We start from the raw sequence: 55462 nt of genomic DNA, 5'->3' as shown, positions 1-55462 counted from the left end.
GGGGCATCGCTATCCGCAGGCCGAGGCGGCGCACCGGGCGGTCAAGGCCGAGGGAGGCTGGGGCGTGGTGTCGACCCAGGAGACCGAGATCCATCCCAGTTCCGACCTGTCGCCGGCCAACGAGGGGCGGCTGTGGGACGACGGGGACATTCCGGCGCTGCGGCTGATGGCCGAGAGCGTTCAGGCGCATGGCAGCCTTGCGGCGATCCAGCTGGCGCATAACGGGCATCACGCGACCGGGCGCTATTCGCGTCAGCCGATCCTGGCACCGTCGCCCACGCCCAGCGACTGGGGCGATCCGTGGCAGGCGCGGGGCATGGACAAGGCCGACATCAAGGCGTTCCGGGGCTGGCATGTGGACGCGGCGAAGCGGGCCAAGCGGGCGGGGTTCGATATCATCTATGTCTATGCCGGTCACGACATGACCCTGCTCATGCATTTCCTGCTCGCGCGGCACAACCACCGGAGCGACGAATACGGCGGCAGTTTCGAGAACCGGCTGCGGCTGTTCCGCGAGGTGCTGGCCGATACGCGCGACGCGGTGGGCGACAGTTGCGCCATCGCGGTGCGGCTGGCGGTGGACGAGTTGATGGGCGAGGCGGGCCTGCGCCACGAGGTCGAGGGGCGCGACATCATCGCGGCGCTGGCCGAGGAGCCGGACCTGTGGGACGTCAACATCTCGGACTGGTCGAATGACAGCCAGACCTCGCGCTTTGCCAAGGAGGGGTTCCAGGAGCCTTACACCGCCTTCGTCAAATCGGTGACGACGAAGCCGGTGGTGGGCGTGGGGCGCTATACCTCGCCCGACACGATGGTGCGGCTGGTGAAGTCGGGGCACCTGGACCTCATTGGCGCGGCGCGGCCGTCGATTGCCGACCCGTTCCTGCCGAAGAAGATCGAGGAAGGGCGGCTGGAGGACATTCGCGAGTGTATCGGGTGCAATATCTGCGTGTCGGGCGACAACCTGATGATGCCGATGCGCTGTACCCAGAACCCGACGGTGGGCGAGGAATGGCGGCGCGGCTGGCACCCTGAGGTGATCACCGGAGAGAAGGTGGCGTCGGAGCGGTTCCTGATCGTGGGCGGCGGGCCTGCAGGCATGGAGGCGGCGCGCGGGCTGGTGCAGGCGGGCCACGAGGTGGTGCTGGCCGAGGCGAGCGACGCCTGGGGCGGACGCGTGGCCATCGAGAGCGCGCTGCCGGGGCTGGCGGAATGGGGCCGGGTGCGCGACTGGCGGCTGTGGCAGTTGCAGCAGAAGGATGCGGCCGATCTCTACCTGCAAAGCCGACTGAGTTCGTCGGATATCCTGGAGTACGGCATCGGGCAGGTGGTGCTGGCCACCGGGGCAAGCTGGCGGATGGACGGCGTGGGGCGCACGCACCGCCTGCCGGTCGCGGCGTTCGGGGCCTTGCCGGTGCTGTCGCCCGAAAGCGCGATGCAGGGCGGGTTCGAACAGGACGATGGAACGGGGCCGATCGTGATCTTTGACGACGAGGGGTATTACCTGGGCAACATTCTGGCCGAACTTGCCGTGCAGACCGGGCGCGAGGTCGTCTTCGTGACGCCATCGCCCATCGTCGCGCCCTGGACCGAGAACACGCTGGAGCAGGCGCGCATCCAGGCCCGGCTGATCCAGCTGGGCGTTACGATCGTGCCGCTGCACAAGGTCGCCGATGGCGACGGCAGCACGCTGGAGCTGGCCTGCATCTATTCCGACGCTCGGCGGCAGATCCCCTGCACCACGCTGGTGCCGGTGACCTCACGGGTGCCCAACGACGCGCTGTGGAGCAACCTGAAGGAGCACGAGGCGGACTGGGACGCGGCCGGGATCAAGGCGGTGACGCGGATCGGGGATTGCTATTGCCCCAGCACCATTGCGGCGGCGGTCCATGCCGGTCACGCGTTTGCCCGGACCGTCACGGGCGCGCAGATCGCCCCGCCGCGGCGGGGCGAGCGGGTGGAACTGGCGCCGGAAAGGTGATGAGGGTGCCCGCCGGAATTTTCGAAAATTCCGGCTGTGAAAATGCGTATTTTCACAGCCATTTCCTGCGCAGGGAATGGTGCCTGCAGGAACCTGCAATAAAGTTTAAGCGCAATGAATGCTCCGAGCCCATTCCGACAGATGCTGCAAGCCCTTCGAATACCCGCAACTTGGATTGGTCAATTCATAGTCTTAGTCAGTAAAGCTGAAAAGAACGCCTCCGCCAAACAGGAGAGCAACTCAGGAGAAACCTGAATGAAGGATGCATCGATCTGGTCGATGAGGGTGATGGGAAACACCTCACTAAGTGACGTGCCGCTCCAGCCATTGGCTCCGGGGAGCAAGGAAGTCTGGGACGGCATGGAAGTTCTTCCTGCCGATGCTCAATATTATCATGGAAAAGGGCTCACTGATGCAACGCGGTTAAGTGGGTTGGCCTACACAAACCCTTCTGTTCAACACGCTGACTGGCTGGAGGACATGCTCAGAGCAAGACCTGTCTTCGTGTGGAGCTCATTTGTATTTCTGGAAAAGAAGGTATGCGATGCGCTCAGTGCCTTTGATCTGGGCGATGGTCGCCTCACCCGGACGCCGATCTTCCAATCGGATCGAAAAACCGAGGTAGATTGTGATTTTTATCTTCTCGAGTTCTCGAATGCCAAGGACACAGTCGACCGCGACAACACAGACCGCTGCCGCCCGCTCTACAAGGCGCGACCGGAAGCGGGATACCGGCTTTCAAATGACATGACTGGACGGGATATCTTTGTGCATCGATCGGCACAGGAAGGCGCGGATTTCTGGTTTGATCCGATGATCCGGCACTTGCAGTTCGTCAGCGATGGGGTGGCCCATACCTTGATCGCCATGGGCCTTCGGGACAAGTTCCGGCTCAAACAGTGCAAGTTCCTGTAGGTGTCAGAAAATCTTGGGTTACCCGTTTATCTGGTTGGTGCGCTTCAATCCAATGATCCCGTTGATTTCCTTGCCGAATGACCTTTCGGGCAATTTTTGCGAGAGTTTTCGGCTAGAAGAATGAAATGCGACAGCCTATCTCCCATGGCAGCTACGTCTCGGCAATAGCTATTCGTCGCACCTTTGTTCATTGTGAGAGGCTACACTTTCACGCGCGTTTTCTGCGCAGCAGACGCGAACGCTCGGCGTCAGCTGATTGCCTGCTCCACCCCTTCCGAGATCGCCTGGCGCAGCTTGCGTTCGAGCGCGCGCTGCTTGGCCGGGGAGTGGAATTTCAGACCGAACATGTCCTTGACGTAGAACGTGTCGACCACCTGTTCACCGTAGGTCGCGATGACGGCGGAGTTGATGTAGACGTTGCCGTTGCTGAGCGTGCGCGTCAGGTCGTAGAGCAGGCCGGGGCGGTCGCGGGTGTCGACCTCGATGATCGTGTAGATCTCCGAGCCTTCGTTGTCGAAGGTGATGTGTGTGGGCACGCGGAAGGCGCGTTCGCGTTTCTTGATCTTGTCGCGCGACTGCATGGCGTCGCGGGCCACCACCTCGCCCCGGAGTGTCTTGTGGATCATCTGGGTCAGGCGTGGCAGGCGGTCGGCCTCGTAGGGGCTGCCTTCGGCATCCTGGATCCAGAAGGCCGCCGTGGCATAGCCGTCCTTGGTGGTATAGGTGCGCGCGTCCACGACGTTGGCGCCCACCAGCGCCAGCGCGCCGCACATGCGGCTGAAGATGCCGGGATGGTCGGCCAGCGCAAAGCAGACGCGGGTGGCGTCGCGGTCCTCGTCCGGGGTCAGCTGGATGCGGACCTCGGTTTCGGAAATGTCGCGCAGCAGCAGGGCGAAATCCTGATGCGCGGTGACGTGCAGGCCCTGCCAGTAGGGCGGATAGTGGCGCTCCAGCTCGGTCTTGAGATCCTTGGCGTCCCAATCGGTGAGCGCCTCGCGCAGGTTGCGCTTGGCATCCGTGCCGCGCTGTTCGCGGTTGAGCGCCTCGAGCCCGCCCTCCATGGCGCGGCGGGTCTGGCGATAGAGCGCGCGGATGAGTGAGGCTTTCCAGTTGTTCCACGTATTGGGCCCGACGCCGCGGATGTCGCAGACGGTCAGGACGCAGAGCAGATCGAGCCGCTCGCGGGTCTGCACCGCCTTGGCGAAGTCGCGCACGGTGCGCGGGTCGGCGATGTCGCGTTTCTGGGCCATGTCGGACATCAGGAGGTGATAGCGCACCAGCCATTCCACCGTGTCGACCTCTTTCGGTTTCAGGCCCAGCCGGGGGGCGACGCGGCGGGCGATCTGGGCGCCGAGGATCGAGTGATCCTCGTCCCGGCCCTTGCCGATGTCGTGCAGGAGCAGGGCGACGTAGAGCACCTTGCGGTTGACGCCCTCTTTCAGGATGGACGAGGCGATGGGCAGGTCCTCGGTCAGTTCCTTGCGCTCGATCTTCGACAGCTGGCTGATGCACTGGATGGTGTGCTCGTCCACCGTGTAGCTGTGATACATGTTGAACTGCATCATCGCGCGGATCGGCTCGAATTCGGGGATGAAGGCCGAGAGCACGCCAAGCTCGTTCATGCGGCGCAGGGCGCGTTCGGGATTGCCGTGCTTGAGAAGCAGGCCGAGAAAGAGCTTGCGGGCCTCGGGGCTTTCGCGGAAGCGGTCGGTGATGAGGTCGAGATTGGCCGTCACCAGCCGCATGGCGTCGGGGTGGATCAGCAGCCCGGTGCGCAGGGCCTCTTCGTAGATGCGCAAGAGGTTGAGCGGATCGGACAGGAAGTCTTTCTCATCCACGATGCCCAGCCGGCCATGGATCTCCTTGTAGCCGTCCTTGAGCTTGCGCTTGCGGGTGAAGAGGCGTTGCAGGAGAGGCTCGGATTTGACGTGCGCCGCTTCCAGCTTGGTCAGGAAGATGCGGGTCAGGTCGCCGACGGCGGTGGCGTGGCGGAAATACTCCTGCATGAACACCTCGACCGCCCGGCGCCCGGCGCGATCCTTGTAGCCCATGCGCTCGGCCACCTCGACCTGGAGGTCGAAGGTCAGCTGTTCGGTTGCGCGGTTCGTGACGAGGTGCAGGTGACAGCGGGTGGCCCAGAGAAAGTTCTCGGCCTTCAGGAAGGTCTCGAACTCGTCCTCCATGAAGAGGCCGTGCCCGACGAGATCGGAGACGTCGTCGACATGGTAGAGGTACTTGGAAATCCAGAACAGCGATTGCAGGTCGCGCAGGCCGCCCTTGCCCTCCTTGACGTTGGGCTCGACCATGTAGCGTTCGCCCTGCTTTTCGTGCCGGGCGTCGCGCTCTTCCAGCTTGGCTTCGACGAATTCGCGTTCGGACCCCTTGAAGAGGTCGTTGCGCAGGCGGTGGTCGAGATCGGCCGCGAGCCTGTCGTCGCCGTAGAGCAGGCGCTTTTCCAGAAGCGCGGTGCGGATGGTGAAATCCTCGGTGCCGAGGCGGATGCATTCGCGGATCGTGCGGCTGGCGTGGCCGACCTTCAGCTTTAGGTCCCACAGCATGTAGAGCGTGCTTTCGATCACGCTCTCGGCCCAAGGTGTGATCTTGTAGGGCGTGAGAAAGAGCAGGTCCACGTCCGAGAAGGGCGCCATTTCCCCCCGGCCATAGCCGCCCACGGCGAACACCGTCAGGCGTTCGGATTCGGTGGGGTTGGGCAGGGGGTGCAGGTGGCGGCTGGCCACCTGCAGGGCGGTCATCACGGCGCAATCGGTCAGCCAGGTATAGGCGCGGGTCGCCTCGCGTGCCGCGAACGGCGTCTGGCGCAGTGCCTCGGCGATGGCCGCGTAGCCCGACGTCATGGCGTCGCGCGTGGCGGCGACCGCCTCGCGGCGCAGGGCGGCGGCGTCGGACGGGTCGGCCTCGCGCGCGGCCTCGATCCGCGCGAGCACGGCGTCCTGGTCGAAAATGACCTCTGCCGGACAGATCAGCGCGTCCGGCGGCGTCAGCGTGTCCTTCATGACCTGGGCCGTGCGCGCGGGATCAGAGCCCCGCGCGGCCGAAATTGGCGGGTGCGGGCGACAGCACCACGACCTGCTGGTTGCGGATGGTGGCCACGGCCAGGCCGCGCTGCGTCGTGCCGTTGGGCAGGAAGCGGAAGATGCCGTTCACGCCCTGGAAGCCCGACGACTGCGTCAGGCTGGAGCGCGACAGGGCATCGGCGCGGCCCGATTTCGCCAGCGCGCCGATGGCGGCGATGGCGTCGTAGCTGAGACCGGCAAGATCATGCGGCGCCCCGCCGTTGGCCGCCTGGAAACGCGAGGCGAACTGGTTGGCGCGCCGGGGGTCGGGGATGGCGAACCAGCCGTTCTGAACCCCCGGAAGCGTGCGCGTCTGGGCCGGTTCGTCCCAGCGGGCGAGGCCGATATACTGAATTTCGGCCGGGGACAGCCCCGCCTCGGGCAGCATCTGCGAAAAGAGCGGCAGGGCGCCGGCGGCGTTGGCGGTCAGGAAGATCGCGTCGGCGCTGTTGCTCTGCGCGGTTTCCTTGATGGCGGGCACGGCACCCACGACCCCGCCCTGGGAAAACTCGTAGTTCACCACGCCGGCCGAGGTGGCGCCGTTGGCGCGGATCGCCTGGGCGATGGCGTCGCGGCCCAGCTCTCCGGCGAGGTTGCGCGAATGCACGGTCATGATGCGGCGCTTGCCCTGGCTGACGGCATAGCCGGTCAGGCGATTGGCCGTATCCTGGAAGGTCTGGCCGAGGATCAGAAGGTTGCCGCCCGCGATGGTCGGGTTGTTGGAAAACGCCAGCACGTTGATGTTCTTGGGCGCCATGGCGACGGCCACGGCATTGGCGGATTCGGCGTGCAGGGGACCCACGATGATCTTGGCGCCGTCGGCGGCGGCAGTGAGCGCCGCCTGCTGGGCCTTGCCGGCGTTTCCGGCGGTGCCGTAGACGCGCAGGTCGATATTCACGCCCGACAGGTCCGCGACGGCCATGCGGGCGGCATTTTCCAGGTCGCGGGCCAGGCGCTGTTCCTGAGGATTGGATGCGCCATGCGGGACCAGAAGGGCAACCGGCACGGCGGTGCCGGGGTCGATCCGCTGGCCGCTGTTGCCGCCGGCACCGGGGAGTCCGGCGTCGCAGGCGGCAAGCAGCAGGATGGTGGCCAAAAGGGCAAGTCGGTGGAACGGCTTGCGGACGGCATCGAAAACGGCAAACATCGGGGTATGAACTCCTTCTTTCGCGCGGTCCGGCTGGACGGCGCAGTTGGTCACGATAATAGACGTCCACAGAGGCGGGTCCAGTGATGAATCCCGACAAGCAGAGCCTTGCGCCCGGGCTGTACCTTGTGGCGACGCCGATTGGCGCCGCGCGGGATATCACGTTGCGGACCCTGGACATCCTGGCCAGCGCCGACGTGCTGGCCGCAGAGGACACGCGCAGCCTGCGGCGGTTGATGGAAATCCACGGGGTCAAACTGAACGACAGGCCGCTGGTGTCCTATCACGACCATAACGGCGGCCGCGCCCGCCCGCGCCTGACGGCGGCGCTGGAGCAGGGAAAATCAGTGGTTTACGCGTCCGAGGCGGGCACGCCGATGGTGGCGGACCCCGGGTACGACCTGGCGCGGGCGGCGGTGGCCGAGGGCTTTCCGCTGATATCGGCGCCGGGGCCGTCGGCGGTGGTCACGGCGCTGACCGTGGCCGGTCTGCCGACCGACCGTTTCTATTTCGCGGGCTTCCTGCCCTCGGGCGGGTCCAAGCGGAAATCCGCACTTCGGGAGGTGGCGGGCGTGCCGGGAACGCTGGTGTTCTACGAATCGCCCAAGCGGGTGGCGGCGATGCTGCGCGACGCGACCGAGGTGCTGGGCGCCGAGCGGCAGGCGGCGGTCTGCCGGGAACTGACCAAAAAGTTCGAGGAAGTGCTGCGCGGCACGCTGGGCGAGCTGGCCGAACGGCTGGAGGCGCAGCCGGTCAAGGGCGAGATCGTGGTGCTGATCGAGCGCGGCGCGGCCGCGGCCGGTAGCGGCGAGGACCTCGACACGGCGCTGAGCGAAGCGCTGGAGACGCAGAGCGTGCGGGATGCGGCCGATACGGTGGCGGCGCGGCTGGGGCTGAAACGGCGGGTCGTGTACCAGAGGGCGCTGGAATTGAGCGGTTAGGGAAAAATTAGATGTTTTGGTGTCTGATGCGAGAGGTTTGGTGACGAAAGGCGAACCGGAATGACATGCGACACCATCCTGCAAAGGCGCAGGGAACGCGGGCAACGGGCCTATCACAAGGGGGCCTCTGCCGAGAAATCCGTGGCACTTGAGTATGACCGTCGCGGCGTCGACCTGCTGGAAACGCGCTGGCGCGGTCAGGGCGGTGAAATCGACCTGATCTTTCTCGACAGGGGCGTCTACGTGTTCTGCGAGGTGAAGGCGTCGGACACTGTCGACAGCGCGATGGCGCTGCTGCGTCCGGCGCAGATGCAGCGCATTCACGTGGCGGCGTCGGAATATCTGGGCCAGACGCCCGAGGGCCAGTTGAGCGAGGTGCGTTTCGACCTGGCGGTCGTGGACGGGCAGGGCGCTGTCACCGTGATGGAAAACGCGTTCGGGCATTTCTGAATTGATCCCCGCCGGTGCTTGGCCCATGTAGAGGTCAGCAAGAGGACGGGGATGGCCCATGAAGATAGCCTTTCAGATGGATCCGATCGGCGGGATCGACATTGCCGGGGACAGCAGCTTTCGCCTGGCCGAGGAGGCACAGGCGCGGGGGCATGACCTGTTCTACTATACGCCGGACAAGCTGGCCTATGACCGGGGGCGGATCACCGCGCGGGGCTGGCCGCTGACCGTGCAGCGGGTGAAGGGCGATCATTTCAGCCTGGGCGACGAGCGGGTGGCGGACCTGTCGGAGTTCGACGTGGTGTGGCTGCGCCAGGATCCGCCCTTCGACATGTTCTACATCACCACGACGCATCTGCTGGAGCGGGTGCGCGACACGACGCTGGTGGTCAATGACCCGTTCTGGGTGCGGAACTTTCCCGAGAAGCTGTTGATTCTCGATTTTCCCGAGCTGATGCCGCCGACGGCGATTGCGCGCGATCTGGATACCATCCGCGCGTTCAAGGCCGAGCATGGCGACGTGATCCTGAAACCGCTTTACGGCAATGGCGGCGCGGGCGTCTTTCACCTGCCCGAGAGCGACCGGAACCTGTCGAGCCTGCACGAGATGTTCACCGGGTTCAGCCGCGAGCCCCTGATCGTCCAGAAATACCTGCCCGAGATCAAGGACGGCGACAAGCGCGTTATCCTGGTGGAGGGCGAGCCGGTGGGCGCGATCAACCGCTTGCCCGGCAAAGGGGAGGTGCGGTCGAACATGCATGTGGGCGGGCGGCCCGAGAAGGTGGCGCTGACCGACCGGGACCGCGAGATCTGTGCCATCATCGGACCAAAGCTGCGCGAGGCGGGGCAGATATTCGTAGGCATCGACGTGATCGGGCAGTACCTGACCGAGATCAACGTGACCTCGCCCACCGGCATTCAGGAGCTGGAGCGGTTCGACCGGATCAACGTGGCCGGCAGGATCTGGGACGCGATCGAGGCGAAACGCGCATGAGCGTGATGCGGCCACTGCTGAACCGGTGGCTGCGGCTGACCGAGAAGCCGCATTTGCGGAAGGCCACGGTGGCCAAGGCGCGCCGGTCTTTCGAGACCAAGGCGAAGGTTCTGTTCCACGCGCCGCGCGGCACCTCGGTGGCCGAGGACGAGCTGGGCGAGGTGCCGGTGCTGTGGACCTGGGCCTTGGGCGTGGGGCGCGAAGACGGGCCGCTGATCCTGTATTTCCACGGCGGGGGCTTCGTGTTCGGCAGCCCGCGGGTCTATCGCAAGATGCTGGCGGTGCTGTCGCGCGAGGCGCGGGCGCCGGCGGCGCTGGTGCAATACCGGTTGGCGCCGGAGACGCCTTTTCCGGGCGCGTTCGACGATTGCATGGCCGTCTACCGCGCGGTGATGGACCGCCCCGGCGGTGTGGTGCTGGCGGGCGACAGCGCGGGGGGATGCCTGGCGCTGGCGGTACTGGCCGAGATCACGCGGGAGGGCCTGACGCAGCCACTGGGCTGCATTGCCCTGTCGCCGGTGACGGACCTGACCTTTTCGGGCGACAGCATCCGCGAGAACGCCGAGAGCGAGGTGGTGCTGCCGATCGAGCGGGCCGAGGAGATGTGCGAGTGGTATCTTGGCGACACGGACCCGAAGGACCCGCGCGTCTCACCGCTATTCGCCGGGTTCGAGGGCGCGGCGCCGGTGTGGATCGGGGTAGGCGACACGGAAGTGCTGCGCGACGATACCATCCGCATGGCGGCGCATTTGCGGGCGGCGGGCGTGGAGGTGACCGAGGTGGTCGAACACGAGCTGCCGCATGTCTGGCCGCTGTTCCACAACCTGCTGCCCGAGGGGCGCGAGACGCTGGCGGACCTGGGGGACTGGATCAGGTCTCTTTCATCGTCGTCAGGCGGTAGCTGACCGCTTCGGCCACGTGGGGGCGACGGACCTCCTCGGACCCGTCGAGATCGGCGATGGTGCGCGCGACGCGCAGGACGCGGTGATAGCCGCGCGCCGAGAGGCCCATGCGTTCGGCCACGGTGTTCAGAAGGGCTCGGCCTTCGCTTTCGGGCGTGGCGATCTCTTCCAGGGCCTCGCCTTCGGCATCGGCATTGAGGCGCATGTCGGCGTGATTGCTGAAGCGCGCCTGTTGCACCGCCCGGGCCGTTGCGACCCGCTCGGCCACCTCGAGAGAGCTGTCGCCCGAGGGGGGCAGGTCGAGATCGGTGAAGCTGACCGGGGGAACCTCGATGCGCAGGTCGAAGCGGTCCATCAGGGGGCCGGAAATGCGGGACATGTAATCCTCGCCGCATTGGGGCACGCGGGCGCAGGCGCGGGCCGGATCGGGCAGGTAGCCGCATTTGCAGGGGTTGGCGGCGGCCACCAGCAAGAAGCGGCAGGGATAGCGGACATGGGCGTTGGCGCGGGCCACCACGACCTCGCCCGTCTCGATCGGCTGGCGCAAGGTCTCAAGGACCGCGCGGGGGTATTCGGGAAACTCGTCCATGAAGAGCACGCCGTTATGGGCAAGGCTGATTTCGCCCGGGCCTGCCCGCCGCCCGCCGCCGACGATGGCGGCCATGGAGGCGGTGTGGTGCGGCTCGCGGAAGGGCCGCGTGCGGTTGATGCCGCCCTCGGTCAGCAGGCCGGCGAGGGAGTGGATCATCGAGGTTTCCAGTGCCTCGGGCGCGGTGAGGGGCGGCAGGATGCCGGGCAGGCGGGCCGCGAGCATGGATTTGCCCGAGCCGGGCGTGCCGACCATCATCAGGTGATGCCGCCCGGCGGCGGCGATTTCAAGCGCGCGCTTGGCGCGTTCCTGGCCCTTGACGTCGCGCAGGTCGCGGCCCGAGGCGTCGGCGGTGACCTCGCCCGGTTCCGCCGGGGGCAGGGGCGACTGGCCGGTGTAGTGGCGCACTACGTCGGCGAGGGTGGCGGCGCCGATGACTTGCGTGGCGCCGACCCAGGCGGCCTCGGCCCCCGAACCCTTGGGGCAGAGAAGCGTGCGGTCTTCCTCGGCAGCGGCCATGGCGGCGGGAAGAGCGCCGATGACGGAGACGAGCGAGCCGTCGAGGGAGAGCTCACCCAAGCTGCACGTGCCCTCGACGGCGTCGGGGGGGATGATTTCGAGCGCGGCGAGCAGGGCGAGGGCGATGGGCAAGTCGAAATGGCTGCCTTCCTTGGGCATGTCGGCGGGCGAGAGGTTGATGGTGATGCGCTTGGAGGGCAGCGCGATGGCCATGGACGAGAGTGCGGTGCGAACGCGGTCGCGGGCCTCGGACACGGCCTTGTCGGGCAGGCCGACGAGCGAGAAGGCCGGGACGCCTGGGGTGACGGCGCATTGCACCTCGACCTGGCGGGCCTCGACGCCCTCGAAGGCGACGGTATAGGCGCGGGCGACCATGGGGGACTCCGTTTCCTTGAGAATGGTTAACGGATAGCGCGCCAGTGGTTTAGGAATGGTTAACCGTCTTCGAGGTCGCGCCGGTGGCGGACGTCGGAGCCTCCGGCGGGGATATTTGGGGCCAGAGGAAAAGGCGGGTCAGGTCTCGGCGTCGCGCATCGCGGTGAAGGCGGGCCAGGCGTCGGGGTCGGCGACGGTCTTGTCGCGGCAGGTGGCGTTGCAGAAGCCGAAAATGCGCCCGCCGGTTTCCATCAGGTGCGTGGGCGCCTTGCCGGAATAGGGGCAGGCGGTGTTTTCGGGCGTGCCATCGGTGACGGCGCGAGCCGGGACGGGGCGGGGGCCGGGCCACGTGGCGTGGTCGAGCGGCAGGTCATAGGGGACGGGATCGTAGGACTTGGTGAGGCCGAGCGCGCGCCACTTGCGGAAGGCCGGGTCGGCCAGCGTGGTGTCGACATAGGCCTGCGCCGTCTTGCCAACGGGCAGGGCGTAGCCCGCGATGCGGGCGGCGACGGGGGCGTAGAAGGCGTCGGCGAGGCTGTAGCGCCCGAAGAGCCAGGGGCCGTCCGCGCCGTGGCGGGTGCGGGCCATGGCCCAGAGCGTGCCGATGCGGGAGAGATCGGCCTGGACCGCGTCGGACGGGGTGAAGCCCTGCCATTGGTGCCGAAGCTGCATCGGGCAGTCGGCGCGCAAGGCTGAAAAGCCGGAATGCATTTCGGCGGTGATCGAGCGGGCGAGGGCGCGGGCGGCCGGGTCGGCGGGCCAGAGGTTGGCGTCGGGGTGACGTTCGGCCAGGGTTTCGGCCATGGCGAGGCTGTCGAAGATGACGATGCCGTTTGCGTCCCGCATCACCGGCACGAGGCGGGCCGGGGCGAGGTCCTTGAGGTCTTCGGCCATGGTGCCGTCATAGAGTCCGACCGTGTGGGTGCGGTGCGGAAGGCCGAACTTTTCCAGCATGAGCCAGCCGCGCAGGGACCAGCTCGAGAAGGTGCGGTCGCCGATGAAAAGGTCATAAGTCATGGGGGGACGTTAGGCCGGGGGCGGGACGGCGCAAAGCGATCATTTGTGCGGGTGTGCATCACGGGGTGTGATTGATGCCCGCCACGTGCCAGCCGGAGGGCGTGTGGTTCAGTTCGGTCACCGAGAGGGGGGCGATGCTGTGCGAGAACGCCTCGGTCGCGGTGAGGTCGAGGGCGCGCTGAAGCTGGGTGAGGATGACGCCGAGATGGGCGACGATCACCAGGTCGGCGCCGGGATGGGCGGCGATGAGCGCGTCGGTGGCGGCGTTGACACGAGCGCCGAGTTCGAACCAGGTTTCGCCCGAGGGCGGGCGCACCTCACCGGGGCGGTTCCAGAAGGCGTGGTAGCGGGCCTGGTCCTCGATGTCGTCGGGGGCTTTGAGATCCCAGTCGCCGAAGTGAAGTTCCCGCAGGGCGGGGTCGTGGGGCAGGCGCGTGCGGTGTTCGGCCAGCGTGTCGGCGGTGGCGGCGGCGCGGGTGAGGTCGGAGGAGACGAGCGTGGCCGGTCGCGGCAGGTGGGCATCCAGCCGGGCGATGCGCGCGGTGTCGGAGAGATCGGCGGGCAGGTCGGCCCAGCCGACGAGGCCCCTGGCATGGGTGGGGCCGTGGCGGACCCAGAAGAGGCGAGTGTTCACGGCAGGTTGCCCTTCAGCACATAGGGCAGACCGGCGGTGACATTGACCACGAGCCCCGCCGTGGCGGCGAGTTTCATGTTCAGCCGCCCGCGGGCGGCGCGCAGCGTGGCGTCTTCGCAGATTTCGGGCGCGCGGGAGACAATCACGACGGGCGCGGCGCAGAGGGCCAGGCCGGCCATCAGTTCCGCCTCGGCCTCTGCGAGGTCGTGGCCGGCCTCGGCCCGGTTGACCAGCCAGAGCGGCAGCGCATCGACGAGAACGGCGCTGTCGCCGCTGATCCCGGCGAGGGTGCGGCCGATTTCGAGCGGGTCGTGACGGGTTTGCCAGGCGGCCTGCGCGGCCTGACGCCGGTCGAGAGTGGCCTGAATTCCGGTATCGTCAGGGGGTGTGGTCACCAAAGCGACGGGCGTGCGCCCGGTGCCGAGGACCAGGTTTTCGGCGAAGATCGTTTTGCCCGATCCGATGCTTCCTAAAACGAAACTTAGTCCCGGCAACATTTTTTTTGCATCCTTTTCGTGATCCGCGCGTTGAACCCCTGCGTACCACCACCAAAGACTGCGAAAAAGCTGCATTACAATCGCGACCGGGAGTATTTGACCATGGCCTTGGATGGCAATTTCAGCACAAACATGTCACGCGCGGCGATGAAGGCCGAACTGCTTGACGCCGAGACCGAACTGACATTGGCCTATGCCTGGCGCGACCAGCGGGACGAGGCGGCGCTGCATCGCCTGATCACCGCTTACATGCGACTGGCGATCTCGATGGCCTCGAAATACCGGCGCTATGGCGCGCCGATGAACGATCTGATCCAGGAAGCGGGTTTGGGCCTGATGAAGGCTGCCGACAAGTTCGACCCCGACCGCGGCGTGCGGTTTTCGACCTATGCGGTGTGGTGGATCAAGGCCAGCATCCAGGATTACGTGATGCGCAACTGGTCAATGGTGCGCACCGGGTCCACCAGCAGTCAGAAGTCGCTGTTTTTCAACATGCGGCGGGTGCAGGCGCGGCTGGAGCGCGAATCCATGGCCAAGGGAGAGACGCTGGACCGCCACCAGATGCGAGAGATGATCGCCATCGAAGTGGGCGTGCCGCTGCGTGACGTGGAGATGATGGAAGGCCGGCTGTCGGGCACGGATTTCTCGCTGAATGCGACGCAATCGACCGAGGACGAGGGCCGCGAGTGGATCGACACGATCGAGGATGACGGCAAGCGCGGTGACGAGCTGGTCGAGGAAGATCATGACCGGAGCGCGCTGCGCAATTGGCTGGGCGGTGCGATGTCCAAGCTCAACGAGCGCGAGCGGTTCATCGTCGTGCAGCGCAAGCTGAAGGACGAGGCGCGGACGCTGGAGAGCCTTGGCGAAGAGCTGAGCCTGTCGAAGGAGCGCGTGCGCCAGATCGAGGCGGCGGCGTTCCAGAAGATGCGCAAGTATCTGGAAAAGCAGGGCGGAGAGGTGCAAAGCCTGCTGGCCTGAGTCTTTCAAGAGGCTTCGGTAGACGAGAAATGACGCTGTCGCGGGGTGCGGCGGCGTTTTTTCGTGGCCGGGTGGCGGGCCTTGTGCCGTGCGGGGTCCGGGCATAGTGTCTGGCCGAGACGGAAGGGAGCCTTCGCATGCTGGCCGGAAAACGTATTTTGCTGATCATCGGGGGCGGGATCGCGGCCTACAAGGCGCTGGACCTGATCCGGCGGCTGCGCGAGCGGGGTGCTTCGGTGACGCCGGTTCTGACGAAGGCCGGCGCGGAGTTCGTGACGCCGCTGTCGGTGTCGGCGCTGGCGGGCACGAAGGTGTTCCGGGATCTTTTCGACCTGACGGACGAGGCCGAGATGGGCCATATCGAATTGAGCCGCAGTGCGGATATGATCGTTGTGGCGCCCGCGACGGCGGACCTGATGGCGAAGATGGCCGGGGGGCAGGCGGATGACCTGGCCTCGACGCTGCTGCTGGCCACCGACACGGAGGTGCTGCTGGCGCCCGCGATGAACGTGCGGATGTGGGACCATGCGGCGACCCAAAGGAATATCGCGACCCTCAAAGGAGACGGGATCGGGTTTGTCGGGCCCAATGCGGGCGACATGGCCTGTGGCGAGCATGGGCCGGGCCGGATGTCGGAGCCGCTGGAGATCGTGGCGGCGGTGGAGGCGCGGCTGGCGGCCGGGCCGCTGGCGGGCAAGCGGATCGTGGTGACCTCGGGGCCGACGCATGAGCCGATCGACCCGGTGCGGTATATCGCGAACAGGTCCTCGGGCGCGCAGGGCACGGCGATTGCCAGGGCGCTGGCGGGCGCGGGGGCGTATGTGGTGTTCGTCACCGGGCCGGCGGATGTGGCCCCCCCCGAGGGGGTCGAGGTTGTGAGGGTCGAGACCGCGCAGGAGATGTTGCAGGCGGTCGACGCCGCGCTGCCGGCTGACGCGGGGATTTTTGCCGCCGCCGTGGCGGATTGGCGTGTTGCCAGCGCGGGGGCGAGCAAGATCAAAAAAGAGGGCGGCAAGTTGCCGGTGCTCGAGTTCGCCGAGAACCCCGACATCCTGGCCACGGTCAGCCGGTTGGAGGCGGGGCGGCCCGGATTGGTAGTGGGCTTTGCCGCCGAGACCGATGACGTGGTGGACCACGCGACGGCCAAGCGGGCGCGCAAGGGCTGCGACTGGATCGTGGCCAATGACGTGAGCCCGGCGACGGGGATCATGGGCGGCACCGAGAACGCGGTGACGCTGATCACGGCGGACGGGGCCGAGACATGGCCGCGCATGTCGAAGGCGGACGTGGCGCTGCGGCTGGCGGAGCGCATCGCGGCGGCGCTGGGCTGAGACCGGATGGTGCGCCGGAAGAGGTTAATGCCTTCGGCGAGGATATTTATGGCCAGAGGAAAAGCGGGAAGAACCGGCGCATGGTGAGCATTTCGGTGATGTGGGAAGAGGGCGCGGATCGCGATTTGGGCCTGCCAGGCTATGAGACGGCGGGGGCGGCGGGGGCGGATCTGCGCGCCAACCTGCCCGACCGGGGGGCGGTGGTGCTCGCGCCGGGGGCGCGGGCGCTGGTGCCGACGGGGCTGCGGCTGGCGATACCGGAGGGGTACGAGGTGCAGCTGCGGCCCCGGTCGGGGCTGGCGTTGAAGCATGGGATCACGCTGCCCAACAGCCCCGGGACGATCGACAGCGATTACCGTGGGCCGTTGGGGGTGATCGTGATGAATGCCGGGGATGCGCCGTTCACTGTGGAGCACGGGATGCGGATTGCGCAGATGGTGGTGGCGCCGGTGGTGCAGGCGGGGTTCGAGGTGGTGGAAACCCTTGAGGAGACCGCGCGCGGGGCGGGCGGTTTCGGGTCCACGGGGGCAGGCTGATGCTGTTGGTGCTGATCCTGGCCGGGGCGATCTGGGGCCTGGGCGCGTGGATGGGCGCGCCGCGCCGGCAGCGCTGGGGCATGATCGGGGTGCTGTGGGCCTTCGTCGTTCTGACGCAGCTGGTGCTGCCTGATGGAAATGGCTTGCGCGAGGCGACGGGGGGCGAGGCGGCGCCGTGGCTGCTTTTGGGCGGCGGGGTGGCGCTGGTGCTGGCGTACCGGCAGGTGCTGCGCCGGTTGCGGGGGCGGGTGACCGAGCCGGAGCCGGAAAAGCCCCGGGGCCTGTTCGCGCCGACGGAGCTGGAGCGTTATGCGCGGCACATCGTGCTGCGCGAGATCGGCGGGCCGGGGCAGAAGGCGCTGAAGCAGGCAAAGGTTCTGGTGATCGGGGCCGGGGGACTGGGCTCGCCCGCGATCCTGTACCTGGGGGCGGCGGGCGTAGGCCGGATCGGGGTGATCGACGACGATGTGGTGGATGCCACCAACCTGCAGCGGCAGGTGATCCATACCGATGCGCGGATCGACATGCCAAAGGTGCATTCGGCGGCGCAGGCGGCCGAAGCGGTGAACCCATACGTGGAAATGCGGCCTTACCAGCGGCGGTTGAGCGAGGAGATCGCGGCGGACTTGTTTGCCGAGTATGATCTGATCCTCGATGGGACGGACAATTTCGACACGCGGTACCTGGCGAACCGGGTGGCGGTGGCGCAGGGCAAGCCCTTGATTTCGGGGGCCTTGTCGCAGTGGGAAGGACAGGTGAGCGTGTTCGACCCGGCGCAGGGCGCGCCGTGTTACCAGTGTATCTTTCCCGAGGCCCCGGCGCCGGGGCTGGCACCGAGCTGTGCTGAGGCCGGCGTGCTGGGGCCGCTGCCGGGCGTGGTGGGGTCGATGATGGCGGTGGAAGCCGTGAAGGTTATCACGCAGGCAGGCGCGGCGCTACGGGGTGAAATGCTGATTTACGATGCCCTATATGGGGAAAGCCGGAAGATATCACTGAGCCGCCGGGCGGAGTGCCCTGTGTGCGGCCAACGAGGAGAGCAAGATGACCAATCCGCTGTTGAGTGAGTGGGAGACGCCGTTCGAGATGGCGCCGTTCGACCGGGTGTCGGACGAGGATTTCGCGCCGGCGTTCGAGGCCGCGTTGGAGGAGGCGCGGGGCGAGATCGCCACGATTGCGGACAATCCCGAGCCGCCGACTTTCGCCAACACGGTGGAGGCGCTGGAAGTGGCGGGCGACAGGCTGGACAAGGTGCTGTCGGTGTTCTTTACCGTGGCAGGGGCCGACAGCAACGACAGGCGGCAGGAATTGCAGCGGGAGTTCAGCCCGAAGCTGGCCGCGTATTCGTCCGAGATTTACGGGAACAAGGCGCTGTTTCAGCGGATCGCGACGCTGTGGGAGGATCGCGAGAGCCTCGGGCTGACCGAGGAGCAGGCGCGGGTGCTGATGCTGACCCATCGCGGGTTCCGGCGGGCCGGGGCCGGGCTGGACGGCGACGCGGACACGCGGATGAGAGAGATACGCGCGCGGCTCGCGGAGCTGGGCACGGCGTTCACGCAGAACCTGCTGAAGGACGAGGCGGGGTGGTACTTGGAGTTGAACGAGGCGGACCTTGAGGGGCTGCCGGAGTTCGTCGTGCGCTCGGCCCGGGCGGCGGGCGAGGAGAAGGGGGCGGCGGGGCCGGTGATCACCCTGTCGCGGTCCTTGATCGTGCCGTTCCTGCAGTTCTCGCCGCGGAGGGATTTGCGCGAGAAGGCCTATGCCGCATGGACGTCGCGCGGGGCCAATGGGGGCGAAACGGACAACCGCGGGATTGCCGCCGAGGTCCTGAAGCTGCGCGAGGAGCGGGCGAAGCTTTTGGGGTACGAGAGTTTCGCCGCGTTCAAGCTGGAGACCGAGATGGCCAAGACGCCCGAGGCGGTGCGCGGCCTGTTGATGGATGTCTGGGGGCCGGCCCGCGCGCAGGCGGAGGCGGATGCCGAAGCGCTGACCGAGATGATGCGCGAGGATGGCGTGAATGGGCCTTTGGAGCCGTGGGACTGGCAGTACTATTCGGAGAAGCGGCGCAAGGCCGAGCATGACCTGGATGAGACGGCGCTGAAGCCGTATCTGCAGCTGGACCGGATGATCGAGGCGGCGTTCGCCTGTGCGCATCGCCTGTTCGGGCTGGAGTTCGCGCGGCTGGACGTGCCGCTGTACCATCCAGATTGCCGGGCGTGGGAGGTGACGCGGGAGGGGCGTCATGTGGCCGTGTTCATAGGGGACTACTTTGCGCGCGGGTCCAAGCGGTCGGGGGCCTGGTGCTCGGCTATGCGGGGCCAGCGGAAGTTTCCCGATGTGAAGGGGCCGGTGGTGATCAACGTGTGCAATTTCGCCAAGGGCGATCCGGCGCTCTTGAGCTATGACGATGCGCGGACGCTCTTTCACGAGTTCGGGCATGCGCTGCACCAGATGCTGTCGGACGTGACCTATGAGAGCATCTCGGGGACGTCCGTGGCGCGGGATTTCGTGGAGTTGCCGAGCCAGCTTTATGAACACTGGCTGGAGGTGCCGGAGGTTCTGTCGGAATTCGCCACCCATGCCGAGACGGGCGAGCCGATGCCGCAGGAAATGCTGGACAAGGTGCTGGGCGCTGCCACTTACGATATGGGGTTCCAGACGGTAGAATACGTGGCCTCGGCCATGGTCGATCTGGCGTTCCACGAGGGGGAGGCGCCCGACGATCCGATGGCGAAACAGGCCGAGGTGCTGGCGGAGATGGGGATGCCGCACGCGATACGGATGCGCCACGCGACGCCGCATTTCGCGCATGTGTTCAGCGGTGACGGGTATTCGAGCGGGTATTACAGCTACATGTGGTCGGAAGTGATGGATGCGGATGCATTTGCCGCCTTCGAGGAAGCGGGCGGGGCATTTGATGCCGAGAAGGCGAAGGCGCTGGAGGAGAATATCCTGTCCATGGGCGGCGCGCGCGAGGCGGAGGAGCTGTATCTGGCCTTCCGGGGCCGGATGCCCGGGGTCGAGGCGCTGTTGAAAGGGCGGGGGCTGGCGGCATGACACCGGAAGAGATCGAGAAACTGCCCTATCGGCCCTGCGCGGGTGTGATGCTGGTGAACAAGGACGGCAAGGTTTTCGTCGGCCAGCGGATCGACAGCGAGTATGACGCCTGGCAGATGCCGCAGGGCGGGATCGACGAGGGCGAGGACCCGCGCGACGCGGCCCTGCGCGAGTTGTGGGAAGAGACCGGGGTGAGGGCCGATCTGGTGACGGTCGAGGCGGAGACGCCGGAGTGGATTCCCTACGATCTGCCGCATGAGCTGGTGCCGAAGCTGTGGAAGGCGCGGTATCGGGGACAGATGCAGAAGTGGTTTCTTCTGCGGTTTCACGGGACCGATGCGGATGTGGACATCACCCTGCCGCCGGCGGAGTTTTCCGAGTGGAAGTGGATCGCGCCCGAGGACGTGGTGGACGCCATCGTGCCGTTCAAGCGCGGGGTTTACGCCAAGGTGATGGAGGCGTTCGGAGACAGGCTGTGAAGATGTTTTTTATGAGCATGGTCTTTGTTCTGGCCGCCGGGCCGGCACTGGCGCTGTCGTGTTTGCGGCCGGACGTGGCGCGGACTTACAGCCAGGCGTCGGAGGCGGAGCAGGCCTATGTCGTCGTGACCGGGGAGTTGCGGTTCGACGAGGCGCGGTTGCCGGAGAACGACGGCACCAATCAGGACCGGCGGACCGTGGCGATTCCGGCGCGGCTAGAGGGGACATCGCTGTCGCGGGCCGGTTTCACGACGCCGTTTGCGCGGGACATCACGTTGGAAGTGCAGTGTTTTGGCCCTTGGTGTGGCGGGGCGCAGTCGGGGGTGGAGTACCTTGTTTTCTTGGAAAAGCATGGTCGGAAGCTGGTGATGGTGGCCAACCCTTGCGGCAGTTGGGCCTTTTCCGAGCCGTCGCCCGCGCAGGTGCAGCAGGTGGAGACCTGCATGGGCGGGTTGGAGTGTGTGCCGCTGAAGTGAGGGGGACGCGTGGGTTTTCACCCACCCTACGAGGTCCCGGATCGGGTCCGTGACGGGATGGTATGGGCCGCGCGGAATCAAGGCCGTAGGCCGCCGCGCATCGACGGGCCGCCCTCACGGCACGGCGATTTGGCTGGACTTGGCGCCCCGCTTGAAGTTTTTACGGATATGGCTGGCATAAAGCGCGCAGAACGACTGTTGATCGCCGTACCGCGGCCCGGCGATGCGCGGCTTCCTAAAGGGGCGCGCGTGGGTTGTCACCCACCCTACGATTCGGACTCGAAATGAGAACAAAAGGTGAATATCATCGGGGCCTGCCATGTTCACCGAATTGTCGATCACCTCCAACTTCACCTTCCTGACCGGGGCGTCGCACGCCGAGGAATACGTGGCGCGGGCGGCGGAGCTGGGTCTGGCGGGGCTGGTGATTGCCGACGAGAACTCGGTCGCGGGCGTCGTGCGTGCCCATGCGGCGGTGCGCGAGATTGCACGGCTCGTGGCCGAGCGGGAACGGATCGAGGCGCGCGACGGTCCCATCGGCCCGCCCGCGCCGGAGCCGCGCGCGCCCGAGTGGGCGCATGTGCCACGCTTCTATCCCGCCGCCCGGCTGGTGCTGCGCGAGGGGCTTGTGCTGACCGCCCTGCCCGAGACGCGGCAAGGTTGGGGGCGGCTGAGCCGGCTGATCAGCGTCGGGCGGTTGCGCGTCGAGAAAGGCGAATGCGACCTGCGGCTGGAGGACCTGCTGGAGGGTATGGAGGAGATCGTGCTGTTGCTGCATCCGCCCGAGGGGGCGTTGCGGGATTGGAAGCGTCACGCGGGGCGGCTGGTGAAGGGTGTTGGTGGGCAGTGCTACCTGCTGATGGCGCCGCGCTATGACGGGCAGGATGCGGCGCGGTTTGACCGGCTGGCGGGGCTGGCAGCGGAGTTGGGGCTGGAGCCCGTCGCCTCGGCCCTGCCCGCGATGCACCATGCGCGGCGGCGGCGGCTGGCGGATGTGCTGACCGCGATAAGGCAGGGGCGGCGGGTGGACGAGTTGGGCCGCGCGGCCCTGGCCAATGGCGAGCAGCGGCTGCGGTCGGGGCCCGAGATGCTGCGGCTGTTCGCGGGGCACGAGGATGCGGTACGGCGCACCGGCGACGTCGCGGCGCGGCTGCGGTTCTCGCTCGATGAGCTGCGGTACGAGTATCCCAGCGAGGTGTCGCAGGGGGAAACGGCGGCGCAAAGGCTGCGGCGGCTGGCGATGGAAGGGCTGCGCTGGCGCTATCCCGACGGCGCGCCGGAGCGGGTGCGGGGGATGATCGAGCACGAGCTGAGCCTGATCGCCAAGCTGAAGTACGAGCCCTATTTCCTGACAGTGCGCGACGTGGTGGCCTTTGCGCGGTCGCGCGGCATCCTGTGCCAGGGGCGCGGGTCGGCGGCCAATTCGGTGGTGTGCTATTGCCTGGGCGTCACCTCGGTCAGTCCGGAAACCGGGACGATGGTGTTCGAACGCTTCGTCAGCGAGGCGCGCAACGAGCCGCCCGATATCGACGTGGATTTCGAGCATGAGCGGCGTGAGGAGGTGATCCAGCATATCTATGAGCGCTATGGCCGGCACCGCGCCGGGCTGTGCGCGACGGTCATTCATTACCGGGGCAAGCGGGCCATCCGCGAGGTGGGCGCGGCGATGGGGCTGAGCCAGGACACGGTAGGGGCGCTTTCGTCGCAATTGTGGGGGTTCTTTTCCTCCTCGGGGCAGGTCGAGCGGGAGCGGATGCGCGAGATCGGGCTGGACCCCGATGACCGGCGCCTGCGCCAGACGATGGAATTGGTGCGCGAAATCGAGGGGTTTCCGCGGCACCTGAGCCAGCATGTTGGCGGGTTCGTCATCACCGAGGGGCGGCTGGACGAGCTGGTGCCCATCGAGAACGCCACGATGGAAGGCCGTACTGTGATTTGCTGGGACAAGGACGATATCGACGCGCTGGGCATCCTGAAGGTCGACGTGCTGGCGCTGGGGATGCTGAGCTGCCTGCGCAAGGCGTTCGACCTGATCGAACAGCATCACGGGCAGGAACATACGCTGGCCTCGCTGCCGCCGGAGGACCCGAAGGTCTATGACATGCTGTGCGAGGCGGACACGATCGGGGTGTTCCAGGTGGAGTCGCGCGCGCAGATGAATTTCCTGCCCCGGATGCGGCCGAGATGCTTTTACGACCTGGTGATCGAGGTGGCGATCATCCGGCCCGGGCCGATCCAGGGCGACATGGTGCATCCCTATATCCGGCGGCGGAACGGCGAGGAGACGGTGGAATTTCCATCCGACGAGCTGGGCCGGGTGCTGGGCAAGACGCTGGGCGTGCCGCTCTTTCAGGAACAGGCCATGCAGATCGCCATCATCGGGGCCGGGTTCACGCCGGACGAGGCGGACCGGCTGCGCCGGTCGCTGGCGACATTCAAGAAACACGGGAATATCAGCGCGTTCCGCACGCGGTTCCTGAAGGGGATGCGGGCCAATGGCTATGACATGGAGTTCGCCGAACGGTGTTTCAGCCAGATCGAGGGGTTCGGCAGCTATGGTTTCCCGGAAAGCCATGCGGCGAGCTTTGCGCTGCTGGTCTATGCCAGTGCATGGGTCAAGCGGCACCATCCGGGGATATTCGCCTGTGCGCTGTTGAATGCGCAGCCGATGGGGTTTTACGCGCCGGCGCAGATCGTGCGGGACGCGCGCGAACATGGCGTCGAGGTGCGGCCGGTCTGCATCAACGCCAGCTATTGGGACAACGCGATGGAGCCGGACGAGGCGGGCGGGCTGGCCCTGCGGCTGGGGTTCCGGCAGGTCAAGGGGATGGTGGAGGAGGACGCCCACTGGATCACCGCGGCGCGGGGCAACGGGTACCGCGAGGTGAGCGACGTGTGGCGGCGGGCGGGCGTGGCGCCCGAGGTGATGACGCGGCTGGCCGAAGCGGATGCGTTCGCCAGCATCGACGTGGCGCGGCGCGGGGCGCTGTGGGAAACCCACGCGATGGTGGGCAAGGAGGCGCTGCCGCTCTTTGCCGGGGACATGGAGGGCGAGGCGGTGTTCGAGCCTGCCGTTCACCTGCCCGCCATGACGACGGGCGAGGAGGTGGTGGAGGATTACGTCTCGATGCGGTTGTCGCTGAAGGCGCATCCGCTGGCCCTGTTGCGCGATCTGCTGACGCCTTCCGCCTCGGTGGATCGGGGCGATCCGTCGAAGCGGCAGAGCGCCGCATTGGATGCCGTGTCGCCCGGGACGGATGCCGGAGCCTTCGGCGGAAGTGTTGCCAGGTCTGAAAAATGAGTTTTTACAAGTGTTTGTGAGAAGGATTCGAGGTTTCCCTGTTTCTATCCATGGCCGTGCTGCATCCCGAGGGTCGTAGAAGGGCCATCTACGCGTCGAGGCGCAGTTTCGTGAGCCGGTCAAATCCAGCCGGGACCTGCTCTTGCACTTGCAGTTGTGGCGGCCGGGCTTCATAACGCAGCACCACTCAGCGGCGACGGAAAATCTCCATGCGAATGCTCGATACATTCATCAAGCCGATGCATCCGGAAGGCAGAAAGTTCGTTGCGATCTTTGCCGGTGCGACCCTCCTGTTGTTTCTCGTGGCCGACATCCTGGGGTGGATCGGCGTCGGGCTTACGGTCTGGTGTTATTACTTCTTCCGCGACCCCGAGCGTGTGCCGCCGTCGCGAAGCGGGGTCATCGTCAGCCCGGCGGATGGCATCGTCTCGTTGATCGAGAAAGCGGTTCCCCCCGAAGAGCTTGGGATGTCCGGCGAGGCGTTGACCCGCATCAGCGTCTTCATGAGCGTATTCAACTGCCATGTGAACCGGATGCCCGTCGGAGGCCGAATCGAAGCGGTCGCCTATCGGCCGGGCAAGTTCTTCAATGCCTCGTTGGACAAGGCCAGCGCGGACAACGAACGCAACAGCCTGCGAATCGCGATGCCGGACGGGCGGGATATTGCCGTCGTGCAGATTGCGGGGTTGGTGGCGCGGCGGATCGTGTGTTTCGTCAAGGAAGGCGACACGCTGTCGACCTCGGAAAGGTTCGGGCTGATCCGGTTCGGCTCGAGGCTGGATGTCTATCTGCCCGACGGGGTTGTGCCCCTGGTTCATGTGGGGCAGACCATGGTTGCCGGAGAAACAGTATTGGCCGACCTCACCTTGCCCGATGCCACGAGATAACCAGACCCCGCGGGACCGCGCCGGCAGGAACAGAAACGAAGCCGCGCTTGTCCAGTTGCTGCCCAACCTGATCACGCTTGCCGCGATCTGCGCGGGCATGACGTCGATCCGGTTCGCGGTTCAGGCGGATTACATGTTCGCGGTGCAACTGGTGCTGCTGGCCTGTGTGCTGGATGGCGTCGACGGCCGGGTCGCGCGTTTGCTGCGAAGCGACAGCAAGATCGGCGCTGAGCTCGATTCGCTCGCGGATTTCCTGAACTTCGGAATCGCGCCGCCGCTGATCTTGTATTTCTGGGGCTTGCAGGACATCCGCAGCGTGGCGTGGATATTCGTGCTTTTCTTCTCGGTCTGCTGCGTGATCCGGCTGGCCCGTTTCAATGTCGACCACAAGTCGGAGGATGCGGCCGGGTCGGCCACCCACTTTTCGGGGGTTCCGTCGCCGGCGGGCGCGGTGGTGGTCATGATGCCGCTGTACCTGTCGTTTGCGTTCCAGAACGACAAGCTGCCGGGCCTTGCCATCTGCATCTACATGGTTTTCGTGGGCCTGTTGATGATCAGCGCCGTGCCGACGATGTCGCTCAAGGGCGTGACGATCTCGCGGGCGAACGTGAAGTTCTTCCTCGTCGGCGTTGTCCTGGCCGGGGCCGCTTTCTTTACGTTCACCTGGATTGCGCTGTTCGTGCTGTCCGCGTGCTATCTGATTACGGTGGGATGGTCCGCGGTCCGCAAGGCGAGAGACCTCAGAAAGTAAGGAGAACGCATGGATATCGAGGCCGTCAAAACGTCCTACGCGCGGTGGGCCCCAATCTACGACAGGACATTCGGAGCGGTGACGAATGTCGGCCGGAAGCGTGCCGTCGATTATATCAACGCGCGCTCCGGGAGCGTTCTTGAAGTGGGCGTGGGCACGGGTCTTTCGCTCGAGCATTACGGCCCTGAGACGCAGGTCAGCGGCATAGATTTCAGCGAGGACATGCTCGCCAAGGCGCGCGACAAGGTGGAGCGCCTGAATCTGGGTCATGTAAGGGAGTTGCGGCAAATGGATGCCCGTAACCTCGATTTCCCGGACAATCACTTCGACACGGTCGCAGCGATGCATGTGCTGTCGGTCGTCCCCGAGCCCGAGCGCGTGATGCGCGAAATCGGCCGGGTCTGCAAACCGGGCGGCAAAGTGGTGATCACGAACCATTTCGTGCGCAAGACAGGCGCGCTTTCCGTTCTGGAGCGGGTGCTGGCGCCGGTGGCCAACGTGATCGGCTGGCATTCCGATTTCGAGATCGAAACCGTGCTTGGGTCGGAGTGTCTCAGGGTGGACGTGCAAAGACCATTGCCCCCCCTTGGCATGATGACGTTCCTGGTGTTGGAGAAAGCGCCGGAGCATTAGGGTGCGAACGCACCGAGGCACACCCGAAGGTAATGGAGTTGGGGGTTGGGCCATGGATATTCGAAGCCGACTTTTGACGGCTTCCTGATCCGGCGCGCGTCCGCTTTGCGTTCTCTGCGTCGGTCGTCGCGCTATCCGGCATCGAAGGCGGCGGCGGGCGGAACGGCGCGTCGTTTCCACGTCAGCACGATGATCGCGGTGACCGTGATCTGAACGGCTGCGAAGGTCACCAGTGCGGACAGAAGGCCCAGCATGTCGGCCAGGGCGCCGCTGGCGATCACCGGAAGCGAAAAGCCGAAATAGGCATAGACGAACAGGCCCGCCGTTGCCCTTGCCCGGTCGTCCGGCGCACGCAACGACACTTCTGCCAGGGCCGCGAGGTAGGTGAAGCCATAGCTTGCGGCGCTGGTGATACAGGTGCCGACGAGAACGAATGTCAGAACCTTCAGCCACACACCGACCAGGAGGACGAGAAAGCCGAGCGGGATGAGGACGAACCCGAGGGCAAGCGCGCGGTCGTTGGTCATGCGCCGGGCCATCGGTTGGCACAGGAACCCCATGAAGATCGCCAGGAAGATGACGAGGCCCGTCCACCCGCCGAGATCGTTCGCGGCAAGCTCCAGCGGAATGACAGCGATGGTCATGCCGGTCGTGGACCAGGCCAATGCCATTGCGGCACCGAAGACCCAAGTGCCGGAGGGGAATACCGGCAGGCGCAGGAGCGACACGGGGCGGGGCTTATCGATCCGGGGAAGTCCGAGGGCGATCAGGGCGAGGACCGGAGCCGCCACGAACAGGACGATATAGCTGGCAGGCAGGAGCGTCGGCCCCTGCACCCCGAGGCTGATCCCCGTTGCCAGAGCGCCGCCGCCAAAGCCGAGCGATGTGGCGGAGGTCACGACAAGGGCGGCGTTCCTTGCACGGCTCGCGCCGAGAATTTCCGTCATGTAGGCCGTCCCGGCGGTTGTCGCCAGACCCGTCCCGATCCCGAGCAGGACGCGCGCGACGACAAGACTTGCCCAGCTTGGCACCTGTACGAGAAGCGCCGTTGCCACGGTGCCCAGGATCAACGCCAGCGCAATCGGGACCCGTCTGCCGATGCGGTCCGACAGCCCGCCGATCAGCAACAGCGTCGGCAGGAGACCACCGACATAGGCCGCGAACGCGACCGTCACCGCCGTGGCCCCGACATCGCTTTGGGCCGCGTAGACCTCGTAGAGCGGAGCCTGAAGGTTGACGGCGAACGTCACCGTGAAGAGCCCGAGAGCGAGCAGCGAAACCGGGATGAGCCTGGACATGGGGCGCGGACCTCGAAGATTGACTTCAGACCGGCATGGCACGATGAATGTCGTAGGACAATTTTTCTATTGTACTAGATACAGTGAGGCGATGAAGAGGGCGCGATACATCCACCTTGCCGACATGCTCTCGACGGCGATCGAGGAGGGCAAGCTGGCCCCGGGCACGAAGCTGCCGACCCATCGCGCCTTTGCCGAACAGTTCAGCGTGGCCCTGGCCACGGCGACGCGTGTTTACAGCGAGGTCGAACGCAGAGGCCTGATCGTCGGCGAAGCCGGTCGCGGCACGTTCGTGCGCGATGTCGGGCTGCCGCCCGCGCTGGGGGTCCGGCAGACGGCCAGCGATGGACTCGTCGATCTTGTCTTCAACATGCCGGGGAACGCGGGCGATGCGGATATGTTGCGGGCGGGCCTGCGGCGGCTTGCGGCGGCGGGCGACCTTGAGGCGATGCTGCGGTATCAACCTCACGGCGGCCGGGCGCACGAGCGCCGGATCATTGCCGAAAGCCTTGCCGGAACCCTTGGCCCCATCGACCCCGACTGTCTTCTGGTCACGTCGGGCGGGCAGCATGGGCTGGCGACGGTCGCGCTCGGTCTTCTTCGGAGCGGCGACAGGGTCGCAACCGACACTCTGACATATCCCGGCTTCAAGTCCGTCGCGGCATTGCAGGGGCTGGATCTTGTTCCGGTCGAGGGGCGACATGGCGTGATGGACCCGGACGACCTGGAACGGCAGTGTCGCGCGCGCAAGGTGCGGGCGGTCTACCTGATGCCGACGGTTCACAACCCATTGGGGGCCGTCATGGACGAGGCAACGCGCCTGCACCTGATCGAGATCGCGCGCGCGCACGACCTGTTGCTCATCGAGGACGCGGCCTATGCATTCCTGGAACCGGACCCTCCGCCCAGCCTCTTCGCGCTTGCACCGGAACGAACGGTTTATGTCGGTAGCTTTTCCAAGAGCCTTTCGACAGGGTTGCGTCTGGGCTACCTGGTCGCACCCGAGAGCCACACGGACGGATTGCTAGAAGCGATCAGGGCGACGACCTGGAACGCCCCGGCGTTGATATCCGGCTTGGTCACGGGCTGGGTGGAGGACGGCACGCTTGCCAAATCCGAAGCCACCCGGCGGCGGGATGGCGCAGAGCGCCAGCGGCTCTGCCGGACGGTTCTTGGCGGTTCCTCGGTTCTGTCGCATCGCAACGCGGGCTTCGCCTGGTTGTCGCTTGAAAAGGGCGTTCGCGCCGAACCGATCGTCACACGGCTGAAGGCGCACGGAATTTCTGCGTCCGGCGCAGGACCTTTCGCAACCACTGTCGCAGCGCCACAGGCGTTGCGGCTTGCCTTCGGCGGGATCGCAATGGACGCGTTGACAGGAATTTTCCGGACGGTTCGGGACGCCGTCGATGCGGCATCGGTTTCGTAGGAGAGCCTTGGTCGCTGACCTGCGTGCAGGCAGTTTTTGAGTATTTTTCTGCCTTGGGACGTTATCGCTCGGCACCCGTTCGGCGGGACGCTCAGGGGAACGGTGCAGGCGTCTGGTGCCGTGGGCCGGGCTGGCGTGGCGGGCAGGGCTGGTGTATGCGGCGCCCATGTCCGATTACGACCCGCCGATGACCCCGCTGGAGGTGCTGCACGAGGATCACGAGATCCTGGTGGTGGCCAAGCCGCCCGGCCTGCTGAGCGTGCCGGGCAAGTGGGCGCACCTTGCCGATTGCCTGCTGGCGCGTGTGCAGGAGGCGTTTCCCATGGCGCTGCTGGTGCATCGGCTGGACCGGGACACGTCCGGCGTGATGGTCTTTGCGCTGTCGCCCCATGCGCAGCGGCACCTTGGCCTGCAATTCGAGAAGCGGCAGGTGAAGAAGATCTACGTGGCGCGGGTCTGGGGCCGGGTGGAGGAGCGGACCGGGACGGTGGACCTGCCGCTGATCGTGGACTGGCCGAACCGGCCGCGGCAGAAAGTGTGCCATGAGACCGGCAAGGCCGCGGTGACGGACTGGCGCGTGCAGAGATATGGCGAGGGCGAGACCCGGATGCGGCTGATGCCGAAGACCGGGCGCAGCCACCAGTTGCGCGTGCATATGCAGGCCTTGGGCCATCCGATTTTGGGGGACCCGTTCTATGCCGAGGGCGCGGGTCTGGAGCATGAACGGCTGATGCTGCATTCCGAGGAGTTGCGGCTGCGGCATCCCGATGGCGGGGCGGGGATGGTGTTTCGTCAGAAGGCGCCGTTCTAGAACGCGTGGTGCGTGAAACTCAGGCGCGCAGCACGCGGTCGGTGAGGTTGAGGCGGTGCGCGATGATGGGTTTCAGCGTGGCGGCAAGGTGGGGATCGTCGACCTGTAGCTGTTCGAGTTCGTCGAGCCGGTTGGTGGCAATGAGCGTGAGCGCGTCGAGCCGTGGGGCGCCGTCGGGATGGCGGGGGAGTGCGGTGACGGTCTGAATGTGTTCGGGTTTTGGCGCGGGGGCCAGTTTCGTGACCTCGGACGCGGTGAGCGGCGTTTCGACGAACGCATAGAGGCCGACGCCCTTGGCGGGCAGGGCGAAGGTGCAGAGCGCCACGTCGGTGATCTGCGGATGAGCGAGCAGGGCCTTGCGCAGGGCAGGGCCGTCACGTTCCATGCGGTCCTCGGTGCCTTCGCCGTCGGACCAGTTCATCAGGCGACGGGTGATGAAATTGTAGAGCCGTTTGCCGGTGGCCATCCAGACGCGGGAAGGCAGGGATTTCTGTGCCAGCATCCGGTGCTCTGACGGGGTGAGCAGATGCGGCGCGTAGGCGCGTTTCTGTTTCAGCAGGTGGCGCAGGTCCTCGCGGGCCTTGAGACGGAAGAGCTTGCCACGCCGGGGATGGACCGAGGCGAGCTGGAAGTCGATGACGGCGGCACGGCCCTCGGGCGTCATCAGCCAGTTCTGCGGCTTGGCGATGTCGTTATGGGTGACGCCCGCGCGGCGCATTTCGCGCAAGAGGCGCCTGGCGTCCCGGTACCAGGTCGGATCGGTGGGCTTGGCCAGTTGCAAAGGCGTGCCCTTGGTCCAGCTGCGCAATAGGCCCACGTGGTCGGCGCGGATGAGGGTGGGGCAGCCTTCGATCCCCTGCACGGCGCGCAGGCCGCGGGTTTCGCGCGCAGCCAGCCAGCGCGAGAGAGGGCGGGCGTAGAGCGGCACCGTGTCGAGCTTGCGCAGGACGACGGCGATGTCGGGGTGGCCTTCGAGGTGGCCGGAGATGGTCTCGGAAAAGATATCGCGCTTGTGCACGGTCTCGGGCACGAAGACGGCCTGCGCGATATCGGGGATGGTGTTCATGGGGGGTGTTTAGTGGGTTTCAGCGTGGGGGGGAAGGTGGGGTGGAACCCCACCCTACGGAAGTGTCGGGCGGTTTTTCGCGGTGCGATGTGCGGAAGGCTGCCAGACCCCGTCGCGCATCCAGCCGTCGGGACGGCGGTATATCGGAGGATCCGGTTGCGGGCGCCACCCGAGAGGCGGGGGGATGATGCGGTCAGCCTGCCCAGTCACCGTCCGCCGCGAAGCCGCCATTGGCGGGCGCGGCGCTGCGGCGCGACAGGCGCGAGACCGCCGTGCGGTAGCGGGCGCCGTGGAATTCGCGCACGAGCTTTTCGGTCCAGGAGGGATCGCCCGGCCGGGCGGCAGGGTCGTCGATCTCTGGCCCGATATCGGCAAGGCCCGAGGGGTAGATCATCGCCGGGCGCAGGCCGGTGTGCCAGTGGGACTGGACGAAGGCATCGACGGGTCGGTCGAAAGGGTCGGACAGCGCCAGCAGCCGTGCGGCGGCGGCGCGGCTGACCATCTGGCCGGTGGCGCGCAGCCCGGCCTGTTGCGGCACCACGAGGCGGCAGTCGCGGAACGTGTCGACGAGATGCGAGGGGCCTTTCGGGGCATTGGTCTGGAACTGGATGTAGCCAAGCCGTTCAATATGGGGCCGGGCGAGGCTGAGCGCGGCGTGAAACGTGTCGGGGTCGATCTCGGCGTCGTCCGCGAGGATCAGTGCAGCGCCCGCGTCGCGCCTCTGAAGCTCGGCCCAGATTTGGCGGTGCGAGAGGGTGCAGCCGATCTCGCCCGCCTTGAGGGGAAACGGGTAACCCGGCTCGAACAGCGCGGCCCCGACGCTGGACGAAAGGTCGGTGGAGGACATCGAGCCGCCGTCGACGGCGGGCCAGATCTCGGCCCTGAAGCCGCCGATGTCGCGAGCGTCGGCCAGCAGTGCCTGCGCGTTCTCTCGCCGGGCCGAAGCCCGGACGAGGTGCAACACGAAGGCGTGGATCTCCATCCGCGTCAGGCGTCTTCGGTCCAGCCCGAGACCGCCTTGACCTCGAGGAAGTCCTCGAGCCCCCATTTGCCGCCTTCGCGGCCGTTGCCGGACTGTTTCATGCCGCCGAAGGGCGAGCCGAGGCCCCGGCTTTGGCCGTTCATTTCCACCATGCCCGAGCGCAGGGCGCGGGCGCAGCGGTTGGCGCGGGCCGGATCCTGGGTCTGGACATAGTTCGTCAGGCCATAGGGCGTGTCGTTGGCGATGCGGATGCCGTCCTCTTCGGTCTCGAAGGGGATGATCGACAGGACAGGGCCGAAGATTTCCTCGCGCGCGATGGTCATGTCGTTGTTCACGTCGGCGAAGATCGTCGGTTTGACGTAGAAGCCTCGGTTGAGCCCGTCGGGGCGGCCGGTGCCGCCGGTGACAAGGCGCGCGCCTTCGTCGATGCCTTTCTGGATCAGGTCCTGGATCTTGTTGAACTGGGTCTCGTTCACCACGGGGCCCATGTGGCGGCCTTCCTCGGACGCGGGGCCGACGGTGACCTTGCCCGCCGTTTCGGCGGCGGTCTCGACGGCCTGGTCGTAGATGTCGCGCTGGACGAGCATGCGGGTGGGCGCGTTGCAGGACTGGCCGGTGTTGTTCATGCAGTGCAGAACGCCGCGCTTGACGGCCTTTTCGTCGGCGTCGGCGAAGATCAGGTTGGCGCCTTTGCCGCCAAGTTCGAGGCTGACGCGCTTGAGCGTGTCGGCGGCGTTTTTGGAGATTAGCCGCCCGGCGCGCGAGGAGCCGGTGAAGGAGACCATGTCGACGTCCGGATGGCCGGTGAGCGCGGTGCCCGCGCCCGCGCCGTCGCCGTTGACCAGGTTGAACACGCCCTTGGGAAAGCCCGCCTCGTCGATCATCTCTGCAAAGAGCAGGGCCGAGAGGGGCGATTCCTCGGACGGTTTGAGGATCATGGTGCAGCCTGCGAGCAGACCGGCGATGACCTTGAGCGAGATCTGGTTCATCGGCCAGTTCCAGGGCGTGATCATGGTGACGACGCCAACGGCCTCGTGGATAATGCGATCGTTGGGGGCGTGATCGCCCAGGGGTTCGATCCAGTGAAATTCCGATGCGGCCTTGAGGATGGCGTCCATGTGGGACGACCCGGCGCCGACCTGCTGGGCGCGGGCGAGGTCGATGGGGGCGCCCATTTCCATGCTGATGGCGCGGGCCATGTCCTCGGCGCGGGATTTGTAGATCTCGCGCAGTTTCTCGACCAGGGCCATGCGCTCGGCCACGGGGGTGGCCATCCAGCCGGGGAAGGCGGCCTTGGCGGCGGCGACGGCGGCGTCGCAATCGGCCTCGCCGGCCAATGAGATCACCGCGCAAGGGTCTTCGGTCGAGGGGTCGATGACCTGGTGGTCGGTGCCCGCGACCGGGTCGACCCAGGCGCCGTCGATGTAGAATTGTTTCTTCTCGATCATGTCGCAGTCCTTTCGTCCGAGCCGCATATGTGGGCATTTGGCGCACAGATGACCATAGGGGGCGGACTGCCGCAAGTGGGTGGTGTTAATTTCGCGAACCCTTCCTATGTTGGGCGCGAGGATTCGATTTGCAAAAGAAGGAGATGCCCCATGGCACTGCGGATCAACGACACCATTCCCGACCTGAAAGTGACCACCGACCAGGGCGAGTTCAGCCTGCATGACTGGATCGGCGATAGCTGGGCGATCCTGTTCTCGCATCCCAAGGATTTCACGCCGGTGTGTACCACCGAGTTCGGTGCCGTCGCGCGGCTGGCCGACGAGTGGGAGAAGCGCGGCACCAAGGTGATCGGGGTCAGCGTCGACGGCGTGGAAGACCACAAGAAATGGAAGGGCGACATCGAGACCGCCGGCGGCGCCAAGCCGGGCTTTCCGATTATCGCCGATGACGGGCTGGAGGTGTCCAAGGCCTTCGACATGCTGCCCGCCGAGGCCTACCTGCCCGATGGCCGCACGCCCGCCGACAGTGCCACGGTGCGCTCGGTCTTCATCATCGGGCCGGACAAGCAGCTGAAGCTGACGATGACCTACCCGATGACCGTGGGACGCAACTTTGGCGAGGTGCTGCGCGCGCTCGATGCGTTGCAGACCAGCGCCGGGCAGGGCGTGGCGACGCCGGCCGACTGGACCGTGGGGCAGGACGTGGTGATCCCGGCCACGGTCAGCGACGAGGACGCCAAGGCGAAGTTCGGGGAGTTCAACACGGTGCTGCCGTATCTGCGGATGGCGAAGCTGCCGGGTTGATCCAGCGGAGCGGCTGCGCCGCGCCGGATTATTGGGTCGGAGGGGCGCTGCCCCTCCGGTCGAAACCGGGGTTTCGACCTCCTCCCCGGGATATTTCCGGCCAGAGGAAGAGGGTCCTGTCGGGCGGCCATTCCGATCAGCGCGTAAAGCTTTGCGCCCCTTCGGGCTGGGCGATGCCGGAGCGCACGTCGCGGCGCAGGCGCAGACCGCAGCGTTCGATCATCCGACAGGAGGCAAGGTTGGTGGTGCGGGCGAATTGCTGCACCCGCTCGGCGCCGAGATCGTCCACCGCCGCGCGCAGGGCAAGGGCATTGACCCGGACGCCGATGCCGCGTTTGCGCTGATCCTCGCGCACCACCACGAGCCCGGCCCAGGCGGTGGCGTGATGCTGGCCATGGGCGTTGTAGGGAAAGTAGGTAAAGGCGGTGGCCGCGATGGTGCCGTCTTCCGGGTCGGTGAGCACGGCCAGCGCGGCAGGCCCCGTCTGACCCGGGAGCACCTGCGCAGGGTAGGGCGCGATGCCGCAGCGGGCGATGAAATCCTGCACCTTTTCGAGGAACGCAAGATCGTCGGGACCGGATGGCACGGCCGGTACCAGATCGTCGCGCGCCTGACCGAGCGCATCGTCGCAGGCGGCCCGGATACTGTCGCGCGGGCCGTCGAACACGTCCCACCAGCTTATGGTGCAGCCGATCTCGGCCAGGCGGCGCTCGATTTCGGGGCAGTCTTCCGTCGGGGTCATGCGGAACGTGATCGCGCCCTGGTCGCGCAGGATTTGCTCGATCCTGTCCCAGCCGAAGCGGTCGGGGTCGTCCGTGCCGGCCATGCGAGCGGCGAAAACCGCGCCGGGTGTGTCGCGCAGCGTGTCCGCTGCCGCCAGTGTCGCCGCCTGCGACTTTTTTGGACCGCGCTGCCGTAAAGGCCCTTCACGGTGCCGTTCATGTGGTCTCTTTCGCCCCTCGCTTGGGATCACTTTAACACGGAACGGGCAGATCGGTACGGCCTTGTGCCGTGCGCGTCGGCGGTTGCCCGGCCTTTCGGTTATGGACAGGGCCGGGATTTTGCGCGACATAGCCGGGCATGTCGAAACGTGATGCATTCGGGATCGGGGGCGAGACGGTAAGGCCCGGAAGCCGCAAGACGGTGGACGTGCCGGTGAGCACCCTGTCGGACCATACGCCGGTGAGCCTGGCGGTGCACGTGATCCACGGGCGGCGGCCCGGGCCGGTGCTGTTCGTCTCGGCGGCGATCCATGGCGACGAGGTGATCGGGGTCGAGATCGTGCGGCGGCTGTTGCGGGCGGCGCCCCTGAAGGGCATGGCGGGTACGTTGCTGGCGGTGCCGATCGTCAACGGGTTCGGCTTTCACAACCATTCCCGCTATCTGCCGGACCGGCGCGACCTGAACCGCTGTTTTCCCGGCGGCGCGGAAGGCAGCATGGCATCGCGGCTGGCGCATATCTTCATGGAAGAGGTGGTGCGGCGTGCGGATGTGGGGATCGACCTGCATTCGGCGGCAATCCACCGGACCAACCTGCCGCAGATCCGGCTGACGCCGGGCAACGAGCGTTTGAAATCCCTGGGCGAGGCGTTCGGCGCGCCGGTGATGATGGCCTCGAAGCTGCGCGAGGGCAGCTTGCGGCTGGCCGCCGAGGACGAGGGCGTGGATGTCCTACTGTACGAAGGCGGCGAGGCGCTGCGGTTCGACGAACTGGCCGTGCGGGCCGGGGTGAGCGGGTGCCTCCGGGTGATGCGGCGGCTGGGCATGATCGGGTCCAAGGGCGTGCCGAAGCGGCGCAGCGTGCCGGTGGTGGCGAACACGTCGCACTGGTACCGGGCTCCGGTGGGCGGTGTCTTTCGCGGCTACAAGGCGATCGGCGATGCGGTGGAGCCGGGCACGGTGCTGGGTGCTGTCAGCGACCCGATGGGCCAGACCGACCGGGAGGTGATCTGCGAGGAGGTGGGCATCGTGATCGGGCGGTCGAACATGCCTGCCGTCTACGAGGGCGAGGCGCTGTTTCATATCGCCGAGACGCCAAGGGCGGAACATGCCGCCGAGGGCGTGGCCGCGCATATGGAGGCCGCCCCGCTTTACGACGAGGACGAGATCATCTGAGCCGGGGTCTCAGGTCGTGTGGTCGCGGTTCTGGGGCAGGAGGAAGATCGACGTGGCCAGCAGGCTGAACACAAGCTCGTAGACTTCCCATTTGCGCGATACGTCGATGGCGGCGATCACGAGGCTGGCGGCCACGGCCAGAACCGCGTGGCGGGTGCTGGGGACCGGGGCGGCGATGCGGTCGGCGGTGCGTTTGATCCAGCCCACGCGCGGGTAGAGCAGCGGCAGCACGGCGAGATAGATCAGCAGGATCAGCGTCAGGATCGGGCCGAAGAGCGTCTTGGCGAGGTGGAAATCGCCCCAGGGCGTGGGCACGATCAGGTTGTGCAGGTTGGTTTCCTGCTGCTTGTTGATCTCCTGGAAGGTTTCGCCGGTTTCCCAGCCGAAGATGCGCTGGCCCCAGGAAATCTCCTCGCCCGCGGCGAAGAAGAACAGCAGGCCGTAGAACAGCGTGCAGCCGAAGGCCAAGGTGAGGCCGCGCGCCTTGAGAGAGCGGGCGTTGCCGAACAGAACGACGCTTGCCAGGAACAGGAAGATCGCGGTGCCGTATTCGACGATCCCGTCCTCGCGTGCGTAGGTCAGGGTGAAAAAGTCGGTGCTGTAGAAGAAGATGCCGACCGTAAGCACCAGGACGGCGACGACGATGCCGAGGATCAGTCTGTCGAGTTGCCGGATCGTGGAAAGGGTCATGGGACGCGTGCCTCTGGCGTAAGATCTGGCGCGGGAATAGGCGAGGCGCAGCGTCGCATCAAGCGCAAAGCCCGGCCGCGTGGCGAAGACCCGCCGGGATCAAGCGGTGACACGTTCGGGGCCGCCGGTGCTCATGGAGGTGCCGATATAGGGTTTGCCGGCCTCTTTCCATGCGCCGAAGCCGCCCTCCATGTGGGCGATGCGGTCGAGGCCGGCGTCGATCGCCGCACGGGCCATCTTGTCCGACCGCACGCCCGAGCCGCAATGCAGGACGATACGCTTGTCGGACTGGCCGGGCAGTTTCTGCGCGTCGAAGAAGGGCATGGGAAAGAGCATGGCGCCCTCGATATGCTGGAAGGCGTATTCGGGGATCGTGCGGACGTCGATCAGCACGATTTCGTTCGCGGCGAAGGCGTCGGCGACCTCTTTGACGGTCCAGGTTTCGAACGTGGCGACGCCGATGGTTTCGGATTGCATGGTATGGCCTTCCTCGGGCTTGGCGTCTGGACGAGAAACGAGGGTGTGGCGCTGCGGGTTCCCGGAGCGTCCCGGGGACGTGAGTGTCGTGGCGATCCGGATCGTGAGAAAAAGCACCGTTGGACGCTTTCAAAGGTGCACTCGAACCTAGCAGAATCGGACATGGGCATGCTAGGTATTGCGGTATGAATGAAATCAGCCCCAATATAAGCGAGGAACGGCCTGTCATCCGGCAACTGGACGAGACGGCGATCAACCGCATTGCCGCCGGTGAGGTGGTGGAGCGCCCGGCCTCGGCGGTCAAGGAACTGGTGGAGAATGCGCTGGATGCGGGCGCCCGCCGGGTCGATGTGGACATTGCCGATGGGGGCAAGACGCTGATCCGCGTGCGGGACGACGGCTGCGGAATGACCGGGGACGAGTTGCCGCTGGCGCTGAGCCGGCACGCGACGTCGAAGATCGACGGGTCGGACCTGCTCAACATCCATTCCTTCGGGTTTCGGGGCGAGGCGCTGCCCAGCCTCGGGTCGGTGGGGCGGCTGACGATCACAAGCCGGGCGCAGGGGTTCGACGGGGTCGAGATTACGGTGGCGGGTGGTGGCATCGGTGCAGTGAAGCCTGCCGCGCTGAACCGGGGTACGGTGGTGGAGTTGCGCGATCTCTTTTACGCCACGCCCGCGCGGTTGAAATTCATGCGCACCGACCGGGCCGAGGCGCAGGCGGTGGGCGATGTGATCAAGCGGCTGGCGATGGCGGAGCCGTTCGTCAGGTTCACCCTGCGCGACGTGAGCGAGGGGCGCGAGCCGCGTATGGTGTTTCGCGCCGATGCCGAGAGTGGCGATCTGTTCGATGCGCTGCACGGGCGTTTGGGCCAGGTTCTGGGACGGGAGTTCGCCGAGAACGCGTTGCGGATCGAGGCCGAGCGCGAGGGGATCGCGATGACGGGCTATGCCGCGTTGCCGACCTATTCGCGGGGGTCGAGCGTGGCGCAGTATCTGTTCGTCAACGGGCGGCCGGTGCGGGACAAGATGCTCTATGGGGCGCTGCGGGCGGCCTATCACGATTTCCTCAGCCGGGACCGGCATCCGGCGGCGGCACTGTTCCTGGAATGCGAGCCAAAGCTGGTGGATGTGAACGTGCACCCGGCGAAATCCGAGGTGCGGTTTCGCGATCCCGGCGTGGCGCGGGGGCTGCTGGTGTCGGGGCTGCGCCATGCGCTGGCCGAGGCGGGTCACCGGGCGTCGACCACCGTGGCGGGCGCGACGCTGGGTGCGATGCGGCCGGAGCCCTTGCCACAGGCGGGCGCTTCAAAAATCTACCAGATGGATCGGCCCGGGGCAGCGGCGCGGGCGGCGAGTTACCAGATGCAGGCGCCGGAGGCGGGCTTTGCCGAGATGCAAGGCGCCTGGTCGGGTCGGGTCGAGCCGCAGGTGGTGGAGACGCACGAAGACGCGGTGGCGCCGCAGTCGCTGCCCTTGGGGGCGGCGCGGGCGCAGGTGCACGAGAATTACATCGTGGCGCAGACCGAGACCGGCATGGTCCTTGTGGATCAGCACGCGGCGCATGAGCGGCTGGTCTATGAGAAGCTGAAGCGGCAGATGGCCGAGAACGGCGTGGCCAGTCAGGCGCTGCTGATCCCCGAGATTGTCGAGTTGAGCAGTGGCGAGGCGGGGCTGCTGCTGGATATGGCCGAGGATCTGGCGCGGCTGGGGCTGGTGATCGAGGCGTTCGGGCCGGGCAGCATCGCGGTGCGCGAGACGCCGGCAATCCTGGGGCCGTGCGACGCGGGCAAGATGCTGCGCGACGTGCTGGACGAATTGGCCGACATGGGTGAGAGCCTGAACGTGCAGGCGCGGATCGAGGCGATCCTGAGCCGGGTGGCCTGTCACGGCTCGATCCGGTCGGGGCGGCGCATGAGCGGCGAGGAGATGAACGCATTGCTGCGCGAGATGGAGGCGACGCCGCATTCCGGGCAGTGCAACCACGGACGGCCCACTTACGTGGAGCTGAAACTGAGCGATATCGAGCGGTTGTTCGGGCGGACATGATTACGATTGGCGAGACCACTTACGCACTGGACGATCCGCTGGTGATGGCGGCACTGGCGGCGGCGGCCGTGGTGTTGCTGATCCTGCTGTTGGTGATCCTTGCGCTGCGGGCCGCGGCGCGGACGGCGCTGGCGACGGAGCCGCTGGCGCAGCAGTTGGGACACTTGGGGCAGAACGTGCAGAGCCTTGCCAATGGGCAGGAGGGTTTGCGCAGTTCGATCCAGGTGGTGAGCGACACGGCGACCAGCGGGCAGACACAGCTGGCGCAGATGGTCGAACAGCGGCTGGCGGGCGTGCAGCAGCAGATGCAGGACCGGCTGGCGGACAACGCGATGCGCAGCCAGCGGGCGCTGACCGAGATGCAGGAGCGGATGCGCGAGACGCTGCATGGCTCATCGAAGCAGACCACCAACAGCCTGACGGCGTTGCAGGAACGGCTGAGCGCCATCGACAAGGCGCAGGACAATATAACCAAGCTGTCGGGTGATGTGCTGTCGCTTCAGGATATCCTGTCGAACAAGCAGACGCGCGGGGCGTTCGGCGAGATCCAGTTGACCGATATCGTCAGCAAGGCGATGCCGTCAGACAGCTATTCGCTGCAGGCGACGCTGTCGAATGGGCGGCGGGCAGATTGCCTGATCCACCTGCCGAACCCGCCGGGGCCGATCGCCATCGACAGCAAGTTTCCGCTGGAGGCCTACGAGGCGCTGCGCAACGCCAAGAGCGACTACGAGGTGAACGAGGCCGCGAAGTTCCTGCGGACCTCGGTGAAGAAGCACATCAAGGATATTTCCGACAAGTATATCCTGGATGGCGAGACGGCGGATGGCGCGCTGATGTTCCTGCCGTCCGAAGCGGTCTATGCCGAGTTGCACGCCAATTTCCCGGAACTGGTGCGCGAGGGGTTCGCCCAGAAGGTCTGGATCGTGTCGCCCACCACCTGCATGGCGACGCTGAACACGATGCGCGCGATCCTTAAAGACGCGCGGATGCGCGAGCAGGCGGGGGCCATTCGCAAGATGCTGGGGCAGTTGCACCGAGACGTGGAACTGGTGCTGGAACGCGCGGGCAAGCTGGAGACGCATTTCGACCAGGCGCGGCGCGATGTCGAGGGAATTTCAACCGCGGCCGAGCGTGCAGGGAAACGGGCGGCGAAGCTGGACAACTTCGATTTCGAGGAACTGGCGCCGGAGGATTCGGTGAATGTGGTGAAGCTGGGCAAGGACGGCTAGCTGGCGGTTATGGCTGGCTGCGAAAGTCGGAAATGAGTCCTTGTGAGACATTGGGTTCGAGCATCCAGCCGGTTAACAGCCGCGCAGCGGCCCGGCCATCGTCAGCCCCTCCCTTGGGCTGGCGATTTGGCTGAGGCTGGGCGCACCGATCATTCCGAGGATGTGTTTGGCAGGCATAAAGTGCTTCCTATTTGCCGTCGGATCGCCACCCCAGGGGCTGACGATAGCCTCCGTCTGGAACGGCAGCAAGGTCCGCAAAGCGGCCCTACATCGTCTCCAGGCAGTGGCGGCGGAAGGCGCGTTTGAGCATGTCCAGCTCTTCGCGCAGGAGCGTCACCTCGGCGCGGATATCGTAGGCCAGCGCATCGCCCGAAACGATGGAGAAGCTGCCGAGGGCGGTGCCGGTCTGCTTGTCGGAAATCAGGAAAGTCTGCACCCCGTCGGCGATGCGGTCGGCGGGGATGGGGACCCGCAGGACCCAGGCCTGTTCCTCGGGTTTCTCGACGACTTCGACGCCGGCGATGCTGTCTTGCAGGTGCGTGACCGACACGTCCGGGCGGCGGTCGCCGGCGCCGGTGATGACCCCTTCCCAGACGCCTTCGAAGAGGCGCGTCTTGGTCAATGTCAGCTCTTGCATCGGTGTCCTCCTAGAATTCCGCGCGGGGCCGGCGGCTGAAGGTGAGGTCGCGCAGGATGACCTGGCTCATCTGGGGGTTCTCGAAAATCAGGTCGATCCAGGCGCGCTCGATCCGCTTTTCGTTCAGCTTGGAATAGGCCAGGTCGAACTCGACCATGATCTCTTCTTCGTGCAGCGGCAGTTCGCGCACGATCTGTTCGGTGTTCGGGCCGTGCTTGATGTTGAGCCGCGCGAAGATCTCCAGCGACTTTTCCATCTCGACGATGGTGTCCATGCGGATCAGGTGACGCTGCTGCAGGCCGCGGACCGCCGCCTCGGGCAGGTCGAGCACGAGCGACAGGAAAGAGCCGTCGAAGCTGAAGACGTCCATGCGCAGGCCGAAGGGCGCAAGATCGGCCTCGCGGGTGTTGCGCAGCTGGCGCAGGGTCAGTTCGGAGTGTTGACAGTCGTGAAACAGTGTCAGCTCGTGCCCCAGTTGCGTCTTGCTGAGGACAGAGGATCGCCCCGGCACGGCCAGCGGTTCGCGCCAGATCGCGGGGCGCCAGGACCAGTCGGTGCCGTGTGGCTTGGGGAAGGCGTGGCTGCCGATCATCGGCAGGGCCAGCCGGTTGTCGGCATGGCTGATCAGCTCGTTGAGATGGTAGCGCAGCTTGCGTGCTTCGGAGCGTTCGGCGCGAAGCTGTTCCAGCGTCATCGACGTGGCGTCGCGAACGGTTTGTCGCCATCGCCGCAGGTCGCGCCGATGGGCCAGCCAATCCAGTCCTGAACGTTTCAGCCCCATCCGCGTCGATCAATCCCGTCTGGTCGTGCCACAATCTGCCCCTCTGGAGGTTTTCATAGCATTAACCTGAGTTTCGAAACAATCCATTGCTTGCCTCGGCTTACTGCGCACTGGCGCTCCGCAAGGCGCGGGCGAGATCGGTAATGAAGCGGCGGCCGGACGTGCCGGCAAGGGTGCTGCCGCGCGGTGTATAGACCGCAAGGCTTACGAAATGGTCGTTGATGACCATGCCGCCGCGCCAGTAGCGCGGGTCGCCTCCGGGCAGGGCCAGTTCGCCGCCTGCGTCCAGATGCACCAGCGCGAGCCCGTCGGTATCTATCGCGGCCAGCGGTTTCTTCGGGGCGGCGCTGGCGGCGATGGTCGCCGCGGTGGGCTGCGCGCGGCCCGGCTGCTTGTCCGCGACGTTGACCACGATCAGGGCCGGGGGAACGGTGACGCCCGGCTCTCCGCTGAGCGACTCGCAACTGCCCAGGAGCACGAGGCGGTTGGAAGGCTGGCGGCGGACGCTGTCGGCGTCGACGCAATAGCCGCGCGGGCCGCGCACCACCACGTCGCCATCGTAGAGCGCCAGTGCCTTGACCACGTTGGGCTCGTCGGACGTACCGCCCGGCCCGAGATCGCCGCAGGCGGCCAGCGACCACAGGAGGGCCGCCAGCCAGATTGGTCGGAGGGCGCGCACGGGCAGGCTCAGAGGTCCGCGTAGACGTGACGCTCGGCCTCGGCGCCGGGATGGGTGACCGCGCCCTTGTAGGTCTCGCCCACGAGCTGGGCGTATTTCCAGAGTGCGCCGGAGGCGTAGATCGTCTCGCGCGGGCCAGGCCAGTCTTTCTTGCGGGCTTCCAGTTCCTCGTCGCTGAGGTCCACCGAAAGCTCGCCCCTGATGGCGTCAATGGTGATCATGTCACCATTCTTGAGCATCGCGATGGGGCCGCCATGGGCCGCTTCGGGGCCGACATGCCCGACGCAGAAGCCGCGCGTGGCGCCGGAGAAGCGGCCATCGGTGATGAGCGCGACCTTCTTGCCCATGCCCTGACCCGAGAGGGCGGCGGTGGTGGCCAGCATCTCGCGCATCCCGGGGCCGCCGGCGGGCCCCTCGTTGCGGATGACGATGACCTCGCCTTCCTTGTATTCGCGTTTCTGAACGGCGGCGAACGCGTCTTCCTCGCATTCGAACACGCGGGCGGGGCCGGTGAAGACCTGGTGTTCCGGTGCGATGCCCGCGACCTTCACGATGGCACCCTGCGGCGCGATGTTGCCCTTGAGGCCGACGACGCCGCCCGTCTTGGTGATCGGGGTTTCGATGGGGTAGATAACCTTGCCGTCGGCTTTGCGCTCGATCCGGTCAAGTTCTTCGCCGATGGCGCGCCCCGTGGCGGTCATGCAGTCCTCGTGGATGAGGCCGGCCTTGCGCAGTTCTTTCATCACCACGGGGATGCCACCCGCGTCGTAGAGGTCCTTGGCGACGTATTGCCCGCCCGGCTTGAGGTCTACGAAATAGGGCGTGTCGCGGAAGATTTCGCAGACATCGTCGAGGTAGAACTCGATCCCGGCCTCGTGCGCGATGGCGGGCAGGTGCAGGCCTGCGTTGGTGGAGCCCCCCGTACAAGCGACGACCCGCGCGGCGTTTTCCATCGACTTGCGGGTGACCACGTCGCGGGCGCGGATGTTTTTCTCCAAGAGGTCCATGACCGCGCGGCCCGACGCCTCGGCGTACTGGTCGCGGGATTCGTACGGCGCTGGCATGCCCGAGGAGTTCATCAGGGCAAGGCCGATCGCCTCGGAGACGCAGGCCATGGTGTTGGCGGTGAACTGGCCGCCGCAGGCCCCCGCGGAGGGACACGCCACGCGTTCGAGCGTATCGAGCGCCTTGTCGGACATGGTGCCGTTCTGGTTCCAGCCCACGGCCTCGAACATGTCCTGCACGGTGAGGTCGCGGGTGCGGAATTCCTCGGGGATCTCGTCGATCTGGGGGGCCTTGCCCGGCAGGATCGAGCCACCGTAGATGAAGACCGACGGCACGTTGAGGCGCACCATGGCCATCATCATGCCGGGCAGGGACTTGTCACAGCCGGCAAGGCCCACGATGGCGTCATAGCAGTGGCCGCGCATGGTCAGCTCGACCGTATCCGCGATGGCCTCGCGGGAGGCGAGCGACGAGCGCATCCCCTCGTGCCCCATGGCGATACCGTCGGTGACGGTGATGGTGGTGAATTCGCGGGGCGAGCCCTTGGCCTCTTTCACGCCGCCCTTGACGGCCTGGGCCTGACGGTTGAGCGCGATGTTGCAGGGCGCGGCCTCGTTCCAGCAGGTGGCGACGCCGACGAGGGGCTGGTGAATCTCCTCCTCGGTCATGCCCATCGCGTAATAGTACGAGCGGTGCGGCGCGCGCGCGGGCCCTTCGGTCACGTGGCGGCTGGGCAGTTTGCTTTTGTCGAACTTGGTCATCTGGGCCTCCCCTGAAATCTTCGGATCCGGTCTAGGCCAGAGCCGCGACGGGGGCAAGCTTTCGCGCGGGCAAAGTTCAGCGCGGCGGCGTGGCCATTGCTGCCACGGGGGCGTGGCGGTGACACGTGACGACGTGGTCGTTGACCATGCCCACGGCCTGCATGAAGGCATAGACGATGGTCGGGCCGCAGAATTTGAAGCCACGTTTCTTCAAATCCTTCGAAATTGCGCGGGATATTTCGGTTTCGGTGGGCACTTCGGCCAGGCTGGTCCAGCGGTTCTGCAAGGGTGCGCCGCCCATCCAGGACCACAGGTAGGTGTCGAAGCCTTGTTCGGCCTCGATCTCCTGCCAGGCGCGGGCATTGGTGATGGTGGCTTCGATCTTGCCGCGGTGGCGGATGATGCCGGGATCGCCCAAAAGGCGCTGCACGTCCTCCTCGCCCCAGGTGGCGATGAGATGCGGGTCAAAGCCTTGGAATGCCGCGCGAAAATTCTCGCGCTTCTTCAGGATGGTGATCCAGCTGAGGCCCGCCTGAAAGCCGTCGAGAATGAGCTTTTCCCACAACGCGCGGCTGTCCCATTCGGGCACGCCCCATTCGGTGTCGTGATAGGCCTCGTAGATCGGATCTGTGCCGACCCAGCCGCATCTTTCCATGGTTCAAGCCCCCCGGTTTCGCCTGTTGCGGACAGTATGACTCAAATGCCCCTTTTAACAATTCCTTAGACTGCGTGGCGCTTATTGGGCAGCGGTGGAGTACGGAGAGATTCATGGGTGACAAGAGATTGAAGTGGGCGAACGTGCCAACGGGGCATCACAACCCCCTGGCCTATGCGGTGTCGGTGCGGGACCAGTCGGTGATCCAGATGGTCGAGGAGGCGGTGCGGCACGGTGACGTGATGCTGGCCTACCAGGCCGTGGTGCCGTCCGGGCGGCAGGACCGGCCGGCCTTTTACGAGGGGCTGGTACGGGTGCTGGATGAAACTGGCCGGATCATCCCGGCGCGCGACTTCATCCATGTGATCGAAGCGATGGAAATGGGGCGGATCGTAGGTTGCCTGTCGCTGGAAAAGGGCATCCGCACCTTACGCGAGCATCCCGATATCCGCCTGTCGATCAACATGTCGGCGCGGTCCATCGGCTATCCGCGCTGGATGCGCACGCTGAAACGCGGGCTGGCGCAGGACCCGACGCTGGGAGAGCGCCTGATCCTCGAGATTACCGAAAGCTCGGCCATGCTGGTGCCGGAACTGGTGGTGAGCTTCATGGCCCGGCTGCAACGGAAGGGTATCAGTTTCGCGCTGGACGATTTCGGGGCGGGGTTCACCTCGTTCCGCTACCTGCGGGATTTCTATTTCGACATCCTCAAGATCGACGGGCAGTTCGTTCGCGGGATCGCGGACAACCCGGACAACCAGGTGCTGACGCGGGCGCTGATCTCGATTGCCGAGCAGTTCGACATGGTCACCGTCGCCGAAAGCGTCGAGCGCCCCAATGACGCCATCTATTTGCAGAATATCGGCGTGCATTGTCTGCAGGGCTATTATTTCGGCGCGCCCACGGTGCAGCCGCCCTGGCTGGAAACGGCCAAGGCGGCGGCGACGGCCTGACCTGTGACAACGGCTACAGTTGCCGCATTGCGGCGACTGCGCTACACCCTGCGTGATGCGGGGAATCCGGGGGCCGCGCATGACGCGCTGCCCTTCGGTCCTCGGCCAGCAAGAAATGGTGGAGGACACTATGACCAATGTTGTTATCGCCTCGGCAGCACGGACCGCTGTCGGCTCTTTTTCCGGCGCGTTTGCCAACACCCCGGCGCATGACCTGGGCGCGGCTGTTCTGGAAGCCATCGTCGAGCGCGCGGGCATCGACAAATCGGAAGTTTCCGAGACCATCCTTGGCCAGGTCCTGACCGCGGCGCAGGGCCAGAACCCCGCCCGCCAGGCGCATGTGAATGCGGGCCTGCCGATCGAAAGCGCGGCCTGGGGCATCAACCAGGTGTGCGGGTCGGGCCTGCGGGCCGTGGCGCTAGGCGCGCAGCACATCCAGTTGGGTGATGCCGATGTCGTGGCCGCTGGCGGGCAGGAGAACATGACCCTCAGCCCCCACGCCGCGCATCTGCGCGCCGGGCACAAGATGGGTGACATGAAATACATTGACACGATGATCCGCGACGGTCTGTGGGACGCCTTCAACGGCTATCACATGGGCCAGACCGCCGAGAATGTCGCCGAGAAGTGGCAGATCAGCCGCGAACAGCAGGACGAGTTCGCCGTCGCCAGCCAGAACAAGGCCGAGGCGGCACAGAAGGCGGGCAAGTTCGATGACGAGGTGATCCCGTTCACCGTCAAGTCGCGCAAGGGCGAGACGGTCGTGGACAAGGACGAATACATCCGCCACGGCGCCACGATGGACGCGATGCAGAAACTGCGCCCGGCCTTCACTCAGGACGGCTCGGTCACCGCGGCCAATGCCTCGGGCCTGAACGACGGTGCGGCGGCCGTGCTGCTGATGAGCGCCGAGAATGCCGAGAAGCGCGGGATCGAGCCGCTGGCGCGGATCGCCTCCTATGCCACCGCCGGCCTCGACCCGTCGATCATGGGCGTCGGCCCCATTCACGCCAGCCGCAAGGCGCTGGAAAAGGCAGGCTGGAGCGTCGATGACCTGGACCTGGTGGAAGCCAACGAGGCCTTCGCCGCGCAGGCCTGTGCCGTGAACAAGGACATGGGTTGGGACCCGTCGATCGTGAACGTGAACGGCGGCGCGATTGCCATCGGCCACCCGATCGGCGCCTCGGGCTGCCGCGTTCTGAACACGCTGCTCTTCGAGATGAAGCGCCGCGATGCCAAGAAAGGGCTGGCCACGCTGTGCATCGGCGGTGGCATGGGCGTGGCCATGTGCATCGAGCGCCCGTAGGCGACTGATTTGAGACGACAAGACAGGCCCTCCGGGGCCTGTTTTTCAATCCGAGCCCCAGGACAGCCCCAGATGATGTTGCCCGACAACCCTCCTCAGATCGTGTTTTCCGGCGGCGGGTTGCGGTGTTTCTGGCAGGGCGGTTTCCTGACCCGGCTAGAGGCCGAGCGCAAGTTCACGCCCGAGCGGGTGACCGGGGTGAGCGGCGGTGCGATGGCGTGTGCGGCGTGGATCGCGGGCCTGGAGCACCGGCTGCTCGACGTGATGTGCGACGCGTTCGAGGACCGCGACCACAACCTCGATCTTTTTGCCGCCGACGAGGACGGGATCACCCCGCACCAGCGCATCTATTGCGACGTGGTGGAAACAGTGCTGGACAAGGCGGCCTGCGAGGCCGTCGCGAACGGCCCGGCCTTTCAGATCCAGATCGCGCATCCGCCGTCGAACGGAAATCCGACGATGACGGGCACGGCTCTGGCCGCGGCCTATGAGGCGGAGCTGCATGTCGTGGGCAGCCCGCATTTCGACTGGGCCGAGAAGATGGGCCTGACGGCGCAGCTGGTCGACGCCAACCAAGCGGCGCGGGACGGGCGGCTGGTGGAGCTGGTGAATGCGGCTGCGGTGATTCCGCCGGTGTTCGAACCGCCGCTTTGGGGCGACCGGCGCGTGGTGGATGGCGGGATGGCCGACCAGGCGCCGCTGCCCGAACCGGACGAGGGCGAGACGCTGGTGCTGCTGACCCGGCAATACAGGAACCTGCCGGATGTGCCCGGACGACTCTATGTCTGGCCGTCCGAGGAGACGCCCGCCGACAAGATAGATTTTACCGACCCGCAAAAGCTGCGCGAGACGTGGACATTGGGCGAGCGCGACGCGGAGGCGTTCCTGAACAGCGGATGAGTGCCCCGCGGCAAAAAGAATTGCGCAAGAATGTTGCGCTTTGCGCGCAGGGTGAGTAGCAAAGTTTCCGAGACAACCAACACTGGATAGAAAGACTGGAGGAGTTCCCATGGCGAGAGTTGCCCTTGTGACAGGCGGTAGCCGCGGTATCGGCGAGGCCATTTCGAAGAAACTGAAGGAGGAGGGCTACGAGGTTGCCGCCACCTATGCGGGCAACGACGAAGCCGCGGCGAAGTTTACCGACGAAACCGGCATCAAGACCTATAAATGGAACGTGGCCGATTACGACGCCTCGAAGACCGGAATCGAGACCGTCGAGGCCGAGCTGGGCCCGATCGACGTGGTGGTAGCCAATGCGGGCATCACCCGTGACGCGCCGTTCCACAAGATGACGCCGGACCAGTGGAAGGACGTGATCGACACCAACCTGACCGGCGTGTTCAACACGGTGCACCCGGTCTGGCCGGGAATGCGCGAACGCAAGTTCGGGCGCGTGATCGTGATCAGCTCGATCAACGGCCAGAAGGGGCAGTTCGCACAGGTCAACTATGCCGCGACCAAGGCGGGTGACCTTGGGATCGTCAAGTCGCTGGCGCAGGAAGGCGCGCGCGCCGGGATCACCGCGAACGCGGTCTGCCCGGGCTATATCGCCACGGAAATGGTGATGGCGGTGCCCGAGAAGGTGCGCGAATCGATCATCGGTCAGATCCCGGCGGGCCGGCTGGGTGAGCCCGAGGAGATCGCCCGCTGCGTGGCGTTCCTGGCGTCGGACGATGCCGGGTTCATCAACGGTTCGACCATCTCGGCCAACGGGGCGCAGTTCTTCGTCTGAGGAGGCCGAACCCACGAAAAGCGAAAGGGCCGGTCAGGGGAACCGGCCCTTTCTGTTTCCAGAGACCTGCAACGATCATCTGGAAGGTGACTTGCGCCCCAGCCAGCCGAGAAGTTCGCCGAAAGCGCGGCTTCGTTCGTAATGGGCGGCGCGATAGGCGTCGCGGGTGCGGGCGTCGAAAGAGGTCTCGATCATGGTCGATCCTTTCAGGGAAACTTGATTGATTTGAATATGAGGCTTTGTGTAGGTGACCGCAAACGAGACTTTTCAGCGCTTCAGTTAAGTTATATTTTAGTGAGATGAGTGATCGCCTTCCCCCTTTGACGGCCTTGCGCGCCTTCGAGTCCGCAGCGCGGCACATGTCGTTTCAGAAGGCGGCGGCGGAATTGAACGTGACGCCCGCTGCGCTGTCGTTCCAGATCAAGTCGCTGGAGGAGCATCTGGGTGCAGCGCTGTTCCGGCGGTTGAACCGGGCGGTGGAACTGACCGAGGCGGGGGCCGCGCTGGCGCCGGGGTGCCGCGACGGGTTCTCGGCCCTGTCGGCGGCCTGGACGGCGACGCGGCGGGCGCTGGACAGCAGCACGCTGACGGTGACGGCGGGGCCGGCCTTTACCGCGAAATGGCTGGCGCCACGGCTCTACGAGTTTGCGCAGGCGCATCCCGAGATCGAGCTGCGATTCACGGCATCTTTGCGGCTGATGGATTTCGACCGCGACGAGGTGGACGTGGCGATCCGGTTCGGGCACGGGGCGGATGAGGGGCTGTATTCGCTGCCGCTGGCCGAGGAATGGGTGACGCCGATGATGACGCCCGCGCTGGCCGAACGGTATCCGACGATAGAAAGCCTGCGCGAGGCGGTGCTGATCGTCGATCAATCGATCGATTTCCTGGATCCGGCGACCGACTGGGCGGCCTGGTTCCGGGCGATGGGCGTGGACCCGGTCGAGCCGCACGGCCCGCGATTTTCGCAAGGCGACCATGCGGTGGACGCGGCTTTGGCGGGGGTTGGCGTGGTGCTGGGGCGCCGGGCGCTTGTCATCAAGGACCTGATGGAAGGCCGGCTGGTCGCGCCCTATAGCAAGGCCGTGAGCGCCGGGGCGCAGTTTCGCTTTGTCTGTCGCAAGGGCGCCGAGGACAAACCCCAGATCAAGGTTTTCCGGGAATGGATGCTGGCCGAGACTGCCAAGGGGTTCGAGACGACGGCCAAGATGGAGATGGTGCCGCTGGTGCCCGCATGATCACGAGATGCGCCCGGAGAGGCGCATCCCGATCAGTCTTTGCGTGACATGTTAATGGGAAAGTCGTTCGATCTCTTCCTTCAGTCGGAGTTTCTGCTTTTTCATGCTTGAGATTTCGAGGTCGGGTGTGCCCGGGGCACGCTGTGCCGCTTCGACCTGATCCGAGAGAGCCTGGTGTTTCTTCTTAAGTTCCTCGACATGTGAACTCAAAGCCATGAATGCGTCTCCTCTTTCTGATATGCACGGGATAGTGCAGCACAAAAGATATAATCTGTCACGCTGCGTGCGCAAAATCGGGCGGCGGGATTTAGCTACAACTTGCCTAAATCAGGCCGGGAAAGGCAGTTCCCCGCCGTCGCGCAGGATGCAAGCCGTTGCCGGGGTGTAGTTTTCGGAATCGTTAACGTGCACCTGCCCATTATGCAGGCACCAGCCGTCATGCAGCCGGAATGCGGCCCGTCCGCCGCGCCGTCCGCGCAGAAGGACCAGCCGCGCGTCCCGTCCGGGACGGGGAATCAGTGGCAGAAGCTGAAGGCTGCCAAGGTGGCGCGCGGCGTGGGACAGAAGCTCTGGCAGGCGCTCGGCGCGCTGGATGAAGGTGGTGGTGCCCTTGGGCCGGGTGCGCTTGGCGGCGGCGGCGACCCAATCTGCAAGGGGTGTATCCTCGCCCATGGCGCCTTCGCGGCCCGGATCGGTGGCGGCGGTGCTGGCGGCACGGTCGAAATAGGGCGGATTGGCCAGCACGTGGTGGAACTGCCGTTCTTTGAGCGTGCCGGGCATGGCGGAAAGATCGCCCTCGATGACCTCGAACGGCAGCTCGTTCGCGGTGCCGTTCCATCGGGCAAGGGCCGCATAGGCGGGCTGGCGCTCCAGGCCCGTCAGGTGGATGTCTGGCACCCGTCGGGCCAGGCACAGCCCCGCGACACCGACGCCGCAGCCGAGGTCGAGCACGGTGTCGCCCGGATGCGCGGGAATGCTGGCGGCCAGGAGCACAGGGTCGATGCCGGCGCGATAGCCGTTCCGGGGTTGCAGGATCTGCAGCCGTCCGCCGAGAAAATCGTCGCAGGTGGTCGGGTGCGTCACGAAAGCGCCTCGACCTCGATCCCGTTGTCCTGAAGGGCCTGGCGGGCGGGAAGATAATCATCCTCGCTGACCATGAGGCGTCGGGGGAAGATTCCGATGCCGCCCTCGAGGACGCTCATGTTTACGTCCAATTCAAAGCAGTCTATATCCTCGCCCTGAAGCAAGGCTTTGGCGAATGCCATCACGGTCGGGTCGGTGGTGCTGAGAAGATGCTTCATGGGGATGACTTAAGGACACCGGACGCGCATTGTCGAGCCTGAGTGACGGGAGTTTGATGGGACTGGACCACGCCGCAACCAAACCGCACGAAGCGCTGGCCTCGCATTTCGAGGGCAAGCTTGGCGAGGTCAATAACCTGATCCGTGCGCGGATGGCGTCACGCCACGCGCCGCGCATCCCGGAAGTGACGGCGCACCTGGTCGAGGCGGGCGGCAAGCGGCTGCGACCGATGCTGACGCTGGCGGCGGCGGACCTGTGCGGATATCTCGGCGAGGACGACGTGAAGCTGGCCGCGACGGTGGAATTCATCCATACCGCGACGCTGTTGCACGACGACGTGGTGGACGAAAGCGCTCAGCGCCGCGGTCGGCCCACGGCGAACCTTCTGTTCGACAACAAGTCCAGCGTGTTGACCGGGGATTACCTGTTCGCGCGGGCGTTCCAGCTGATGGTGGAAACCGGATCCTTGAAGGTGCTGGACATCCTGTCCAACGCCGCGGCGACGATTGCCGAGGGCGAGGTGCTGCAACTGACCGCGTCGCGCAGCCTGAAGACGGACGAGGACGTGTATCTGCAGATCGTGCGGGGCAAGACCGCAGCGCTGTTTTCGGCGGCGACCGAGGTGGGTGGCGTGATCGCGGGCGTATCGGACGACCAGGTGCAGGCGCTGTTCGATTACGGCGATGCGCTGGGCATCGCGTTCCAGATTGTCGATGACCTGCTGGATTACCAGGGCGATGCCAAGGCCACGGGCAAGAACGTGGGCGACGATTTCCGCGAGCGCAAGCTGACCCTGCCGGTGATCAAGGCGGTGGCGCTTGCCGACGAGGGCGAACGCGCGTTCTGGGCCCGGACCATCGACAAGGGCGACCAGCGCGACGGCGACCTGGACGAGGCGCTGCGGCTGCTGACCCATCACGGCACGCTGGAGGCGACACGGGACGACGCGCTGGCCTGGACGGCGAAGGCCAACGCGGCGATGGCGCAACTGCCCGAACATCCGGTGCGGGACATGCTGCTGGCGCTGTCGGATTACGTGGTGGCCCGGATCCGCTAGCGGCGGTCAGGGCTGCGCGTTGAGGCGGGTGGCGGTGATCCACCAGCCCGGGTTCTCTTCTTTCAGACGTCCTTCGGCGGCGCGGGCCGTTTCCTCGCCGGTGTAGAGGCCGAAGCAACTGCTGCCAGAGCCGGTCATCCGGGCCATGCGGCAGCCCGCCGTCACAGTGAGCGCGCCCAGTACCTGTGAGATCACGGGCGTCTGGCTGATGGCGGCATACTCCAGGTCGTTGCGCATCCCCCGAAGCCAGTCGATAAAGTCGATCGCACTGAGGTTCTCGGGGATTTCCGAGGGCATCGGCGTGTTGTTCTTCTGGCCGACGGCGGCAAAGACGTCGGGCGTGCGCATGGGCACGCCGGGATGGATCAGCACCGCGTGGAGGCAGGGCAGGTCGCGTGCGGCGGTCACCTGTTCGCCGATCCCCCGCATCCTTGCGGCGCCGTTGCCAAGGCATACCGGCACGTCGGCACCCAGCGCGCTGACATCGGACGGAATGGGCGTGTCAGTCAGGCGCGACAGAACGCGCAGGGTCGCGGCGGCATCCGACGACCCGCCGCCAAGGCCGGCAGCATGGGGCAGAACCTTGTCGAGGGTGATATCGGCGCTGGCCCCCATCAGGTCGGCGGCTCGCAGCACGAGGTTGTCGGACCCGTCCGGCACGCCCTTTGCCATCGGCCCGCTGACCGTAAGCTGCGGCGTGTCCGACAATGTGACGGTCAGGTGATCGCCCACATCGGCGAACATGACCAGCGAATCGAGCAGGTGCATACCGTCGTCACGCTGCCCGGTGATGTGCAGTGTGAGGTTGATCTTGGCCGGGGCGAAGCCCTCAGCCGCCGTCATCGGCAACCTCCAGCGGGGGCGAGCCTTCTTCCTGCAGCACGACGTCGAGGCCGACCTCGAGCTTGCGGCGCATGCGGTCGGGATCGACATCGGGCGAGGGGTTTTCCTTGTCGACGAAGGACAGCGCGCGCCTCCACTGGAACCGGGCCTCGACCTCGCGGCCCACGGCCCAGAGGACGTCACCGAGGTGGTCGTTGACCACCGGGTCCACCGGCATCAGTTCGGCGGCGCGTTCCATGTGACCAATGGATTCCTCGTAGCGGCCCAGCCGGTAAAGAACCCAGCCGAGGCTGTCGATGATATAGCCCGACTCGGGTTGCGCCTCGGCGGCGCGTTCGATCATGTCGAGCGCCTCGTCCAGTTTCTGTTGTTTTTCGACAAGCGAATAGCCGAGGTAGTTCAGCACCTGCGGATGTTCGGGGTTCAGTTCCAGCGCCTTGCGGAAATCGGCCTCGGCCTCCTCCCAAGTGCCTTGGCGTTCGTGGCTGATGGCCCGGGCATAGTAGATGAACCAGTGACCCGGCTGCGCCTCGCCCAGAAGCTCGATGGCCGTGTCATATGCGGTAACGGCCTTGCCGTAGTCTTCGTTCTGGCGATGGAGGTCGGCGGCTGCGACATGCACCATGGGCAGGTCGGGATGGGACTCGCGCAGCTGTCCCAGAACCTCGATGGCGGTATCCAGCTTGTCGGCGCGGCGCAGCGCCTCGGCACGGCCCATTTCGGCGGCGGTGAACGAGGGGTGATCGCGCGGCACGCTCTTGTAAGTCTGCGTGGCCAGTTCGTAACGTTCCAGCGACTCCAGGAGTTCCGCGGACATCAGGACCGCGTCGATATGATCGGGATTCAGGTACTGAGCCACACGGGCGTAGAGCAGGGTGTAGTCATCGCCCATGTCGCCCAAGAGGGCCTGACCTATGGAAAAGAAGACCTCTGCGACGCCATCCTGCGGCCCGGAGATCATGTCGAAGGCGACCGGCAGGCCGGTTTCCAATTCGGCGCGCAGTGCCAGGATCTCGGGGTCCGGGGTGGTGCCGAACGCATCGTCCAGGAGGGCGATGGCCTCGTCGTTGCGCTCCAGTTGGCTGAGAACGGTGATCCAGGCGCGGGTGCCGCGGCGGGTGCGTTGCAGCGGCGCATCCTGGCCCTCGCCGGAGAAGATGGCCTCCGCGGCCTCGAAATCGCCCACGGAGGCGAGCGCCAGCGCCTTGTGATAGAGGGCGAAATTCTTCAGGCCGCGTTCCTCGGCGACCTCGTCGAACAGGGCGAGGGACGCATCGACATCGCCGCGGGCCAGTTCGGTCCAGGCCATGACCAGACCGTCGGCCAGCTTGCCGATGCCGTTGCCGGCCTCGATCCGCTCGATCACGGCGTCGTGGTTGCCCTTCGACATGTCCTCGGCGATCAGGGCCATGAAGGCGACCTGGCTTTCGAGATCCTGTTCCTCGATCTGCCGCGCCACCGGAACGGCGCGGTCGATGTCGCCGAGCGCCATGAAGGCGATGGCGGTGCTTTCGAGAATCACGGGGTTTGCCGCGTCCCGGGTCAGCGCCTGCGTGTAGTACCGGGCGGCCGCGTCGAAGTCGTTGAGGTAGCGCGCCTGCCTTGCAGCGAGGTACGCGCCGACATTGATGTCTGCCAGTGCGGGCAATGCG

At 66.0% G+C, this 55462-nt stretch carries 53 protein-coding genes (2 of these 53 only partly in view); 29 read left to right on the top strand and 24 right to left on the bottom strand.

Going from position 1 to position 55462, the window contains the following annotated elements; genetic code table 11:
• Both FIU89_RS18335 and FIU89_RS18330 read left to right on the top strand, forming a co-directional pair.
• Window positions 1-1981 carry the 3' portion of an FAD-dependent oxidoreductase gene (locus tag FIU89_RS18335; RefSeq protein ID WP_152493926.1) on the top strand. Its footprint begins 98 nt before the window's first position, so 1981 of the gene's 2079 nt are visible here — the last part of the coding sequence; the start codon falls outside the window, past its left edge; it ends in the stop codon at window positions 1979-1981.
• 255 nt (window positions 1982-2236) lie between these two features.
• On the top strand, window positions 2237-2896 hold the full coding sequence (locus FIU89_RS18330) for a hypothetical protein (protein ID WP_152493925.1): 660 nt from the start codon (window positions 2237-2239) through the stop codon (window positions 2894-2896).
• A gap of 248 nt (window positions 2897-3144) precedes the next feature.
• Here FIU89_RS18330 and FIU89_RS18325 read toward each other — a convergent pair whose 3' ends face one another.
• Both FIU89_RS18325 and FIU89_RS18320 read right to left on the bottom strand, forming a co-directional pair.
• The gene (locus FIU89_RS18325; protein ID WP_152493924.1) at window positions 3145-5910 is read right to left on the bottom strand and encodes a [protein-PII] uridylyltransferase; all 2766 of its coding nucleotides are present in this window, start codon (window positions 5908-5910) and stop codon (window positions 3145-3147) included.
• Between the two features lie 22 nt (window positions 5911-5932).
• Window positions 5933-7117, bottom strand: a complete 1185-nt coding sequence (locus FIU89_RS18320; RefSeq protein ID WP_152493923.1) for a penicillin-binding protein activator — start codon at window positions 7115-7117, stop codon at window positions 5933-5935.
• 86 nt (window positions 7118-7203) lie between these two features.
• Here FIU89_RS18320 and rsmI point away from each other — a divergent pair, with 86 nt between their 5' ends.
• The 4 genes from rsmI to FIU89_RS18300 are packed head-to-tail and all read left to right on the top strand — an operon-like array spanning window position 7204 to window position 10407.
• Window positions 7204-8058, top strand: a complete 855-nt coding sequence (gene rsmI / locus FIU89_RS18315) for a 16S rRNA (cytidine(1402)-2'-O)-methyltransferase (protein ID WP_152493922.1) — start codon at window positions 7204-7206, stop codon at window positions 8056-8058.
• Window positions 8059-8118: 60 nt separating this feature from the next.
• The gene (locus tag FIU89_RS18310) at window positions 8119-8508 is read left to right on the top strand and encodes a YraN family protein (protein ID WP_152493921.1); all 390 of its coding nucleotides are present in this window, start codon (window positions 8119-8121) and stop codon (window positions 8506-8508) included.
• A 58-nt stretch (window positions 8509-8566) separates the two neighbouring features.
• Entirely contained in the window at window positions 8567-9502 is a 936-nt protein-coding gene (gshB, locus tag FIU89_RS18305; RefSeq protein ID WP_152493920.1) for a glutathione synthase, read from the top strand.
• The gene (locus FIU89_RS18300; protein ID WP_152493919.1) at window positions 9499-10407 is read left to right on the top strand and encodes an alpha/beta hydrolase; all 909 of its coding nucleotides are present in this window, start codon (window positions 9499-9501) and stop codon (window positions 10405-10407) included. The genes gshB and FIU89_RS18300 overlap by 4 nt, the downstream gene beginning before the upstream one ends.
• Here FIU89_RS18300 and FIU89_RS18295 read toward each other — a convergent pair.
• From FIU89_RS18295 to FIU89_RS18280, 4 genes are all read right to left on the bottom strand, one after another.
• Window positions 10373-11887, bottom strand: coding sequence for a YifB family Mg chelatase-like AAA ATPase (locus tag FIU89_RS18295; protein WP_152493918.1), 1515 nt, complete (start codon window positions 11885-11887; stop codon window positions 10373-10375). The genes FIU89_RS18300 and FIU89_RS18295 overlap by 35 nt on opposite strands.
• Before the next feature lie 138 nt (window positions 11888-12025).
• Window positions 12026-12904, bottom strand: coding sequence for a glutathione S-transferase (locus tag FIU89_RS18290; RefSeq protein WP_152493917.1), 879 nt, complete (start codon window positions 12902-12904; stop codon window positions 12026-12028).
• A 58-nt stretch (window positions 12905-12962) separates the two neighbouring features.
• Complete coding sequence (locus FIU89_RS18285) at window positions 12963-13538, bottom strand: histidine phosphatase family protein (protein WP_152493916.1); 576 nt, start codon at window positions 13536-13538, stop codon at window positions 12963-12965.
• Window positions 13535-14035 (bottom strand): bifunctional adenosylcobinamide kinase/adenosylcobinamide-phosphate guanylyltransferase, encoded by a 501-nt coding sequence (locus FIU89_RS18280; protein WP_152493915.1) that lies wholly within the window; start codon window positions 14033-14035, stop codon window positions 13535-13537. The genes FIU89_RS18285 and FIU89_RS18280 overlap by 4 nt, the downstream gene beginning before the upstream one ends.
• 102 nt (window positions 14036-14137) lie before the next feature.
• On the opposite strand from FIU89_RS18280, the gene FIU89_RS18275 reads away from it, so the two are divergent.
• The 7 genes from FIU89_RS18275 (at window position 14138) to FIU89_RS18245 (ending at window position 20892) form a co-directional block, all read left to right on the top strand.
• On the top strand, window positions 14138-15016 hold the full coding sequence (locus tag FIU89_RS18275) for an RNA polymerase factor sigma-32 (protein WP_152493914.1): 879 nt from the start codon (window positions 14138-14140) through the stop codon (window positions 15014-15016).
• A 137-nt stretch (window positions 15017-15153) separates the two neighbouring features.
• Window positions 15154-16347, top strand: coding sequence for a bifunctional phosphopantothenoylcysteine decarboxylase/phosphopantothenate--cysteine ligase CoaBC (coaBC, locus tag FIU89_RS18270; protein WP_152493913.1), 1194 nt, complete (start codon window positions 15154-15156; stop codon window positions 16345-16347).
• Between the two features lie 80 nt (window positions 16348-16427).
• The gene (gene dut, locus FIU89_RS18265; protein ID WP_152493912.1) at window positions 16428-16883 is read left to right on the top strand and encodes a dUTP diphosphatase; all 456 of its coding nucleotides are present in this window, start codon (window positions 16428-16430) and stop codon (window positions 16881-16883) included.
• Window positions 16883-17947 carry a HesA/MoeB/ThiF family protein gene (locus tag FIU89_RS18260; protein ID WP_152493911.1) on the top strand — a complete coding sequence of 355 codons (1065 nt, stop codon included), beginning with the start codon at window positions 16883-16885 and terminating at the stop codon, window positions 17945-17947. Before dut ends, FIU89_RS18260 begins: the two co-directional genes overlap by 1 nt.
• Window positions 17925-19937 (top strand): M3 family metallopeptidase, encoded by a 2013-nt coding sequence (locus FIU89_RS18255; RefSeq protein ID WP_152493910.1) that lies wholly within the window; start codon window positions 17925-17927, stop codon window positions 19935-19937. Before FIU89_RS18260 ends, FIU89_RS18255 begins: the two co-directional genes overlap by 23 nt.
• Entirely contained in the window at window positions 19934-20416 is a 483-nt protein-coding gene (locus FIU89_RS18250; protein ID WP_152493909.1) for an RNA pyrophosphohydrolase, read from the top strand. Before FIU89_RS18255 ends, FIU89_RS18250 begins: the two co-directional genes overlap by 4 nt.
• 11 nt (window positions 20417-20427) lie before the next feature.
• On the top strand, window positions 20428-20892 hold the full coding sequence (locus tag FIU89_RS18245) for a hypothetical protein (RefSeq protein ID WP_254701732.1): 465 nt from the start codon (window positions 20428-20430) through the stop codon (window positions 20890-20892).
• Between the two features lie 114 nt (window positions 20893-21006).
• On the opposite strand, the gene FIU89_RS18240 is transcribed toward FIU89_RS18245, so the two are convergent.
• Window positions 21007-21240, bottom strand: coding sequence for a hypothetical protein (locus FIU89_RS18240; RefSeq protein ID WP_152493907.1), 234 nt, complete (start codon window positions 21238-21240; stop codon window positions 21007-21009).
• On the opposite strand from FIU89_RS18240, the gene FIU89_RS18235 reads away from it, so the two are divergent.
• From FIU89_RS18235 to FIU89_RS18220, 4 genes are all read left to right on the top strand, one after another.
• Complete coding sequence (locus tag FIU89_RS18235; protein WP_152493906.1) at window positions 21212-24193, top strand: error-prone DNA polymerase; 2982 nt, start codon at window positions 21212-21214, stop codon at window positions 24191-24193. The two genes, FIU89_RS18240 and FIU89_RS18235, sit on opposite strands and share 29 nt — an antisense overlap.
• A 209-nt stretch (window positions 24194-24402) precedes the next feature.
• Window positions 24403-25080: a phosphatidylserine decarboxylase gene (locus FIU89_RS18230; protein ID WP_152493905.1), complete on the top strand. Its 678-nt coding sequence runs from the start codon at window positions 24403-24405 to the stop codon at window positions 25078-25080.
• On the top strand, window positions 25067-25831 hold the full coding sequence (pssA, locus tag FIU89_RS18225) for a CDP-diacylglycerol--serine O-phosphatidyltransferase (protein ID WP_152493904.1): 765 nt from the start codon (window positions 25067-25069) through the stop codon (window positions 25829-25831). The genes FIU89_RS18230 and pssA overlap by 14 nt, the downstream gene beginning before the upstream one ends.
• A 9-nt stretch (window positions 25832-25840) precedes the next feature.
• Window positions 25841-26464 carry a class I SAM-dependent methyltransferase gene (locus FIU89_RS18220; RefSeq protein WP_152493903.1) on the top strand — a complete coding sequence of 208 codons (624 nt, stop codon included), beginning with the start codon at window positions 25841-25843 and terminating at the stop codon, window positions 26462-26464.
• Window positions 26465-26595: 131 nt separating this feature from the next.
• On the opposite strand, the gene FIU89_RS18215 is transcribed toward FIU89_RS18220, so the two are convergent.
• On the bottom strand, window positions 26596-27762 hold the full coding sequence (locus tag FIU89_RS18215) for an MFS transporter (RefSeq protein ID WP_152493902.1): 1167 nt from the start codon (window positions 27760-27762) through the stop codon (window positions 26596-26598).
• Window positions 27763-27853: 91 nt separating this feature from the next.
• Between FIU89_RS18215 and FIU89_RS18210 the strand changes: the two genes are divergently transcribed.
• Together FIU89_RS18210 and FIU89_RS18205 are read left to right on the top strand one after the other, a co-directional pair.
• Window positions 27854-29188 carry a PLP-dependent aminotransferase family protein gene (locus tag FIU89_RS18210; protein ID WP_152493901.1) on the top strand — a complete coding sequence of 445 codons (1335 nt, stop codon included), beginning with the start codon at window positions 27854-27856 and terminating at the stop codon, window positions 29186-29188.
• A 166-nt stretch (window positions 29189-29354) separates the two neighbouring features.
• Window positions 29355-29999, top strand: a complete 645-nt coding sequence (locus tag FIU89_RS18205) for a pseudouridine synthase (RefSeq protein ID WP_152493900.1) — start codon at window positions 29355-29357, stop codon at window positions 29997-29999.
• Between the two features lie 19 nt (window positions 30000-30018).
• Here FIU89_RS18205 and FIU89_RS18200 read toward each other — a convergent pair whose 3' ends face one another.
• From FIU89_RS18200 to FIU89_RS18190, 3 genes are all read right to left on the bottom strand, one after another.
• Window positions 30019-31065, bottom strand: coding sequence for a serine/threonine protein kinase (locus tag FIU89_RS18200; protein WP_152493899.1), 1047 nt, complete (start codon window positions 31063-31065; stop codon window positions 30019-30021).
• A gap of 193 nt (window positions 31066-31258) precedes the next feature.
• Window positions 31259-32047 carry a glycosyltransferase family 25 protein gene (locus tag FIU89_RS18195; protein ID WP_152493898.1) on the bottom strand — a complete coding sequence of 263 codons (789 nt, stop codon included), beginning with the start codon at window positions 32045-32047 and terminating at the stop codon, window positions 31259-31261.
• Window positions 32048-32052: 5 nt separating this feature from the next.
• A complete protein-coding gene (locus FIU89_RS18190; protein ID WP_152493897.1) occupies window positions 32053-33495 on the bottom strand; it encodes an aldehyde dehydrogenase family protein in 1443 nt (480 codons plus the stop codon).
• Window positions 33496-33645: 150 nt separating this feature from the next.
• Between FIU89_RS18190 and FIU89_RS18185 the strand changes: the two genes are divergently transcribed.
• Window positions 33646-34299, top strand: a complete 654-nt coding sequence (locus FIU89_RS18185) for a peroxiredoxin (RefSeq protein ID WP_152493896.1) — start codon at window positions 33646-33648, stop codon at window positions 34297-34299.
• 136 nt (window positions 34300-34435) lie between these two features.
• Here the strand turns inward: FIU89_RS18185 and FIU89_RS18180 are convergent, their stop codons facing one another.
• Entirely contained in the window at window positions 34436-35125 is a 690-nt protein-coding gene (locus tag FIU89_RS18180; RefSeq protein ID WP_172978163.1) for a GNAT family N-acetyltransferase, read from the bottom strand.
• A 254-nt stretch (window positions 35126-35379) separates the two neighbouring features.
• Between FIU89_RS18180 and FIU89_RS18175 the strand changes: the two genes are divergently transcribed.
• A complete protein-coding gene (locus FIU89_RS18175; protein WP_152493894.1) occupies window positions 35380-36414 on the top strand; it encodes a succinylglutamate desuccinylase/aspartoacylase family protein in 1035 nt (344 codons plus the stop codon).
• Window positions 36415-36423: 9 nt separating this feature from the next.
• Here the strand turns inward: FIU89_RS18175 and FIU89_RS18170 are convergent, their stop codons facing one another.
• Together FIU89_RS18170 and FIU89_RS18165 are read right to left on the bottom strand one after the other, a co-directional pair.
• The gene (locus tag FIU89_RS18170) at window positions 36424-37104 is read right to left on the bottom strand and encodes a hypothetical protein (RefSeq protein WP_152493893.1); all 681 of its coding nucleotides are present in this window, start codon (window positions 37102-37104) and stop codon (window positions 36424-36426) included.
• Window positions 37105-37203: 99 nt separating this feature from the next.
• Entirely contained in the window at window positions 37204-37698 is a 495-nt protein-coding gene (locus tag FIU89_RS18165) for a rhodanese-like domain-containing protein (protein WP_368373270.1), read from the bottom strand.
• Window positions 37699-37766: 68 nt separating this feature from the next.
• Here FIU89_RS18165 and mutL point away from each other — a divergent pair, with 68 nt between their 5' ends.
• Window positions 37767-39629 carry a DNA mismatch repair endonuclease MutL gene (gene mutL, locus FIU89_RS18160; protein WP_152493892.1) on the top strand — a complete coding sequence of 621 codons (1863 nt, stop codon included), beginning with the start codon at window positions 37767-37769 and terminating at the stop codon, window positions 39627-39629.
• The gene (locus FIU89_RS18155; protein ID WP_152493891.1) at window positions 39626-40861 is read left to right on the top strand and encodes a DNA recombination protein RmuC; all 1236 of its coding nucleotides are present in this window, start codon (window positions 39626-39628) and stop codon (window positions 40859-40861) included. Before mutL ends, FIU89_RS18155 begins: the two co-directional genes overlap by 4 nt.
• A 265-nt stretch (window positions 40862-41126) precedes the next feature.
• Here FIU89_RS18155 and FIU89_RS18150 read toward each other — a convergent pair whose 3' ends face one another.
• From FIU89_RS18150 to FIU89_RS18130, 5 genes are all read right to left on the bottom strand, one after another.
• Entirely contained in the window at window positions 41127-41498 is a 372-nt protein-coding gene (locus FIU89_RS18150; RefSeq protein ID WP_152493890.1) for a hypothetical protein, read from the bottom strand.
• 10 nt (window positions 41499-41508) lie between these two features.
• Window positions 41509-42279, bottom strand: a complete 771-nt coding sequence (locus tag FIU89_RS18145; protein WP_152493889.1) for a DUF6478 family protein — start codon at window positions 42277-42279, stop codon at window positions 41509-41511.
• A gap of 100 nt (window positions 42280-42379) precedes the next feature.
• Window positions 42380-42958, bottom strand: coding sequence for a hypothetical protein (locus FIU89_RS18140; protein ID WP_152493888.1), 579 nt, complete (start codon window positions 42956-42958; stop codon window positions 42380-42382).
• An 8-nt stretch (window positions 42959-42966) separates the two neighbouring features.
• Window positions 42967-44724, bottom strand: coding sequence for a dihydroxy-acid dehydratase (gene ilvD, locus FIU89_RS18135; RefSeq protein ID WP_152493887.1), 1758 nt, complete (start codon window positions 44722-44724; stop codon window positions 42967-42969).
• Between the two features lie 76 nt (window positions 44725-44800).
• Window positions 44801-45379 (bottom strand): DNA-3-methyladenine glycosylase I, encoded by a 579-nt coding sequence (locus FIU89_RS18130; RefSeq protein ID WP_152493886.1) that lies wholly within the window; start codon window positions 45377-45379, stop codon window positions 44801-44803.
• 113 nt (window positions 45380-45492) lie between these two features.
• Here FIU89_RS18130 and FIU89_RS18125 point away from each other — a divergent pair, with 113 nt between their 5' ends.
• The 5 genes from FIU89_RS18125 to FIU89_RS18105 all read left to right on the top strand — a co-directional run bounded on the left by FIU89_RS18125 (window position 45493) and on the right by FIU89_RS18105 (window position 50608).
• Window positions 45493-46332: an EAL domain-containing protein gene (locus FIU89_RS18125; protein ID WP_152493885.1), complete on the top strand. Its 840-nt coding sequence runs from the start codon at window positions 45493-45495 to the stop codon at window positions 46330-46332.
• Between the two features lie 130 nt (window positions 46333-46462).
• A complete protein-coding gene (locus FIU89_RS18120; RefSeq protein WP_152493884.1) occupies window positions 46463-47638 on the top strand; it encodes an acetyl-CoA C-acetyltransferase in 1176 nt (391 codons plus the stop codon).
• Window positions 47639-47710: 72 nt separating this feature from the next.
• On the top strand, window positions 47711-48538 hold the full coding sequence (locus FIU89_RS18115; protein ID WP_152493883.1) for a patatin-like phospholipase family protein: 828 nt from the start codon (window positions 47711-47713) through the stop codon (window positions 48536-48538).
• Window positions 48539-48647: 109 nt separating this feature from the next.
• Window positions 48648-49370 carry an acetoacetyl-CoA reductase gene (phbB, locus tag FIU89_RS18110; RefSeq protein WP_152493882.1) on the top strand — a complete coding sequence of 241 codons (723 nt, stop codon included), beginning with the start codon at window positions 48648-48650 and terminating at the stop codon, window positions 49368-49370.
• Between the two features lie 299 nt (window positions 49371-49669).
• A complete protein-coding gene (locus FIU89_RS18105) occupies window positions 49670-50608 on the top strand; it encodes a transcriptional regulator GcvA (protein ID WP_152493881.1) in 939 nt (312 codons plus the stop codon).
• Between the two features lie 51 nt (window positions 50609-50659).
• Here FIU89_RS18105 and FIU89_RS18100 read toward each other — a convergent pair whose 3' ends face one another.
• The 3 genes from FIU89_RS18100 to FIU89_RS18090 form a co-directional block, all read right to left on the bottom strand.
• On the bottom strand, window positions 50660-50824 hold the full coding sequence (locus FIU89_RS18100; RefSeq protein ID WP_082630751.1) for a YdcH family protein: 165 nt from the start codon (window positions 50822-50824) through the stop codon (window positions 50660-50662).
• 111 nt (window positions 50825-50935) lie between these two features.
• Window positions 50936-51691 carry a tRNA1(Val) (adenine(37)-N6)-methyltransferase gene (locus FIU89_RS18095; protein ID WP_254701731.1) on the bottom strand — a complete coding sequence of 252 codons (756 nt, stop codon included), beginning with the start codon at window positions 51689-51691 and terminating at the stop codon, window positions 50936-50938.
• Window positions 51688-51909, bottom strand: coding sequence for a DUF2007 domain-containing protein (locus tag FIU89_RS18090; RefSeq protein ID WP_152493880.1), 222 nt, complete (start codon window positions 51907-51909; stop codon window positions 51688-51690). Before FIU89_RS18090 ends, FIU89_RS18095 begins: the two co-directional genes overlap by 4 nt.
• 56 nt (window positions 51910-51965) lie before the next feature.
• Between FIU89_RS18090 and FIU89_RS18085 the strand changes: the two genes are divergently transcribed.
• Window positions 51966-52967: a polyprenyl synthetase family protein gene (locus FIU89_RS18085; RefSeq protein WP_152493879.1), complete on the top strand. Its 1002-nt coding sequence runs from the start codon at window positions 51966-51968 to the stop codon at window positions 52965-52967.
• A gap of 6 nt (window positions 52968-52973) precedes the next feature.
• On the opposite strand, the gene FIU89_RS18080 is transcribed toward FIU89_RS18085, so the two are convergent.
• Together FIU89_RS18080 and FIU89_RS18075 are read right to left on the bottom strand one after the other, a co-directional pair.
• Window positions 52974-53810, bottom strand: coding sequence for a 4-(cytidine 5'-diphospho)-2-C-methyl-D-erythritol kinase (locus FIU89_RS18080; protein ID WP_152493878.1), 837 nt, complete (start codon window positions 53808-53810; stop codon window positions 52974-52976).
• Window positions 53797-55462 carry the 3' portion of a tetratricopeptide repeat protein gene (locus FIU89_RS18075; RefSeq protein ID WP_254701730.1) on the bottom strand. It continues 47 nt past the right edge of the window, so the window shows 1666 of its 1713 coding nt (coding positions 48-1713); its start codon lies off the right edge, out of view; the stop codon is at window positions 53797-53799. The genes FIU89_RS18080 and FIU89_RS18075 overlap by 14 nt, the downstream gene beginning before the upstream one ends.

Origin of the sequence: Roseovarius sp. THAF27 (assembly GCF_009363655.1) — a bacterium.
Lineage (GTDB): Bacteria > Pseudomonadota > Alphaproteobacteria > Rhodobacterales > Rhodobacteraceae > Roseovarius.
The sequence above is the reverse complement of the archived record's forward strand: the minus strand, read 5'-3'. Positions and strand labels throughout refer to the sequence as shown.

Coding starts and splice junctions, on each gene's coding strand:
- FIU89_RS18330 (WP_152493925.1), top strand. CDS start 2,237: ATGAAGGATGCATCGATCTGGTCGATGAGGGTGATGGGAAACACCTCA.
- FIU89_RS18080 (WP_152493878.1), bottom strand. CDS start 53,810: ATGACGGCGGCTGAGGGCTTCGCCCCGGCCAAGATCAACCTCACACTG.
- FIU89_RS18175 (WP_152493894.1), top strand. CDS start 35,380: ATGTCGAAACGTGATGCATTCGGGATCGGGGGCGAGACGGTAAGGCCC.
- FIU89_RS18145 (WP_152493889.1), bottom strand. CDS start 42,279: ATGGGGCTGAAACGTTCAGGACTGGATTGGCTGGCCCATCGGCGCGAC.
- FIU89_RS18245 (WP_254701732.1), top strand. CDS start 20,428: ATGAGCATGGTCTTTGTTCTGGCCGCCGGGCCGGCACTGGCGCTGTCG.
- FIU89_RS18320 (WP_152493923.1), bottom strand. CDS start 7,117: ATGTTTGCCGTTTTCGATGCCGTCCGCAAGCCGTTCCACCGACTTGCC.
- FIU89_RS18310 (WP_152493921.1), top strand. CDS start 8,119: ATGACATGCGACACCATCCTGCAAAGGCGCAGGGAACGCGGGCAACGG.
- FIU89_RS18100 (WP_082630751.1), bottom strand. CDS start 50,824: ATGGCTTTGAGTTCACATGTCGAGGAACTTAAGAAGAAACACCAGGCT.
- FIU89_RS18215 (WP_152493902.1), bottom strand. CDS start 27,762: ATGTCCAGGCTCATCCCGGTTTCGCTGCTCGCTCTCGGGCTCTTCACG.
- FIU89_RS18280 (WP_152493915.1), bottom strand. CDS start 14,035: ATGTTGCCGGGACTAAGTTTCGTTTTAGGAAGCATCGGATCGGGCAAA.
- FIU89_RS18235 (WP_152493906.1), top strand. CDS start 21,212: ATGTTCACCGAATTGTCGATCACCTCCAACTTCACCTTCCTGACCGGG.
- FIU89_RS18150 (WP_152493890.1), bottom strand. CDS start 41,498: ATGCAAGAGCTGACATTGACCAAGACGCGCCTCTTCGAAGGCGTCTGG.
- FIU89_RS18295 (WP_152493918.1), bottom strand. CDS start 11,887: ATGGTCGCCCGCGCCTATACCGTCGCCTTCGAGGGCGTCGAGGCCCGC.
- coaBC (WP_152493913.1), top strand. CDS start 15,154: ATGCTGGCCGGAAAACGTATTTTGCTGATCATCGGGGGCGGGATCGCG.
- FIU89_RS18180 (WP_172978163.1), bottom strand. CDS start 35,125: ATGGCCGGCACGGACGACCCCGACCGCTTCGGCTGGGACAGGATCGAG.
- FIU89_RS18230 (WP_152493905.1), top strand. CDS start 24,403: ATGCGAATGCTCGATACATTCATCAAGCCGATGCATCCGGAAGGCAGA.
- FIU89_RS18260 (WP_152493911.1), top strand. CDS start 16,883: ATGCTGTTGGTGCTGATCCTGGCCGGGGCGATCTGGGGCCTGGGCGCG.
- FIU89_RS18115 (WP_152493883.1), top strand. CDS start 47,711: ATGATGTTGCCCGACAACCCTCCTCAGATCGTGTTTTCCGGCGGCGGG.
- FIU89_RS18085 (WP_152493879.1), top strand. CDS start 51,966: ATGGGACTGGACCACGCCGCAACCAAACCGCACGAAGCGCTGGCCTCG.
- FIU89_RS18185 (WP_152493896.1), top strand. CDS start 33,646: ATGGCACTGCGGATCAACGACACCATTCCCGACCTGAAAGTGACCACC.
- FIU89_RS18130 (WP_152493886.1), bottom strand. CDS start 45,379: ATGGAAAGATGCGGCTGGGTCGGCACAGATCCGATCTACGAGGCCTAT.
- dut (WP_152493912.1), top strand. CDS start 16,428: ATGGTGAGCATTTCGGTGATGTGGGAAGAGGGCGCGGATCGCGATTTG.
- FIU89_RS18205 (WP_152493900.1), top strand. CDS start 29,355: ATGTCCGATTACGACCCGCCGATGACCCCGCTGGAGGTGCTGCACGAG.
- FIU89_RS18290 (WP_152493917.1), bottom strand. CDS start 12,904: ATGACTTATGACCTTTTCATCGGCGACCGCACCTTCTCGAGCTGGTCC.
- FIU89_RS18090 (WP_152493880.1), bottom strand. CDS start 51,909: ATGAAGCATCTTCTCAGCACCACCGACCCGACCGTGATGGCATTCGCC.
- FIU89_RS18300 (WP_152493919.1), top strand. CDS start 9,499: ATGAGCGTGATGCGGCCACTGCTGAACCGGTGGCTGCGGCTGACCGAG.
- mutL (WP_152493892.1), top strand. CDS start 37,767: ATGAATGAAATCAGCCCCAATATAAGCGAGGAACGGCCTGTCATCCGG.
- FIU89_RS18190 (WP_152493897.1), bottom strand. CDS start 33,495: ATGATCGAGAAGAAACAATTCTACATCGACGGCGCCTGGGTCGACCCG.
- FIU89_RS18275 (WP_152493914.1), top strand. CDS start 14,138: ATGGCCTTGGATGGCAATTTCAGCACAAACATGTCACGCGCGGCGATG.
- rsmI (WP_152493922.1), top strand. CDS start 7,204: ATGAATCCCGACAAGCAGAGCCTTGCGCCCGGGCTGTACCTTGTGGCG.
- ilvD (WP_152493887.1), bottom strand. CDS start 44,724: ATGACCAAGTTCGACAAAAGCAAACTGCCCAGCCGCCACGTGACCGAA.
- FIU89_RS18170 (WP_152493893.1), bottom strand. CDS start 37,104: ATGACCCTTTCCACGATCCGGCAACTCGACAGACTGATCCTCGGCATC.
- FIU89_RS18120 (WP_152493884.1), top strand. CDS start 46,463: ATGACCAATGTTGTTATCGCCTCGGCAGCACGGACCGCTGTCGGCTCT.
- FIU89_RS18105 (WP_152493881.1), top strand. CDS start 49,670: ATGAGTGATCGCCTTCCCCCTTTGACGGCCTTGCGCGCCTTCGAGTCC.
- FIU89_RS18255 (WP_152493910.1), top strand. CDS start 17,925: ATGACCAATCCGCTGTTGAGTGAGTGGGAGACGCCGTTCGAGATGGCG.
- FIU89_RS18210 (WP_152493901.1), top strand. CDS start 27,854: ATGAAGAGGGCGCGATACATCCACCTTGCCGACATGCTCTCGACGGCG.
- FIU89_RS18195 (WP_152493898.1), bottom strand. CDS start 32,047: ATGGAGATCCACGCCTTCGTGTTGCACCTCGTCCGGGCTTCGGCCCGG.
- phbB (WP_152493882.1), top strand. CDS start 48,648: ATGGCGAGAGTTGCCCTTGTGACAGGCGGTAGCCGCGGTATCGGCGAG.
- FIU89_RS18325 (WP_152493924.1), bottom strand. CDS start 5,910: ATGAAGGACACGCTGACGCCGCCGGACGCGCTGATCTGTCCGGCAGAG.
- FIU89_RS18200 (WP_152493899.1), bottom strand. CDS start 31,065: ATGAACACCATCCCCGATATCGCGCAGGCCGTCTTCGTGCCCGAGACC.
- FIU89_RS18220 (WP_152493903.1), top strand. CDS start 25,841: ATGGATATCGAGGCCGTCAAAACGTCCTACGCGCGGTGGGCCCCAATC.
- FIU89_RS18155 (WP_152493891.1), top strand. CDS start 39,626: ATGATTACGATTGGCGAGACCACTTACGCACTGGACGATCCGCTGGTG.
- pssA (WP_152493904.1), top strand. CDS start 25,067: ATGCCACGAGATAACCAGACCCCGCGGGACCGCGCCGGCAGGAACAGA.
- gshB (WP_152493920.1), top strand. CDS start 8,567: ATGAAGATAGCCTTTCAGATGGATCCGATCGGCGGGATCGACATTGCC.
- FIU89_RS18125 (WP_152493885.1), top strand. CDS start 45,493: ATGGGTGACAAGAGATTGAAGTGGGCGAACGTGCCAACGGGGCATCAC.
- FIU89_RS18250 (WP_152493909.1), top strand. CDS start 19,934: ATGACACCGGAAGAGATCGAGAAACTGCCCTATCGGCCCTGCGCGGGT.